Genomic DNA, 54665 nt, shown 5'->3' with positions numbered 1-54665 from the left:
GTATACTTGGTGTTTTCCATGTGTTTCTCTCCTTTTTTTATTATTATACCATCTTTCGCTTTTTGCTGTCCACTTTTTTAGTATAGCACCAAGTCCAGCCATGCTTTACGGTGTGGAACAGGGAACAATCAACATCGGCGGCATTGATATACGGGATATGGAAAGTGCTTCCCTGATGGAAACTGTGAGCTTTGTATTCCAGGATAACTTCCTGTTCAAACAGAGCATTATGGATAATATACGAATGGGCCGCTCGGACGCTACTGAAGCTGAAGTGATTGCCGCAGCAAAAGTGGCCTGTTGTGACGAGTTTGTCCAGAAATTGCCGGATGGGTATCACACTATGTTGGGCGAGAATGGCAGCAACTTGTCCGGCGGTGAACGTCAGCGGATTTCCATTGCCCGTACTCTCTTAAAGTATGCACCTATTATTTTGCTTGACGAAGCAACAGCAAGCCTTGACCCAGAAAATGAAGTGCTGATTCAGGAGGCCATCTCCCGGTTGATTGCCGGAAAGACGGTTCTTGTTATTGCTCACAGACTCCGCACGATTGTAGTCGCCAATCAGATTATCGTTTTGGAAAACGGCCATTTTGCAGAGTGCGGTTCTCACAATAAGCTGATGGAGAAACCTGGAACATATCGCAAACTCTATGAGATTTAGACAAAGAGCCAGGAATGGGCAGTATAAGATTCGTTGCCATTTGGAGCATTTATGCCGTCGGGAGTAGAAAAAACAAAGAATAATTGATCGGGCCATGTACGGGCGCTTTTGCCAGCAGCATCATATAGACTGGGGCAGCAATCAGCGCGCAATCAGGCTGGACATACACAGATACAGGACAGGAACCGGCATACAGCACATTTCGATCACGACAAATACGACAAAGCACAGGACAATTTTTAAATCATTCCATACACTTGGAAACACTTTGCCAATGGAACTTTATTGCGGCGATTCTACCCTGCCTGTTCCTGCTGCTACAAGGTAACATCTGGATTGTGATTCTGACCGGCAGTGTGGCTGGCATCCTGGCGGAAGTTATTGCGGGGATAGGAAAATTCCGCAATCCGAAGCTGAATGTTTTAAGCTATGTGTTCTTCTCTGAAAACCTGTTGGGCGGTTTTCTTCCGATTTGGGTACTGCTTGTGATGATCGCCGGTATGGTTATCTTTTCTCTGATTGGCTGTGTGGTCAGCAAAAAGCTGTTCAGAAAGCATTTTGAAAAGGTCGGAATGGTATGAGTATCGGCAACTAACTTTTGACCCTCGCACAAAATTATTACTGCTGCTTTTGGTAAAACTCCTTTTGATGCTTAGTCATTCCCTGTGGATTGAAATTGTTCTTTTTACAAGTTGTATTGTGATTGTCGGCATCAGCGGGCAAGTGAAAAGTGCAGGTCATTTTCTGATTGCTTTCCTGCTTATGCTGTGGGATCATACTCCACCATCACCAAATGAAATGTACCGTCAGATAAAAATGTTTTATGATGACTTATCTTCCAACACTCTACTTTACATTATTTTAGTATTTATTACTTTATTATATACATTAAAAAGTATATTTCCTATGTAATGAATATTTTTCTTTTGAATTATCTGATATCCTTGTTCTGTTAAATCAGGTAACTTATGTTCTAGTATGTTTCTGGCAATCTTTTCGAAATCATCTAATTTTTTTGCCTGATATACATCTCTTCCTTTTTCCAGCCAACCGTTATAAACAGGAATATCTCGCAATAGTAGTGGAATTTTCATTGCCAATGCTTCCAATACAACAATACCTTCTGTTTCCTCATATGATGGAAACAGAAACAAATCCGACCCGCTGTATGCTGCCTGCAATTGTTTGGAATTAACATAACCAGCAAAAGTAAGGTTAGGGATTTTTTCTGAAACAGCTTTGCGAATTTCTTTTCCAGCAAAGCGCAAATCAGCAGTTCCAAACCATATGAACTGATATTCCGGCATTCGCTTTGCTAATTCTATAAAATCAAGAATACCTTTTCTCTTAATGATTAATCCGGCTGACATTATGATTTTATCAGTATCACTATATCCATAGTGATATCTGAATGTTTTTCCAGCAAGTTCATTTTTTCGATATTCATTCAAATCAATTCCATTGGAAATGACCTGTATCTCTTTATTGATATTATAGCTTGCAAGAAGTTTTTTTGAATATTCACTTGGAGTTATTATGATGTCACCGAGATTATAGCAAAATGTGATCCAACGCTTAAATAATCCCGCAAATAAATTTGATCCGATATAGGAATTGCGGAAATCTTCTTTAGTTGAATGCGCATGATACACAATGGGTATCCCAAGTTTTTTGGCTTTCAGGGCAAGAAAAACGGACTTCAAAAAAACAGTATTGATATGTATAACATCAGCGTCTTTATAACTATCTACACACACTATACCATTTAATCGTAAACTCATTTTTTGGTGATAAATTGCTCTGCCAACACCGCTTTTTTCGATTTTATCCTGCATCTCAGAATAAATATATACTTTCATGCTGTCCCCCCTATTTTATAAACAGTGGTATAAATTGAAAAATTTTATATAATCCCATGCTGTACAGCAAAATTGCCGCCGGTTTGCCAAGCAGGATAATCAGCGTAAACTTCCTGAAAGACATACTGCTGATGCCGGCAAGATAACAAAGAAAATCATCCGGAGCAACTGGCAGAAAAATCAACAGCGCAAATAATTTTTCAAAGCGATTCTTATCAGTAAGATATCGGTTGTACTTCTGGAAAAATCTTTTACTGGTGATGCTTTTCACAAAATTCTGTCCATATGCTCTTGCTATTAGGAAAGCGCATATAGATCCGATACAGATCCCGATATAATTATACAGAAACCCTTTGACAGCCCCGAAAAAAGCAACGCCAAACGCACATCCTACAGCACCTGGTAATATTGGAATAATAACTTGTACTGCCTGTACAATTATAAAAAATATAGGTGCAAAGATCCCAGTTGAATCGAGCATATGACGCATTTTTATTTCATCGGTCAATATGCCCGATTTATACCAATAAACAGACAGAGCAGACGTTACCAGTAACGAAACAAAACAAATTATTCGTTTATGGATAGAAATCCATTCCATAATCTTTTGCATACGTACCTCTGATCTATTTCTTTTTTTGTTTTGAAAAAAGATAAAATACTCCTGTTATAATTGCAAAAGCAATCAGCAGACATTGTATAATATCTGAATGTCCGGAAAAATCCATAAATGGATTATACCAATCCAATATTTTGATTACAAGTGATGTAAGTCCAAATATTATCAATCCATTGGATAATATATACAAAAAGATATTCTTTATTTTCATGATAATCCCTCCGTAATAAATATCCCATCCTGAATCTTATGTTCTGACTTGTAAGGATGATTTATGAACTTGTCTCCGTAGGTCATAAAGGAACAATGCCCTCCATCCAGATTGTAAGCTGCTTTACATCCTAAGTCTTCAAAAAACTGTGACATTTCGTCAGTAAACATACCTCTGGAATAATTCTTTTTTCTTCCGTCTACCAATAGAAAACAATAATGTCCCGGCTCATAGTATCCGATTGCAGTTCGTGGGTGGGATTCCAGGATATAGTCCCATGTTAGAAAATCTGTTTTGGCTTTTCCGTTTTCATCCAGAAGGCTTGGACCAAAGACCCAGCTTTGATATGCACCGGTGTCAATCAATGTCTGAGTATCTAATTCCTGCGGGGTATATATCTTCATCGTTCCGTCCCAATTCAGCACACATGTTTCCATATCTGTATCTGCATTACGGTAAATCACACCATTTCGGATAATTGTTCCATTATTTCTATGACGGTTATTACTATAAGAATCACCGTTTATCGCTAAAACAGACTTCAATCTTGCTGACATATCTGTTAATTTTTCTGAGTATCCAATACCATAAGTATCCTGAGCAAAAGCAGTCTGAATACAAGTAATATCACCGATATAAATATCTGCAAGGGTATAGGCTATCTTGGTACCGTATTTTTTATGTTTTCCTTTTTCCGACATATCAAGCCGATTGGTTTCAATATTTCCATAGCTTAATTCAATAGAGAGGTTTGGACTTTTATATTTGTTATCTGTAATAATTACAGTATTTGAAAAATGATTCGCAAATTTTTGATGCCAATCCCCTGTAGCTGCAATAACACGCGTAGCAGGATAATTATTATCATTATTGTTATATGAAGTTTTTCCTGAATTTTCACTCTGATAAATAATATCTTCTAAAGATGGTACTGCATGTACTCCATAACGTGGTGCTTTGTAATAATAAATCCAAATCCCCAGTAACAAACTAACTGCAATTGCAATATCAGTAATAAGTATAATGAGTCGTTTTATCATTATTTCTTAGCCTCCCATAAGGATAAATGATTATGTGAAAGAATATTGAAAAATTTGCAAACTATCAACCCAATTATAATTCCAAGCAGTGTACCTGCCAGTATATCCGTTGGAAAGTGAACATAAAGATACAATCTCGAAAATGCAATTATTGAAGCAAACACATAAGCTGCTATTCCCATTCGCCTGTCAGAGTGCATAATAATTGTAGCTGCAACAAAAGAGGATAGTGTATGTCCTGACGGAAAAGAATAGTCCTGAGGTGTAGAAATCAACATTTGCACCGTTTCATTGATCCAACAGGGACGTTCTCTTGCAATAAGATTTTTCAGCAAAATATTACCAATGATAACGCCTGCGGACAAACCCGTTCCAATCATGATTCCTATTTTTCGATATTTTTTGAAAAATATCATGATAATTGCTGCTGCAATCCATATCAATCCTCCATTGCCAAGAAATGTGATTTTAGGCATAAGAAAATCGAGAAAGGAGCAAGCCAAATGTTCGTGGATCCAATTTAATAAACGTAAATCAATATTTGTAATTGTCTGCATGATGTGTCCTCTCTGATCTTTGATATGATATTTTGTTCTTTTCAGGTATAAATATCAGGAATCGTTGTACCAACATACTGCCGATAAAAAGTATGATCTCCGTTATAATTTTGGCGGAAAATGCAGGGATCCCGATAGTTGTTAATATCTGTAATAACACAGTATTTGCGGCTAAAATGCCGAATGCCAACGTGAAATATTTCAGTGCTTTCATATGGTTTCCGTATGAATGAAAGACATATTTTTTATTCAGATGATAATTAAATCCGCAGCTGATAACTCGTGCTAAGATATTGCTAAAAAATATAGGATTCCTGAAAGATAATATTCCAAGGAAAAGTGAAAAAATATTAAAAAGAATATAATCCAACACGAAAGATATAAAAGATGAGCCTGAAAATTTTAAAATAGATTGATAGATTCGCAGAGAATCTTTGAAAGGATGAAAATGTGAATATGTATTCCTGTCATTAAGATAAACCGTTCTTATAGGAACTTCTACCCAATCTACTCCACATTCAACACAGTTGAGCAGCATATTCATTTCATATTCATATCGATCTCCTTTTATATTTAACATAAAAGGAATCAATTCTGTCCGAAACGCACGCAGACCTGTTTGTGTATCCCATAACTTTTTACCGCTTGCCAAAGAAAAGACTGCCCGGGTAACTGCATTTCCAAATCTGCTTCTTAAAGGAACTTTTCCCTCAAATTTTCTGACACCAAGTATCAGTTTTTCATTATGATATCGAAGTGACTGACAAACAGATACTATATCATTCGATTGATGTTGTCCGTCAGCATCAACAGTAACAACTCCGCTTTCTTCAGGCATATGCTCTGAAATATAATGCAGTGCTGTTTTAATTGCTCTGCCTTTTCCATAATTGACAGTATGATGCAGTATCGTAGCTTTATCCTTTAATCTTTCAAATATTACGTTTTTATCAGGAGAACTGCCATCGTTGACAATGACAATTCTATAATTCATACAATTCAATTCGGATACCAGATTTTCCAGTTCCTCATTTGGTTCATATGCTGGAATTACGACAACCATAATAAACACCTCCGTCACCAATTCCGGATTGAATTACAGCTTGCTTTTTTTGTGGATAATATACCTTCATGCAGACATTAACACACGCTCTGACTGCAAAACTCAAATCTGTATGAAAATCGTATTTCTGACTGTGATGATAACAATCCAGAACAGATGTCAGATCCTGCTGCTCTATCCGGCTTTCACATTCTGATTTCAGCAAATCATACTTTTCAAAAGCATAGCAATTCAATGCACACTCATAAAGAATATGCTCACGAATATTCCCGATAGCTCCGCCGGAATGTACAGAGCAGCAAAAGTCACTGACATAATGTGCCATTTTTCCGTATACAAGCAGCGTAAATAAAGAATTCCTTCCTGAAATTCGTTCCAGCTTTTTTTGTACATATTTGCCGGATTTTGCATAAAAGTGACGGTGTACAAACTGCATAGGTGATAAATCAGGAATAAGTGAACCTATACAAAATGCAGTTTTTTCCAAAAATGTAAATCCTGTATGTTCAGCTGCAATTTTCGCAATTATAAAATGTGTTCGTAATTTCATAATGATTCCTCTTTTCTAAGATTTCCATGTAGACTGTTTCGACATCCTTTGCAAACTTTTCTGCGGAATATTTTTGAGCTGTCTGTACTGCGTTTTCAGACATGCTTTTATACAACTCATCGTTAAATAAAAATGTTCTGATCAGTTCCGAAAATTCTTTGAAATCTGTGTATTGTCCGCCGTTTTTGCCGTTTGTTATCACGTCATTCAGACAATCATCTCTTCGGCATACAGCAGGTAAACCGCTTGCCAGTGCTTCAATATAGGTCAGTCCCTGCGTTTCACTCTGAGAGGCACTGAGAAATATATCTCCCAATCTGTAATAAGCAGCAATGTTTTCCGGCTCAACTGCACCTGTAAAAATCATCTTGTCAGATATGTTTTCAGCATAAGCAAGATCTTTCAGAGCATCAAGATAAGGTCCGCCTCCTACAATTACAAAAACTGTATTTTCTATATCCAGTCGTTTAAAATATCTTATCAGCTCATCAATGTTCTTTTCCTTAGCAGCTCTGCCGACAGTAATCAGAACCCTGCTTTTTAGCGGTATGCCAAGTTTAGCTTTCAATTCATTTATTATGTTTACCGAAATTTCATCAGAAAATTTTTTCAATCTAAGACCTGTAGGAATAACTTTTATCGGTTGCTCTATGCCATAATCTTTCAGTAGTCTTTCGATTTTTTGACTGGGTGCAATGACTGCTTTAGTATGGCGAAGAATCCGCTTTGTCATCACTATTACCGCCTTTCTTCCCAAAGTAATACTGGGTGAGAAATAGTGGGTATAGTTTTCGTAAACCGTATGATAAGTATGAACGATTGGGCAATTTACCTCCGCCGCAATTCTCTTTGCCATAATAAAAGAAGAAAATTCAGACTGCGAATGAATAATATCCGGTTTCCAATCAATCAGCTTTTGCAGATGGCTCTGACTGATACGTAAGGCTGCTCTTGCTCCGCTGTAAATCCTGCCTACTCCTACAGAACCAATTCTATATACATTTTCGCTTTCACTGCTATGAAAATTCTCTGACGGACAAAGTATTTTTACATCATGTCCCAATCTGCGCAGTTCCGTTTCAAGATTGAGAATTGACGTAACCACACCGTTTATCGTTGGCGTATAACAATCGGCTGTAATCAGTATCTTCATATTTTTTCTCCTTTTCATTTTCTGTCTGCATTATAAATCAATTACATAACATCGCTATCATAATAATATAAAATATATGTAAAATCAGAATTCTCTTTTCTCAAACTTCATACTTGCAGCGGAAAGAAACAGGAGTGAAAAGCCAAGAAGAACGCCAATACCTAAAAACAGCCGGAACACCGGTACATTCTGTCCGATAATCATTTTATACAGTGTAAGATAGCTTGTAAAAATCGAGCTGCTGATTCTTGAAAAAACAAGCCCCAGAAGCGTAAATCCGCCATAAGCTGCAACTCCCATCCCAAAGGCAGATATTCCGTTTTTGCAGAATACAGATATAATACCTGCAAAAGAAACAAAAGCTGCTATTGGAATTACTGTAATGACGACTGACATCAGAACGGCAAATATATTTACTGATGTAAAGCCTGAAAATATCAGACTGAATATTAACGCTGCAATCACATTTGCAGCAGTCAGGAAAAACTCATAAACCATTATTGCCGCAAGCTTGCCGAAAAGAAGTTCTGTACGGCTGGCATGTTTTGTTAAAAGAAATCTCAATTCATTTCGCTCACATTCACTTGAAATCAAATCAGATGAAAGCATTAACGCTGTAAAGGGGACAAATACATAACAGCATAGGGAAAGAATTGCATAAGGATAATTCTGTGAAGAAAATGAAACAATACTGTTTGAAATTAACCCGATTAATGCTCCGCATACCGTAATTCCCAATGTGACAGTCAGAATAATCCAATACTTTTTTCTTTGAAATATTTTATAGATTTCATTTTTTGAACAAATGCACAATGTATTCATTCTGCTGCCTCCTTTTCATTTATAATATGTAAATAATAGTCTTCTACGCTTCCGTATTCTATAATAGCAGTAGTTATACTGCTTTTATCTATGATATTACCATCCATCATAACTGCGGCCTTTGTACATATACGCTGAATTTCGTCTGCAATATGACTGGAAATCAGAATCGTACCTCCGCTTTGTGTATATGCTTTCAGAATATGACGAATTTTTGCTGTTCCTTTTATGTCCAATCCATTTGTAGGTTCGTCCAGAATAAGTAGTTTTGGTTTGTGCAGGATTGCCGCTCCAAAGCCCAGCCGCTGTTTCATTCCCATTGAGAATTTTCCAACAGGTTCATCCTTATATTTGGTAAGCTCCAGTTCCTCCAGGACTTCATCAATTCGCTTTTGTGAAAGTTCCGGATAAAACTTAAGCAGAATTTTCAAATTTTCATATGCTGTAAGATATGGATAAAAAACCGGATTTTCAATCATACAGCCCACCTGCGACATGACATCAATTTCCTCATCAGGCTTTTTTTCAAATATTCTGAATTCTCCGCTATCTGCATGAAGCAACCCAACGAGCATCTTCATGATGGTTGTTTTTCCGCATCCATTTGGTCCTAACAAACCGTAAATTTCACCTTGTTCTATTGTTAGGGATATATTTTCTGCTCCACGCTGATTTTTATACTTTTTGGTAAGATTTATTGCTTCTATTGCATACATTTTTACCACTCCTATATTTTCCCCGAAAGCCGCCGAAAAAATCCGGCGGTTAATTTTATCGGGAAACAATTTCTGTTATATACTGCCCTCTATTGCAAACACGGCATAAAAGCCAAAGGCTTTTGAGAGCCTAGTATAAATCAATCATCATTCTCATTTTCGAGCGAAGATGATTTTTGCAGAGATGATGTGTCTATCATCTGCGGTGTTGTAGAGCCGATATCTGAAACATTTGCATTTATTGTAATATCAATCTGTGTATCTTTGCCATCCGATGTCTGACCGCTGATAACAATTGTCATATTCTGTGCAGACAAATTTCCTTTTGCAATGTCTGCATCCATGGTGACGCTTTCAATTCTGGCATTCTGCGTAATAGGAAATTCCTGCAGCAGTATATCTCCTAAATCATTTTTGCCGTTTTCATTATTTATTCCTGCGTTCATCTCCGTAAAGGCGGAAGCGGCCACATTTGCAATCTCCGGAATCTGAACATCGGTCAGCGACACTGAAATCGTATCACCGTGTGAAACGAACTGATTGCTCAGATCTCCCACAAACAAATCCGCTGTCATTTCCGCAAGCTTAATCATATTAGGAGTAAGCATCTCGTTTTCATCACGCTTTTCCTTGCGGCTTTTTTCGGTGTATCTGCTGCCGTCGCTTTTAACCTTTATATTACAGTCGGAATACTCCTCCTGTACCATGTTTTGTCCTGCGACATCTGCCACAACACTTGCATACTGAACTCCGGCAGACTTTTCGTAAACTGCATTGCCGCTTGCAATGACTTTTCCATTCTGCTTCATCTGAACAGCGGCATTGACAGTCAGATTGTCCTCGCTGATGGTATTTACTACAGCCGATTTGTAATTCTCATATGGATTACCTGCTGCATAGGAAACAACACCTGCCGTTCCCATCAGTGCCAAACCTGCTGCCATGCAAGCTGCTGTTATTTTCTTTGCTTTCATTTGAATCAATCCTTTCGTTGTTTTCCTCTTTCGAGGTTGACTTTATTATAAAACCACACAATAAACTAACGCTAACCCAATTATAAACAAAAGATAAAATGGCATTAAAACTTATATAAAAAATACGCACATCCGAAGATGTACGTATCATAATCTATTATTTTACCAGCAGCAGCGTTCCCGCAGTTATCAGAACAAGACCAATCATGGATTTTTTCGTCAGCTTTTCTTTCAGCACAAAGTAAGAAAAAGCAATCGTCACCAGAATACTCAGTTTATCAATCGGCACAACTACACTTGCCTGACCGTCCTGCAAAGCCTTATAATAACACAGCCATGACAATCCAGTGGTCAATCCGGAAAGGCATATAAACAGCATATTTCGTTTACTGATAGCTTTGATTTCACTTTGTTTACCTGTTACGAAAACCATGAGCCATGCCATAATCAGCACAACAATTGTCCTTATGGCAGTACCAAGATTGGAATTAATTTCACTTATTCCGATTTTCCCGAGAATTGATGTCAGACTTGCAAATACTGCTGACAGAACAGCGTACCATAACCAGCCCCAGCCTTTTGTTTCATTGTCGGACTGCTTTTTGGTTATCATGAAATAAGTGCCAATACCAATCAAAAGCATACAAATAACTTTGACTGCACTGAGTTTTTCCCCAAGAACAAGGAAAGCAAGCAACATCGTCAGTATCGTACTTGACTTATCAATTGGCGCAACCTTGTTTACATTACCTATTTGCAAAGCTTTAAAATAGCAAAGCCAACTGCCTCCGGTTGAAAGTCCTGATAATATCAGAAATAACAGCGTTTTTCCTGAAATGCTGTCAATGTCTTGAAAAGCTCCGGTGAGCCAGACCATCAGCCAGGAAAAAATCAAAACTATAATTGTCCTGATAGCCGTGGCAACTGTGGAATCTATATTTTTGATTCCAATCTTTGCAAGCACGGCAGTAACTCCGGCAAAAAGAGCTGAACCAAATGCAAACGTAATCCACACAGGCACATCACCTACGCTCTGAAACGATATCCCGCACCCCAAACTGTTTCAATATAATGCGGATCGGAAGGATCGTCCTCGATTTTTTCACGAAGCCTGTTAATATGAACTGCCACTGTTGCATTATCACCGACAGAGTCCATGCCCCATATTCGCTCATACAGCGTTTCCTTATCAAAAACCATATCTGCATTTGTCACCAGAAAAAGCAACAGTTCATACTCTTTATTTTTCAAGCTGATTTCCTTTTCCTTTACAAATACACGATGTGATTTCGGATTGATACGAATCGCACCTACTGTTATTTCCGGCTGAATCTCCTGTATGCCGCCTTTCAGTCTGTTGTAGGTTGCAATATGTGCCTGTACTCTTGCAACAAGTTCTCCCGGCGAAAAGGGTTTTACGATGTAATCGTCTGCGCCAAGTCCCAGACCTCTGATCTTATCAATATCTTCTTTTTTGGCTGTTACCATAAGAATAGGTATATCCAGATGTTCCCGCAAGCTCCGACATACGGTGAAACCATCAATTTCAGGCAGCATTAAATCAAGCAGAACCAGCTGAAATCCGCCTTTTAATGCCGTATTCATTCCGCTTACACCGTCAGTTTCAATTTTTACCTCAAATCCATTGATTTCAAGATAATCTCGTTCAATTTCAGCAATGGCAATATCATCTTCTATAATTAAAATTTTACTCATGCTGCTCCTCCTTTGGAATTGTCATCACGATACGCAAACCCTTTGGCTGTAAATTTTCTGCGTGAATCGAGCCGCCGAAGCGTTCCAGAATTTTTGAAGTAATGGCAAGCCCTAGTCCGCTGCCTTTATTTGGATTATTCCTTGACGAATCACTGCGATAAAATACATCAAACAGCTTCGGCAGTGCCTCTGACGGAACTCCGGGACCATTATCCTCAATGATGACACTTACATCTTCAGTGGAATTTTCACAATAAATCTCTACAGCTACTGTTTCGCTGTCTTTGTATTTCAGACTGTTTTCCAGAATGTTGGTAATGGCACTGCGCAGCTGAACTGGATCAGCATAAACCTCCAGATCCTGCGGAATATCTTTGCAAAGAATCTGCATACCCTTTTCCTGATATTCCTTTTGATTTGATGTGACGACAGAGAGAATTTCTTGTCCAATGTTCAGCTTCTCAGGATAAAAAGGACAATCACCAAGATCAAGCTTTGAAAACAAAAACAACTTGTCTACCATGCGGTCGATGTCGTTTGCTTTCGACAGGATGGTTATCATGTATTTCTGCTGCATCTGCGGTGTTGCCGCAACACCCTCCAGCAGCCCCTCAATATACGCTTTAATAGAAGTCAGCGGTGTTCTCAGATCGTGAGAAATTCCTGCAATCAGTTCCTTACGATTCTGCTCGTTTTTCTGAGTGATCTCTACGGATTCTCTTAATCTTACAGCCATATCGTTAAAATCCTCACAGACACTCTGAAACTCGTCCTGTTCGTTATATGTAATGCGATAATCCAGATTTCCGTCACGAATCTGATGGACACCGTCTGTGAGAATATCCAACGGAGCTTCTATTTTTCTGAAAACAAACTTTGTAAGAAAACGGTTTGTGACAATTACCGCAGCGATAATCATGATGCAAAGAATTACAATAATATTTTTTACCAGAAATTCATTGTATTGGCTTTCTTGTATTTCACTGCTGCTATAAATAAGAACGTGATAGGTTTCACCATTTACCAGAATTTTTTCTCCGTAAAGACAGCTTCCATTCATTGAAATATTGCCTTCACCACCTAAGCTTTCCATTGCAGAAATAAGTACAGCTTCCGTTTGGCTTTTGTTGCTGCTGCCTATGGTACAAACAATTCCTGTATCATCATAAATATCTAGCTTCATTTCCTGAGATGAAAGATACTTTTCAATAGTATGATATAGTTTGGAATCTGTAATATCTTCATTGCTGTCCAGAAATTCCTTTGACTGCTCCACAAGAAGTTCATGGATATACGAAAGGTTGTTTTCTTTTACTGTTTCGTCCATAAACTGCTTGTAAAATAAATTCATAAACAGAAACATGGATATTAAAATAATAAGTATACTTACCAGTGCCGGAATGATCAGCATCAGGGTATTGGAAATAAACAGACGTTTTTTTATCGTCATAGCTGAATCAGCTCGTTTCTTATATTATCAGTATTTATTATATCATACTGTAGTTTTCTCGTCAATCTGTTCTGACTTTGCATACACAATTTTCATAGTCTGCATACCCATAATCACAGCACCGCCAATGATAAAAAATACAAAACTGAATGTGTCAATGGAAAGCGATGGCTGTGGCATATCAAGAGTAGTTGGTCCCATTACAATTGCATACAGTGAACCGAGCATAAGTCCGATAATGAGATACACCGTTGCCGCTCTGTGCTTATCAAGAGCTTTTCTGATGATCTTGATAATTGATATCACTCCGGTAACCACGCCCAATCCAAATGCGATCACGATTGGCAGTGCGTGAAAATTGAAATGCAGAATATCCTTGATTGCTGTGACAATTGGCAGATAAATTCCGAAAATCAAAAGCAGCGTTGACCCAGATATTCCCGGCAGAATCATAGCACAAATTGCAATTGCTCCGCAGACAAATACATATACAAATGTTAATATATTTGGGTTGCTCAAATTCATACCATTCCCGACGCCAACCGGATTGAAATATGTAATGACGGATACCAGTACAATACCTATCATTACAAAAAATATTCTGTTGATTTTTTCTTTCAGACAGCCTTTTTCTTCGATAATCACAATGGGAATTGCAAAAATAATAAATCCCATGAATAATGAAGAAATCTGATAAATATGCGTTTCAAAGACGTTTGCCAGAATTATAACGGCAAGTCCAAATCCAATAGTCCAGCCAATGCCAAGCTTTATCAGATATTTTATTGCAGAAATTCTTTTTTCTTTTGTACCTGAAATTAAATCATCCAACGATCCTACAAAATTGTCGTAGAATCCAAGTAAAAATGCTACTGTTCCGCCGGACACTCCCGGGACACTGTCAGCCAGTGCCATACAGAAACCGTAAATGAATGTCAGAATTTTTTTCATAATAAACTACTCCTTTATCGTTCGTTTTTTCCATGATACATCAGAAAATTCAAACGAATTGAAACTATAATTCAACCAGAGATAAAATATTGTTAAACTGTTTTTAAACTGAAAAAGAGCTGATGTACCTTTCATTAAGGTACATCAGCTCATAAAATTATCAGTCGTTGCTTTTTATGCCATTGTCATAAACCATTCCACGATTTCCGGGTCATAGTGGGAGAAAAACAGACTTTCACCACCGTCCAGCGCTTCAACGGCTTCCATTTCCTCTGCTGTCAGAGTAAAGTCGAAAACGTTGAAATTCTCCTCCATACGTTCCTTATGGGTGGATTTGGGAATCACGACCACATCGCTCTGCATCAGAAAACGCAAAGCGACCTGTGCTGCTGACTTTCCGTGTTTTGCACCGATTTCCTTTAAAACAGGATTGTTGAAGTAGTCATTTTTCCCCTCTGCAAAAGGTCCCCAGGATTCAATCTGTGCACCGCACTTTTTGAGATATTCTTTCGCAGTCTTCTGCTGCTGGAACACATGAGTTTCCACCTGATTGACTGCCGGTTTGATCTCAGCAAAATGGTGAATATCAATAAATCTGTCCGGATAGAAGTTGGACACGCCTATCGCTTTCACCTTGCCGGCTTTGTATGCCTCTTCCATGGCACGATAAGTACCATAATAATCTCCGAATGGCTGATGGATCAGCAACAGGTCAATATAGTCCGTTTTTAGCTTGCGCAGGGATTCCTCAATTGACGTTTTAGCCTTTTCATATCCTGAATTGCTTATCCATACTTTCGTAGTGATGAACAGCTCCTCACGAGGAATGCCGCACTTTACAATTGCGTTTCCTACGCCTTCTTCGTTACTGTAAGCCTGCGCCGTATCAATAGAACGGTAGCCAACAGAAATTGCATCAAGGACGCATCTTTCCGCCTCCGCCGGGTCGATCTGATACACACCATAACCAAGTTTTGGCATTTTTACGCCATTATTCAATGTTATATATTCCATATACAAATTACTCCTTCCCATTTCACAAACCAGTTCATACGCCGGGGTTTTTTGATAAGCAATGTTCCGAGTACAAGCTTAAAAAATCTAATTCTATTATCGCTCATTGCCTTTATATTAATAATGTAATTTTCTCCTTATCACAATGCTCCCACTATTTTATGTGGAATATATAATTCTTCAAGATAAGCAATATCTTCCTGAGAGAGTGAAATATCCAGTGCTCCTGCTGCATCATCAAAGTATTTTGCTTTCGTTGCGCCGATAATCGGAGAAGTCACTCCCTTTGCAAGCAGCCACGCTATTGAAATCTGAGACATTGTAGCATCGTATTTTTTAGCAATCTCCGCCACACGCTTTACAATGCAAGAGTCCTTTTCCTGCATGCTGTCATATTTCTGAGCAGCTGTTTTATCAGTCTGACTGCGTTTTGTATCGGTATGCCATTCAAGACGTGAAAGTCTTCCGGACGCAAGGGGACTGTAAGGCGTGAGTGATACATTATACTGTCTGCAAACCGGAATCATTTCACGTTCGTCCTCACGGTACAGCAAATTATAATGATTCTGCATGGAAATAAATTTTGTCCAGCCGTTTTTCTCAGCGGCAAGCTGCATATTATGAAACTGATAACCGTACATTGCAGAAGCACCCAAAGCACGTACTTTTCCGGATTTAACAAGTCCGTCGAGCGCTTCCATTGTTTCTTCAATCGGAGTATCATAATCAAATCTATGTATGATATACAGATCTACATAATCTGTGCCCAGACGTTTCAGCGAACTGTCAATCTCACGGTTTATCGCTTCTTTTGAGAGATTCCCTTCATTAAAGTAAACTTTTGTGGCAATCACTGCCTTATCACGAGCAATATTTTTCTTCAAAGCCTGACCGAGATATTCCTCGCTTGTGCCATGAGAATATACATTGGCGGTATCAAAAAAGTTGATTCCAAGATCAAGAGCTTTTCTAATAATTGTTTCAGTTTCTTGAGGATTTAGTGTCCATTGATGAAAATCCTCAGACGGTCTGCCAAAACTCATGCAGCCAACACATAGCTGTGATACCTTAATTTCTGAATTGCCAAGCTGTACATATTTCATTACTTTTCCTCCTCAAATCCATTTTTCAATCTCTGCTTTAGACATCTTCACACTGCCGCCACGAATGGCAAGTCCCGTTTCCACCTTCGCTTCCGGACATAGCTTTCTGATATCATTTATGCTTCCGCCCAGACCGCTTCCCTCATGAGTGCAGAATGGCTTAATAATCTTTCCGCTGAAATCAAAATGCTCCAGAAAAGTAAATACCGCCATTGGCATTGTACCCCAGTAGTTGGGGAAACCGAGATATATCTCACTGTATTGTTCCATCGTTTCCGGATAAGCTTTCAGCTCCGGACGGGCATTGAGATTCTGATCAGCCTGTGCCTGTGCAATACATTCGTTGTAGTTTTTGGAATAAGGATGTGCCTGTTCGATTTTGAATGTGTCTGCACCTGTCAACTCTGCGATAATACTGGCTGCAATTTCCGTATTGCCGATATCTAGATTTTTTATCATGCCGCTTACGTAGTTTTCGTCGGCTCTTGAATAAAATGCCACAAGTTTATCTGACATTTACATATCCCTCCGTGTGCTTTGTTTATTGTATCTTTATTATATCACATGACAGCTTGACATGGAATCTCCGATATGTTATTATAGTATAAACTATTAGTTGATACTATACGGAGGCTGAGTATGTATAACCATATGCTTGATACGTTTATCGCAGTTGCTGACTGCGGCAGCTTTACAAAAGCATCGCAGCAGCTGTATATCTCTCCCACAGCCATTATGAAACAGATGAATGCACTGGAAAATCACCTGGAACTGAAACTGATTGAACGCACTCCTTCGGGTGTACAGCTGACTTCGGCTGGTGAAATAATATACCGGAATGCTAAGTTTATGATAGACTATTCCCACAAATCCATTGCGGAAGCAAAGGAAAGTGTTTATGCAAACGATACTACCTTTTGCGTCGGCACATCACTGCTGAATCCTGCTAAGCCATTTATGGATATCTGGTATTGTGTGAACAAAGACTTCCCCGAGTATAAACTGCATCTTGTACCTTTTGAGGATAATCATGAGGGGATACTTTCGGAAATTGAGAAACTGGGGAAAAAGTTTGACTTTCTGATTGGCGTATGCGATTCAAAAGCGTGGCTTTCCCGCTGTAATTTTCTTCCGCTGGGTCGATACCAGAAAATGATTGCTGTGTCCCGGGAACATCATCTTGCAAAAAAAAGCCGCATGGACCTTCAAGACCTATACGGCGAAACGCTTATGATGGTAAAGCAGGGAGATTCGGGGGTGAACGATTTTATACGCAATGATCTGCAAAGGTATCACCCGAAGATTCGCATTGAGGACACACCGCAGTTTTACGATTTATCTGTATTCAACCGCTGTGCGGAAACCGGAAAGGTTCTGCTGACCATTGAATGCTGGCAGGAGGTTCACCCCGGACTTGTTTCCATTCCGGTAAACTGGGACTACAGCATACCTTACGGTCTGCTTTACAGCTTTGATGCACCGAAAGATGTACTCAGGTTTGTTGAGAGAGTAAAAGCTCTTAGAAATGAATGATACGATGACTCTTATTTTTGTCAAGTTTTAATTCTGCCCTCAATTACAATTCTGAAATATTGGGAACATCGTCCGCGTCCGCCGGATTCGAGTGTTTACAAATTCGGTCTTTTCGCCGTTTTCAAGCTGAATTATGGAAATTGCGCTCTCGCTGTAATACTTTATTTGGATATAATGTCAATTGACACTTTTATATATTAGTGATATAATAAAAATATGATTATACACTTTGGCAAAGGGGGTGTTCTAATGAAAAAGAAAAACAAGCTTGTTCCTGCAAATTCCGGCGAATCCAGTTTCACGTTAAATGTTCCTGACGGAAGAGGCACATTTGAAAAAGGAATTGATGGAAGAGGAAATCCGTTTGAAAAGCGAACATATGAGAATGGTGATTTTCTCAAACAAGAGTTGTTGCATAGTGATGAACTCAAAGTAACAGCAAAGAAGAAAATCAAGTAATCATAGCAATAACAAAAAAGAGCTATCCGATTCCCAAACGAATCAGATAGCTCTTATCTTTTCAAACAAATAATATATTATTGTTGCCGATAACCGAGAATTGTTGCCAAAACGTTGCCACTGTTATCATGATAACAGCAAAAGCAACGTATTTTAGCCGTTTATTCAGCTTTTGACATTATTCCCACTCTATTGAAGCAGGTGGTTTAGTGGTAATATCGTAGACAATTCTATTAACATTCTTTACTTCATTAACTATTCTGGCAGATATTTTTTCAAGTATGTCATATGGAATTTTAGCGAAATCGGCGGTCATGAAATCAGTTGTAGTAACCCCTCTGAGAGCAAGAACATAATCATATGTTCTTGCGTCACCCATGACGCCTACCGTTCTAGTATTTGTAAGCACTGCAAAATACTGATGAATATCTTTATCTAATCCGGCTTTTGAAATTTCCTCACGGAAAATATAGTCTGCTTCCTGAAGAATTTTAACCTTATTTTCATCGAGATCACCGATAATTCTGATGGCAAGTCCCGGACCAGGGAACGGCTGACGGCTTACCAGTTCATAAGGCAGACCAAGTTCTGTACCAAGTTTTCTCACTTCGTCTTTAAAAAGAAGTCGTAATGGCTCAATAATTTCTTTAAAATCAACATGGTCGGGAAGTCCTCCGACATTATGATGAGATTTTATGACTGCTGCTTCGTCATCATCGCCGCTTTCAATAACATCAGGATAAATCGTTCCCTGAACAAGATAATCTACAGTACCTATTTTTTTAGCTTCTTTTTCAAAAACATTTATAAATTCAGCACCAATAATTTTTCTTTTCTGTTCCGGATCGGAAACGCCTTTAAGCTTTTCTATAAAATACTTTGATGCGTCAACTCTTACAAAATTAATATCCCAGTCTGCAAAAGCTTTTTCGACTTCATCACCCTCATTTTTTCTAAGAAAACCATGGTCAACAAAAATACTTGTAACCTGTTTTCCGACTGCTTTTGACAGAAGTGCGGCAGCAACAGAACTGTCAACTCCGCCTGACAGGGCTAATAAGACTTTTTTATCGCCGACTTTAGCACGGATATCGGCAATAGCTGTTTTAACGTAATTTTCCATTGACCAATCGCCTGTGAATCCACATACATTGTAAAGGAAGTTTCTGAGCATAGCTACGCCATTTTCGGTATGATTAACTTCAGGATGGAACTGTATGCCGTACAGCTTTTTATCTTCATTTTCAATAGCTGCTGCCGGACAGGAATCAGAATATGCAGAAGCCTTGAAGCCATCGGGAAGCTTTGATATGTAATCAGTGTGGCTCATCCATGAAATGCCTTTTTCAGGAAGTTCATTGAAAAGTTTGCTTTGTACATCGTAATTTGTTTCAGTTTTGCCGTATTCTCTCATTTCAGCTGTAGATACAGTACCTCCAAGAGTAAAAGCCATAAGCTGACAGCCGTAGCATATACCCAGAACAGGGATACCTAATTCAAAAATTTCCTTGTCAATTCTTGGAGCGTTTTCAGCGTAAACGCTGTTTGGACCGCCTGTAAAAATGATACCTGTTGGTTTTCTTTTCTTTATTTCTTCAATTGGAGTTTTACGGCTGATAACCTCGCAGTAAACTCCGCATTCACGTACTCTTCTTGCAATCAGCTGATTGTACTGACCGCCGAAATTCAAAATTAAACAAAGCTGATGATTCATATTTAACTCCTTTGATTGAATTTAATATTTATATTATGCCATTTTTCGATAAAAATTGCAACTGTTTTTCATAATTTCATTTGAAAATATATCATATCAATTAATTGCTGACCGCATTCAAAAATAGGATGATCATAATTATCTATAAAGAAATTTTTAATAATATGGGATTTTCTAAATCCACATTTTTCATAAAATGGTACGGTTAAGGGACTGTTTCCGGTTCCAACCTGTAAAATATCATATTTATCTTTATATTTATTAACGATAAAATCAATAAGTTTTCTGCCATACCCCTTATGCTGATGTTCTGGAACTGTCGCAATGTTTTTGATTTCCAGTATGCCGTTGCCTTCATCGGTTATAATGCAGATTGCTTTTGTTCCGTTATTATTTAAAACATACATAATTCCTCTATTCAAATAGAGGTCAATCATATCTTCCTGTTCATCGGCAAGAAGAAGTAAATTTATGTATTGTTTCTTGTTTTCTTTAATTTCTGTAATTTTCATAATATATAAACTGTGTTCTGTTCAGTCCTTAAAATCAATTTGTACAAATATCCTTAACAATTTCTCCTGCAATAATAAGTCCTGCAACTGACGGAACAAATGAAACGCTTCCTATAGTTTTTCGCTTTGTCGTTATTTCCTTGCTTTCTGCTTTATGTTCACAAGGTTTTTCCGTGGAATAAACTACTTTTAGTTTTTTTACATTTCTTTTTTTCAGTTCATGTCTCATGATCTTTGCAAGGGGACACATTTCTGTTTTGTATATGTCGGTTACTATGAGCTTTGTAGGATCAAGTTTGTTTCCTGTACCCATAGAAGAAATAACAGGAACATTTTGCTTATTTGCATTTTCAATCAAAGTCAGCTTAGAAGAAACGGTATCGATAGCATCGGCAATGTAGTCGAATCCGGATAAATCAATTTCGCTGCCGGTATAAAAGCAGTCCAGTGCGACAACGTTTGCATTAGGATTTATGTCAAGTATTCTTTCTTTAGCAACATATACTTTCTTCTTACCGATAGTAGAATGAAGAGCAATAAGCTGGCGATTCAGATTAGTTATTGTCACTTCGTCATTATCAATAAGTATAAGCTTTCCCACACCGCATCTGGCAAGAGCTTCGGCAATACAAGATCCAACTCCTCCTACGCCGAAAATTGCAACTGATGAACTTTTCAGCTTTTTCATACCGTCTTGTCCAAGCAGAAGTTCTGTTCTTGAAAATTCATTAAGCACGCCAATCACCTCTGTCTGTTACAATTTTATATCCAGCTGATTCAACTCGTCTTTCAAGGCATTTTCTGCATTCTGCTGCTTCATCTCCCATACAGATTTTATTATCGTAAAGGGAATAAAGCTTTCTGAATTTTACCGGAGACAGATTCGGCATTACTACATTAGCTCCTGCTTTTAGTCCAAGTTCTCTTCCTTTGGGATTTATAGTTCCCAAGGCGGTAGTTGACGGGATCAAGGCATGGGGGAGGAGAAGACGTGTAAGAGCAACCACAACCAAAGTATCTCTGAGAGTACCGTTTTTAAAATCCTTAAATGGTGTTTCATTATGTGAAATAAACGGACCGATTCCAACCATTTCTGGTTCTAATTTTTTAATAAACAGCAGATCTTCCACAAGATTGTCATGAGTTTGAAAAGGGGAACCTACCATAAATCCTGCGCCTGTCTGAAAACCGATTTTCTTTAATGTTTTCAAACATTCTATTCGGTTGTCAAAGGACATTTCTTCAGGGTGAAGTTTTTCATAGTGTGATTTAGTTGCAGTTTCATGTCTCAGCAGATACCTATCTGCACCGGCATTAAATAATGCTTTATAGCTTTCTTCTGTGCGCTCTCCGAGAGAAAGGGTTACCGCACAATCCGGATATTTTCCTTTTATTTTAGAGATGATACTGCAAAGTACGCTGTCGCTGAAAAATGAATCTTCACCGCTTTGCAGTACAAAGGTACGGAAGCCAAGCTCATATCCGGTATCACAGCACAGCAGAATGTCCTGTTCCGTCAGTCTGTACCGGTTAATTTTATGGTTATCACGGCGTATACCGCAGTAAAGGCAGTTATTTTTGCAGTAATTTGATAGTTCAATTAATCCTCTGATATAAACGTCTTTACCATATATCTGTTTTCTGATTTTGTCAGCTGATTCAAAAAGATATTCATCATTAGAGTTGTTTTCTATAATTGCAATAATATCTTTCTTTTCAGCCATATGAGTGCTTGAGATTCTGTCAATTATCTCTTTAATATTCATAGAAATCTCCAATTAATAATATTATTTTAATCATAATCATAGAACATTCTGTATTTTTTATCATTGTGCGCATAACAGCTTAAAACCAGTCCGATTGCTATATACATGCTGAGAAGCGCAGTTCCGCCGGCACTGAAAAACGGCAAAGGAATTCCGATAACAGGCATTACTTTCAGAACCATTCCTATGTTCATAAAACAGTGAGTAAAGATCATAGCAAATGTCCCCAGACAAATAAGCTTTCCCAGCTTGTCCATTGTATTTCTGCTGTTATTAAGTATTTTTATACAGATGTAAGCAAGTATTAAGATTACTGCAATTGCTCCTACAAATCCAAATACTTGACCAATATATGAGAAAATAAAGTCGTTGTGCATTTCAGGAACAATTACATAATCATCTTTATTTCCAAAGAGACCTTTACCAAATAATTTTCCCGAACCCAGAGCGGCAAGACCTAAATTCTGCTGATATTCAAGTCCCATAGGATCAGTTCCCGGGTGTATAAGCACTAAAATACGATTTTTATGAAGAGATTGTAATCCATAGTTCCAGAGAAGATATATTGCCGGAGGAGTAATTACAATCGCAGCAATTATATATTTTATAGAAAGTCCTGCTGAAAACAGCATTACTACAAACATAAGAATAAACACCATAGCCGTACCGTAGTCTCCTTGCAGCGCCACAAGTCCGATTGGTATTGCTCCGTGAATAATCAATAACAAAAGATGAAGCGGATGATTTATGTTTTCTTCATCTTTGTAAAGATGAAATGAAAAAGTAAGAATAAAAGCAAGCTTCAGGAATTCCGAAGGCTGAAGGGTAGTGAATCCCAGATTAAGCCACGCTCTGTCATCTGCTCCGGCGCGCTGGAGACCCAGACCGGTAAAAGTCAGTAGCACAAGAGCAATAGAGGCAGGAGCATATAGAAACCACAATTTAACCAGATGATGATAATCAATTGACGCTATAATGAAGCATACTGCAATTCCGAGTCCGGTAGATATAAGCTGTATAATATAGGTACGCTTTTCAATGTCTCCTATACCGACTTTATACATGGAATAAAGCATAATTACGCCTATCAGCGCACATACCGTTACTGCTATAAGCAGTCCCTTATCAAGACGTTTATAGTATTTGGAGATTTTTTTAACAAGTGTATTCATAATTTTACCTTTCTTCTGTTTGCCGAGTAATAAGAATCTGTTTTCATGAGTATTCACGAATAGATTCTGAAATTATTTACTGTTGTCTTGTTCCATATTCCAATATTTTCTATCAAGGCTTCTGAACTGTATAGCAGCGGATATATGTTCTTTTTCTATTATTTCGCTGGATTTCAGATCAGCAATTGTTCTTGCAACTTTCAGAATTCTGTCATATGCTCTTGCAGATAAACCAAGCTTGTCAAAAGCGTTTCCGATAAAAGCTTTGGCGCTGTCACTCATCATACAGAATTCCTGAAGCCTGTCAGGAGTTATATTTGCATTGCAGTTTATTTTACTGTTTTTAAATCTTTCATTTTGTATATCTCTGGCTTTTGTTACTCTTTTTCGTATTTCAGAAGAGGATTCTTCTTTTTTATTTGATGAAAGATCCTGAAATTCAACAGGAGCGGCTTCAATATGCAGATCAAATCTGTCCAGAAGGGGTCCGGATATTTTGGAAAGATATGTTGAAACCTGTTTGTGAGAGCAACGGCATTTGTTTCCGGGATGTCCGTAATAGCCGCAGGGACAGGGGTTCATTGCTGCTATGAGCATTATTGATGCCGGATAAACCACTGTTCCTGCCGCTCTTGAAATAGTGACTTTTCCGTCCTCCAGAGGCTGTCTTAATATTTCAAGTGTTTTGCGGTCAAATTCCGCAAGTTCGTCCAGAAAAAGTAGACCGTTATGAGCAAGAGAAATTTCTCCGGGTTTGGGTATTGAACCGCCTCCGGCAAGACCGGCGGCAGAAATAGTATGATGGGGAGTCCGGAAAGGTCTTTCGGTAACTAACGGCGATTTGGGGTCGAGCAATCCGGATATTGAATGTATTTTTGTAGTTTCAATTGATTCTTCAAATGTCATTTCCGGAAGTATAGAAGGCATTCGCTTTGCCAGCATACTTTTTCCGCTTCCGGGAGTACCGATAAGAAGTGCATTATGTCCTCCAGCTGCGGCAATTTCAAGAGCTGCTTTGGCTGTTTTTTGACCTTTGACATCTGAAAAATCAAACGTATAGTTTTCCGGTTTATTTTCAGGTATGAATTTCGGTTGTTTTTCAATTCTTGTACGCATTGTAAAATGGTCAAGGATTTGTGATACAGATTCGGCTGCATATATGTCGATACCTTCGGCAACGGAAGCTTCAAAAGCATTGTCCTTGGGTACGAATACTGATTTAAAACCGGTTTCTCTTGCAAGCAGAACCATAGGCAGGACGCCTTCTATAGGACGCAGGGTACCGTTTAATGAAAGTTCTCCGATGAAGCAGCAGGAGTCAAGATTTTCTTTAATATAGCCTGCGGCTTTCAGTACGGCAACAAGTATAGCAATATCGTGAACAGAACCGCTTTTTCTTGTTCCGGCAGGGGCGAGGTTTACCATTACCTTAGCCACGGGAAATTCTATATTGCAGCATCTCATAGATGCTTTTATTCTTTCACGGCTTTCCTTTACTACAAGATCGGGAAGTCCTACGATATCAAATGCCGGAATTCCACGGCTTATTTCTATTTCAACATCAACATTGAATGCATTCAGTCCGAAAAGACCAAGACTGTTAATTTTTGCAAACATAAAATGCCCCTCCGGTATGTAATTTACAATTACATATATTATATCATGTTTGAGGGAAAATGTAAATAAATATCAAATTAAAGAGAAAAATATTTTTTCCAGGTATGTATATTTTTAGCTTGGTTCACATTATATGGATTTGGATAAAATATTTTATATGGTAAGTTACAAAAAGCGGCATAATCCCTTAACAGGACTATGCCGCTGGTCAAAAATACTTGCTTTTGACCGTAATTTTATATATTAGGGATTGTAACTGTCGGAGACGGTGATGAAGAATGCTGTTCAGCTCCATATCCTTCATTTCTTACAACCGAAACCTTATTGTAAATATCCATACCAGTACCGGCAGGAATAAGTTTACCGATAATAACATTTTCCTTAAGACCAAGAAGCTTATCGCTTTTGCCTCTGATTGCGGCGTCAGTGAGAGCCTTGGTTGTTTCCTGGAATGATGCCGCCGACAGGAAACTGTCAGAGCTTGAAGACGCTTTTGTAATACCCTGAAGTACAGGAAGAACGGTAACATATTCAAGATTTTCTTCTCCGTTTTCCATTCTGTCTCTGATTGAATTGTTAATAGCGTCCACTTCTTTTTTATCAACCATTGCTCCGGGAAGAAGATAGCTGCTTCCTGATTCGTCAACCTTGATCTTTCTGAGCATTTGACGAACGATTACTTCGATGTGCTTATCGTTGATGTCAACACCCTGTAAGCGGTAAACCTTCTGAACTTCATGAATAATATAATTCTGAACTGCCTGAACACCGAGAATGCTGAGAATATCAGACGGATAAACGTTACCCTCAGTCAGCTTTGTACCCTTTTCAATTACTTCATTTTCCTTAACTCTGATCTTGAAATTGTAAGGTACCATATACGTTTCAGATTCATTTGTTTCATGATTTGTGACGATAACATTTCTGGTAGTCTTGATTTCTTCAATATGAACAACGCCGTCAATTTTAGAAAGTATAGCAGCATTTTTAGGTCGTCTTGCCTCAAACAGTTCCTCGACACGAGGCAGACCCTGTGTAATATCTTCCGCAGACGCAATACCGCCTGTATGGAAAGTTCTCATTGTAAGCTGCGTACCAGGTTCACCGATTGACTGTGCGGCAATGATACCGACAGCTTCACCAACGGCAACAAGATTACCGTTTGCAAGGTTAGCGCCATAACATTTCGCACATACGCCGTGTTTGGATTTGCAATGAAGAACAGAACGGATCTTAATTCTTTCAACGCCGGATTCACAGATTCTCTTTGCGTCTGCTTCAGTAATGATCTTATCTTTGGACATAATAATCTCACCGGTTGCAGAGTCTTTCAGATCGTCAACAAGGTATCTTCCTAAAAGTCTTTCAATCAGCGGTTCAATAATTTCATTGCCGTTTCTGATTTCATAAACTTCAATACCGTCGGCAGCATGACAGTCATGCTCACTGATAATAACGTCCTGTGATACATCGACAAGACGTCTTGTAAGGTAACCTGAATCGGCGGTACGAAGAGCGGTATCGGCAAGACCTTTTCTGGCGCCTCGTGAAGAAATGAAGTATTCCAGAATGTTAAGACCTTCACGGTAATTGGCTCTGATAGGAATCTCGATTGTAGTACCGGAAGTATTTGCAATAAGTCCACGCATACCGGCAAGCTGTCTTATCTGATTGATACTACCACGGGCACCGGAATCAGCCATCATGAAAATAGGATTATATTTATCAAGTCCTGTTTTCAGTGCAGTTGTAACATCATCGGTAGCCTTGTTCCATACGTCGATTACTTTCTTTGATTTTTCTTCTGATGAAATATAACCGTAGTCGTATTGTTTTGTGATAACATCAATTTTCTTGTCAGCCTCTGCAAGAATATCCTTTTTCTGCGGAGGTATCGTAGCGTCGCAAACGGCAACGGTAATAGATGCCTGTGTTGAATATTTAAATCCGAGAGCCTTGATTTTATCAAGCACTTCCGAAGTTGTAGTTGTACCGTGAATTCTTATACATCTTTCAATAATATTTGAAAGCTGTTTTTTACCTACGAGGAATGCAATTTCAAGATCAAACTGCTTATCGGAATTAGTTCTGTCAACATATCCCAGATTCTGTGGGATACTTTCGTTGAATATCAGACGTCCTACTGTACAGTCGATTATCTTGGAAACTGTTTTATCGCCGATATCCTTTGTAATTCTTACCTTGATTGCGGCATGAAGTGAAACGTCGTGTTCATGATATGCCATAAGAGCTTCATTAACGTCTCTGAAAACCTTGCCTTCGCCCTTTTCTCCTTCCTTCTGCATTGTCAGGTAATAAGAGCCAAGTACCATATCCTGTGAAGGTACGGCAACAGGACAACCGTCGGAAGGTTTTAACAGGTTATTTGCTGCAAGCATAAGGAATCGTGCTTCTGCCTGTGCTTCTGCTGAAAGAGGCAGATGAACTGCCATCTGGTCGCCGTCAAAGTCAGCGTTAAAAGCTGTACAAACCAGCGGATGAAGCTTGATTGCACGTCCCTCAACCAGAACAGGTTCAAACGCCTGAATACCCAGTCTGTGAAGCGTGGGGGCACGGTTGAGCATTACAGGGTGATCCTTAATTACATTTTCAAGAGCATCCCATACTTCTGTTGAAGCTCTGTCAACCATTTTTCTTGCACTCTTTATATTAGCAATGACCTTTGTATCTACCAGTCTTTTCAGTACGAAAGGCTTGAAAAGCTCCAGTGCCATTTCCTTTGGAAGACCGCACTGATACATTTTAAGTTCAGGTCCGACTACGATAACCGAACGTCCAGAATAGTCTACACGCTTACCAAGAAGATTCTGACGGAAACGTCCCTGTTTACCCTTAAGCATATCAGATAGTGATTTCAGCGCACGGTTATTAGGACCTGTTACAGGTCTGCCGTGACGGCCGTTGTCAATAAGAGCGTCAACGGCTTCCTGAAGCATTCTTTTTTCATTCCTGATAATGATATCAGGAGCTTCAAGTTCAAGCATTCTCTTAAGACGGTTATTTCTGTTTATAACACGTCTGTAAAGATCATTAAGGTCTGAAGTAGCATAACGTCCGCCGTCCAGCATAACCATAGGACGTATATCCGGAGGAATTACCGGAATTACATTCAGTATCATCCATTCCGGTTTATTTCCGGAAAGTCTGAATGCTTCGATTATTTCAAGCCTTTTTAAAAGCTTGATTTTCTTCTGACCGGTTGGAAGACCTTTAAGTTCTTCTTTCAGATCGTCTGAAACAACCTCAAGATTGTTTCTCCACTCAGTATCGAGCTCAGCAAAAGTCTTGCATTCATCACATTCGCATGTCAGAGGAGAATGTGTACATTCCGCTTTTTTTCCGCCCAGAGATATTTTTCCTGAGTTTATAAGTCTGTTTTTATATACGTCGTATCTTTCAGGATCATATTCATGAAGAAGCTTCTGAATAGCTTCCGCACCCATTTCGGCAACAAAATCATCACCGTATTTTTCTCTGGCGTCAAGATATTCTTTTTCGGAAAGGAGCTGTTTTTTAATAAGCTCTCCGGTATTGCCCGGGTCAAGAACAATATACTTTGTAAAATAAAGAATTTCTTCAAGACGCTTTTGTGATATTTCAAGCACCTGACCTATTCTGGAAGGCGTTCCCTTAAAATACCATATATGTGAAACCGGAGCTGAAAGTTCGATGTGACCCATTCTTTCACGTCTTACCTTTGCGCGGGTAACTTCAACGCCGCAGCGGTCGCAGACCTTACCCTTAAAACGTATTTTCTTGAACTTTCCGCAGTGACATTCCCAGTCCTTGGTAGGTCCGAATATTCTTTCACAGAAAAGACCGTCCCTTTCGGGTTTCTGGGTTCTGTAATTTATAGTTTCAGGTCTTTCAACAACACCGTATGACCAGCTTCTTATCTGCTCAGGGGATGCAAGACCGATTTTTATTGAATCAAAAGTATTAAATTCCAAACCGTTACCTCCTAGTCAGTCGCACGGGAAATGGCTATTCCAATGTGCGTAGTATTAGATATCATCATCGTCCATTGAAAGATCAAAGCTGAACATATCATCGGAGTCAGAATCATCCAGATCCTCCAGAATCTCATCATCGTCTTCATTGTCTTCCAGAGAAAATCCGGCGTCTTCCATTTCTGTATCATTATATGTGTCTGCATCTGCATTTTCATCTTCAAATGATACAGGCTGAGGTATAATATCATCATCGTCAAATGACTGCTTAAGATCAATTTCTTCCTGGTTTTCATCAAGTACTCTGACGTCCAGACAAAGTGATTGAAGTTCCTTGATAAGAACCTTGAAGGATTCAGGAATACCCGGTTTCGGAACATTTTGTCCCTTTACAATTGACTCGTAAGTGTTTACACGTCCTACAGTATCGTCTGATTTTACCGTCAGAATTTCCTGCAAGGTATAAGCAGCACCATAAGCTTCCAGCGCCCAAACTTCCATTTCCCCGAATCTCTGACCGCCGAATTGAGCCTTACCGCCCAACGGCTGCTGAGTAACCAGTGAATACGGACCTACTGAACGTGCATGGATCTTATCGTCAACGAGATGGTGAAGCTTGAGATAATACATATATCCTACTGTAACACGGTTATCAAACTGTTCTCCAGTACGACCGTCGTAAAGTATGGTTTTACCGTCCTCGTCCATTCCTGCTGCTCTGAAGCATGCTCTGATATCATCTTCGTGAGCGCCGTCAAATACAGGAGTCATAATATGCCAGCCAAGTGCTTTTGCAGCCATACCCAGATGAACTTCAAGAACCTGACCGATATTCATACGTGAAGGAACGCCCAAAGGATTCAGTACGATATCAAGCGGTGTACCGTCCGGCAGGAACGGCATATCTTCCTGTGGAAGAATTCTCGAAACGACACCCTTGTTACCGTGACGTCCGGCCATTTTATCTCCGACTGATATCTTTCTCTTCTGAGCGATGTAACAGCGTACAAGCATATTTACACCAGGGCTTAATTCATCACAGTTTTCTCTTGTAAATACTTTAACGTCAACAATAACGCCTGATTCGCCGTGAGGCACTTTAAGTGAATTATCTCTTACTTCTCTTGCCTTTTCACCGAAAATAGCTCTTAGAAGTCTTTCTTCAGCCGTAAGCTCTGTTTCGCCCTTAGGGGTAACCTTACCGACAAGAATATCTCCGGCATGAACTTCTGCACCGATTCTGATAATACCATTTTCATCAAGGTCTTTAAGAGCATCGTCGCCGACGTTTGGAATATCCCTTGTTATTTCTTCCGGACCAAGCTTTGTATCACGGCATTCAATTTCATATTCTTCTATATGAATAGACGTAAACACGTCATTTTTAACTAGGTTCTCGTTAAGCAGTACAGCGTCCTCGTAGTTGTAGCCTTCCCAAGTCATAAAACCGATTAGAGCATTCTTACCCAGTGAAACCTCACCGTCGGCAGTTGCAGGACCGTCTGCCAGAACCTGACCCTTTTCAACCCTTTCGCCCTTATTAACTATTGGTCTCTGATTTACGCATGTTCCCTGATTGGAACGCTTGAATTTAGTAAGCTTATATCTATACTCAAGACCGACATCGTCTTTTATGATAATTTCGTCGGCGCTTACTGAATGGACTATACCGTCCTGCTTTGCAATAATACATACTCCTGAGTCCACAGCAGCCTTATATTCCATACCTGTACCGACATAAGGTCTTTCAGTTTTAAGAAGCGGTACAGCCTGTCTCTGCATGTTTGCACCCATCAGCGCTCTGTTAGCGTCGTCGTTTTCAAGGAACGGAATCATAGCGGTAGCGACTGATACAACCATCTTAGGAGACACGTCCATATAGTCGACAAGCTCACGTTCACATTCAAGGATCTTGTCACGGTAACGGGCGTTTACCTTAGGTCTTGCTAATTTGCCTTCTTCTGTCAGCGGTTCATTGGCCTGTGCTACTATAAAGTTATCCTCAACATCAGCGGTCATGTAGACAACTTCGTTTGTTACAACGCCGGTTTCCTTGTCAACTCTTCGGTAAGGTGCTTCAATAAAACCGTACTCATTAATTCTTGCGAATGTAGCAAGATATGATATCAGACCAATGTTAGGTCCTTCAGGAGTTTCGATAGGACACATTCTTCCGTAATGGCTGTAGTGTACGTCACGAACCTCAAATCCGGCTCTATCTCTTGAAAGACCTCCGGGACCAAGCGCTGAAAGACGTCTTTTATGAGTAAGCTCTGCAAGAGGATTATTCTGATCCATGAACTGCGAAAGCGGTGATGAACCGAAAAATTCTTTGATTGCGGCAGTTATAGGTCTTATATTTACAAGTGCCTGAGGAGTTATAGTCTCCATATCCTGAGACTGGAGATTCATTCTTTCCTTGACAACTCTTTCCATTCTGGCAAAACCGATTCTGAACTGATTCTGGAGCAGCTCGCCTACAGAACGGATACGTCTGTTTCCGAGATGGTCGATATCGTCCACGAATCCGACACCCTCGCAAAGATTCAGAAAATGGCTGATCGTAGCGTAAATGTCATCGAGAATAATGTGTTTTGGAACAAGCTCGTCAACTCTTTTTTTGACATTTTCCTCAATTTCTTCGGCGTCAGCAGATGTTTCAAGAATATCCTTGAGAACCTTGAAAGAAACTTTTTCATTAATGCCGTACTGTTCAACATCAAAATCGACATATCCGGTAATATCTACCATGCCGTTACCAATAACCTTAACTTCTTTTTCTACCATTCTGGTAGCGTTTTCTCCGGTTTCAGTGACATAGTATTCTTTTACTTCAACAGTCAGGTAAACTTCGTACACACCTGCCTGTTCAATTTCCATAGCCTTATCAAAGGAAATTTTCTCTCCTTCGTCAGCCATGATTTCCCCTGTCAGAGGATTGATAACGGGTCTGGATAGAATATGACCGGAAATACGTGTTCCTACGCCTAGCTTCTTATTAAATTTATAACGTCCGAATCTTGCAAGGTCGTATCTCTTGGCGTCAAAGAAAAGATTATTTAGATGTGCAATTGCACTTTCAACTGTAGGCGGTTCGCCCGGACGAAGCTTTTTATATACGTCGATCAGAGCATCTGAATTGTTCTTTGTTCCGTCTTTTTGAAGAATGGTCTGAGCCAATCTGTCGTCCGAACCGAAAAGATCGAAAATTTCTTCGTCTGAGCTTACGCCGATAGCTCTGATAAATGTTGTAAGAGGTATTTTTCTGTTTTTATCAATTCTTACGTAAACAACGTCACTTGAATCCATTTCGTATTCGAGCCATGCGCCCCGGTTAGGAATAACGGTAGCTTTAAATAAATCCTTACCTGTTTTATCTTTTTCAAAAGAGTAATAAACACCGGGGGAACGAACAAGCTGTGAAACAATAACACGTTCAGCACCGTTGATGATAAAAGTACCGCTTTCAGTCATAAGCGGAAAATCGCCCATGAAAATTTCGCTTTCCTTAACATCGCCGGTTTCCTTATTCCAAAGTGTAGCGGTAACTCTCAGCGGAGCTGCATAGGTCACATCTCTTTCCTTGCATTCGGCAATGGTATATTTTGGAGTATCGTCAATTTTGTAGTCAACAAAATTAAGTACCAGATTTCCGTTGTAATCAGTAATAGCGGAAACATCACGGAAAACTTCTTTCAAACCTTCATTTTTAAACCATTGATAGGAATTTTTCTGCACCTCGATAAGATTCGGAATTTCCAACGCTTCGTTAATTTTACCGAAGCTCATTCTGACATTCTTTCCAAGCTGCTTTGGCTTGACATTTACCATAGGCGGAGACCTCCTTGTTTTTTACAGCAGTTTTTTTACTGCCGGAACGGATTACTTCTCACGGATTTTTTTAATTCCGTATTTTTTCAAAAAAGCATCTTGACATAAAATCAAATATATGTTATACTATTTTGTCAAGAAATCTGTTCAGTCATATTGATACATTTTATAATTATAGTACATTTTTTTAAATTTGTCAAGTGCTTTTTACAAAATTTTAAGCGGACGTTTAACCGTCCGCTTAAAATTTATTTTATAAGTGCTGAAATTTTATTGCTTAACTCAATCGCACTGTCGATTTTCAACGCTTTCAATTATATCTGACGCTTCATCTAACCAGTTTCCGGAATAAAGCTCAATAGCTCCTTTATCACAGGCTGCTGCAAGCTTCGGATCAATCGGAAGTCTGCCCAGTACTTTCAGATTATATTCTTCCGCTACCTTATCAAGCTTGCTTTCGCCGAAAATATTTATTTTCTTACCGCAGTCAGGACACTGAGCGTAACTCATATTTTCAACTATACCAATTATAGGAATATCCATCATTTCAGCCATTTTAACGGCTTTTGCAACAATCATTGAGACAAGCTCCTGAGGAGAAGTTACTACAATGATACCGTCAACTGGTATAGACTGAAAAACTGTAAGGGGAACGTCGCCGGTTCCCGGAGGCATATCGACAAACATATAGTCAATATCTCCCCACATTACGTCGGTCCAGAACTGTTTAACTACTCCGGCGATAACAGGACCTCTCCAAATAACAGGATCCGTATCGTTTTCCAACATAAGATTTACAGACATAATATTAATACCTGTAGCGCTTTCAGCCGGGAAAATACCTTCTTCAGAACCCGCTGCTTTTTCTTTTATACCAAAGGCTTTAGGAATAGACGGACCGGTAATATCAGCGTCCAGAACAGCGGTTTTAAATCCCTTTCTGTTCATGTTTACGGCAAGTATTGAGGAAACTATTGATTTTCCTACGCCGCCTTTTCCGCTGACGATACCTATAACTTTTTTTATTCTGCTTTGAGCATGCGGCTTTTCCAGCATGCTTGTTTTGTCTCTTTCACCGCAGTCCTGGCTGCATGATGAACAGTCGTGTGTACATTCACTCATAATATTTCTCCATTCCGCCGTATAATTACGGCTAAATTTTTTGTTATAAAGAATTACATAAGGGGAGCGATCATTCTGAAAATTCCGCCGATAATCCTTTTAATTAAAGGACGTTTTTTACAGTCCTCCATGGTTATTTTTCGTGATTTTGCAAGAGTATTCAAAAAATCCATTTTAATTCTTGAAACAGAAGGTGTTTTATACATCAGCGTTGCGCATTCAAAATGAAGATACAGACTTCTGTAATCCATGTTTATTGTTCCCACTATTGCAGTACTGTCGTCTGAAACGAAATTTTTCGCATGTATAAAGCCCGGCATATATTCATAAATCTTAACACCCAGATTAATAAGTTCCTTATAATAATTCCAACTCAATATATTTACATACCATTTATCTGCAATGTGAGGGACTATAATTTTTACGTCAACGCCGCTTTTAACTGCAAATCCCAACGCCGTTATCATTTCATTGTCAATAACCAAATACGGAGTAGTTATATAAACGTATTTTTGGGCTTTATTAATAATATTAAGATATACCAATTCTCCTACAGGCTCATTGTCAGTAGGGGAGTCGCCGTACGGCAGAACGTATCCTTCGCTTATACGATTAAATTGGGATATATTTGCCGGTCTGTATTTTTCATAATCGCTCAGTTGTTTGGTTTTCCATTCCCACATTTGTATAAACATAACGGTAAAGCTCCATACAGCTTCGCCTTTAAGCATTACTGCGGTATCCTTCCAATGACCGAAACGTTCTTTTTCATTTATATATTCATCAGCCAGGTTTACGCCGCCGTTAAATGCAGTCGTTCCGTCTATTACCAAAATTTTTCTGTGATCGCGGTTGTTTTGCGCAGTTGAAAGGAAAGGTCTGAATTCATTGAATATACGGCATTTTATACCTTTGGTTTCCAGATATTTATCGTAGTGATTAGGCAGAAGAAACTGGCTTCCCATACCGTCGTATAAAAGTCTTACTTCGACGCCCTGTTCTGCTTTTCTTTCAAGAATATCAAGTATGGTATTCCACATTTTGCCATGATCAATAATGAAATATTCCATAAAAATAAAACGCTCTGCTTTTTCCAGCTCATAAAGCATAGAAGCGTATTTTTCTTCGCCGACGCTATAATATTCAACAGTCGTATTTTTATATATAGGATATCCGCCGTAATCATTTACGTACTTTGCAAGATGAGCCATATAAATACTTTCTCTTTCAAGATCGTATAGAATGTTTTTGTCCTGAGGGATCAATGGTTTTGTCATTTTTATGATCTGATTTTTCTTCCCTTTGAAGAACAGAGTACCCAGTTCTGCATGAAGAAGGATATAAATTAGTGCTCCAACGATAGGTATCAACATAATTAGAATGGTCCATGAAAGCTTGTATGCAGGATTAGTTTCCTTTTTGTTTATAACGAAGCATACCATTAAAAGAGACAGAATAGTCTGTGCGCCATAGATCAGATTAGTATATTCATAAAGTTTAAAAAAACAAGCAAGCATAAAAAGAGCCTGAACGGCAAGAAGCAGTATTATAAGAAAATTTCTGTTAAATATTTTTTTAAAAAATTTTTTCAAGTATTTGTCCCTCCCAATATGTCAATTGAATTTTATTATATCATATTTTGATTTTTTTAGCAACATTAAAGTTTATTTAGCGTTTATAATCGTATTTTATTTGAAGTTGTGAATAATATCACATGTGTATGCGATATCTTTATCGGTGTGTGCGGCAGAAACAAACATAGCTTCAAACTGTGACGGAGCGGTATAGATTCCGTTTTCCAGAAGGTATCCGAAAAATTCGGAATATTTTTTTGTATCAGACTGTTTTGCATTATCGTAATTTTGAATTTCAGCATTATTGAAGAAAACGGTTAACAGAGAACCGACTCGGTTTACATTCAGTCCGGAATCTGTTGCAGCAGATTCTATCAGATACGATTTTCTTTCAAGTTCATTATATATGTCCGGATTGTTCTGAAGAATTTTTAACGTTGCAAGTCCTGCTGAAACGGCAATCGGATTTCCGGAAAGTGTTCCTGCCTGATATACTGATCCTGACGGCGCTACGCATTCCATAATTTCTTTTTTACCACCGTAAGCTGCAAGAGGCATTCCGCCGCCGACTATTTTTCCGAGAGCCGTCATGTCTGGTATTATTCCGTAATATTTCTGCGCTCCGCCTAAGCTTAATCTGAAACCGGTGATAACCTCGTCAAAAATCAGCAATGAATTATACTGACAGGTTATATCTCTGAGAAATTTTAAAAATCCTTTCTTTGGCGGTATAACGCCCATATTTGCGGCGCACGGTTCTACAATTACACATGCTATATCGCTTCCGTATTTTTCAAAAAGTTCAGCAACAGAATCAATATTATTGTATTTTGCAAGCAAGGTATTTTCAGTAAATCCTTCAGGTACTCCGGCGCTGTCAGGTATTGAATTTGTAAGAAGTCCCGAGCCTGCTTTTACCAGCAGACCGTCGGAATGTCCATGATAGCATCCCTCAAATTTTACTATTTTGTCACGCCCAGTAAATCCTCTTGCCGCACGGACAGCGCTCATTACAGCTTCCGTTCCCGAATTTACCAATCTTAGCATTTCCATTGACGGAATGTTTTTCTGAATAATCTGTGCCAGTTCAACTTCTCCCTTGTGACATGCGCCGAATGTCAAGCCTTTGTCGCAGCTTTTTTTTACTGCTTCAATTACTTCCGGATATGCATGTCCGAGAATATTAGGACCCCATGAGCAAACGTAATCGATGTATTCATTACCGTCGGCGTCATATATCCTACTTCCTTTAGCTTTTTCAATAAACAGTGGAGTTTTGCCTACATTTTTAAATGCGCGTACAGGACTGTTTACTCCGCCAGGCATAAATTGCAGAGCCTGACTATAAAGTTTTTGAGACTTGGAAATGTTCATATATCTTCCTCCAGCCATTTTGCAGCGTCCAGAGCATGATATGTAATGATAATATCAGCTCCGGCACGTTTTATTCCTGTAAGATTTTCCATAACAATCTTTTTTTCATCTATCCAGCCCAGTTTTGCTCCGGCTTTTACCATTGAATATTCTCCGCTGACATTGTAAGCGGCAATCGGTAAATCGTATCTGTCCCGGGCAGCTTTAATAATATCAAGATAGGCAAGGGCAGGCTTTACCATTACCATATCGGCGTTCTCCTCAATGTCGTCGGCAATTTCACGCAGCGCTTCACGTCCGTTTGCATAATCCATCTGATAAGTCTTTCTGTCGCCGAACGACGGCGCTGATTCAGCTGCGTCACGGAATGGTGAATAATATGCGGATGCAAACTTTGCGCTGTAGGACAATATTGGAATATCATAAAATCCGCTTTCGTCAAGAGCCTGACGTATAGCATTTACTCTGCCGTCCATCATATCCGACGGAGCGATTATATCCGCTCCTGCCTGAGCAAGACTTACTGCCATTGCAGATAACAGCGGCAATGTTTCATCATTTAATACTTTATCATTTTTTACAACTCCGCAGTGACCGTGCGACGTATATTCGCATAAGCAAACGTCTGCTATGACGAGCATATCCGGATATTTCTTTTTTATATAACGTATTGCCTTTTGGGTTATTCCATTGCAGTTATATGCTTCGGACGCTTGCTCATCTTTATGTTCAGGAATACCGAAAATAAGCAGTCCGGAAATTCCGCTGCTGTCTATTTCCTTTAAAATTTCATCAATTCGATCTATAGAATACTGAAATACATCCGGCATTGATTCCACAGGATTTTTTTTATTTTTTCCTTCAACTACGAATAGGGGATATATAAAGTCGCTTTTATTAAGATGCGTTTCACGCACAAGATTTCTGAGCTGATTATTCGCTCTCATACGTCTGAATCTGTTCATTTTTTACCTCCCGTAATATTGTGTCTATAATACCCTGAACGTTTTGTATATCGGATATATAAAATTTATCAATACCTTTTTTTATAAGGGCCTGTGATGTTACTTCGCCGATACATATAATTTCAGTACTGTCAGACAGTGAAAATCCATTTTCAAAAAATGCGTTTACGCCTGATGAGCTTGCAAAGGTAATAAAATTAGAATTAATTTTCTCATCGTATTCTTTTTTATTATTCATCTTCACATCATATATTTTTATATCGTCATATATAATTCCCGATTTGTCAAGAACATCTGTAAGGTCGGAAGAACCTTTTTCTGCTCTTAGTATCAGAAGCTTATCAGTTTCGGAAACGGTTTCGGCAATACGCTTGCCCAATTCTTTTGCAGTATATATTTCGGGTATGATATCAGGATATATTCCCGCTTTTTCAAGTATCTCTCCCGTACCGTTTCCGATAACTGCAAATTTTACATTTCCTAACTTTCTGATATCAATTTTCAGTTTTTTTAAATGTTTAAGGAATATTTCTGCTCCATTCATACTGGTAAGTACGATCATACTATATTTTTGGATATTTAAAAGATAATCGTAAAATATCTTGTTATTACCGTATTCACATATTTGCAGGTAATCAAGCTTGTTAATATCAGCACCTAGGGCGTACAGCTGTTCTGACAGTTTATCCACAAGTTTTTCTGTTCCAGTTACAGAAACGGAGACACCCGTAAGCGGACGATTGATATTTGTTGAAAAATCAAATGCGGCAGTTTCTCCTATAATTATGACAGCCGGAGTTTTTATTTTATGTTTTTTAACTTCGTCAGCTATATTTTTCAAGTCGCTTCTAATTGTTTTCTGCTTAGCAGACGCTCCGTGGGAGATAACTGCCGCCGGTGTATTTTTATCCTTACCGTTTAAAATCAGAGTTTCTGCAATTTTTGACAGATTATTCAGTCCCATTAAAATAACCAGAGTTTCATCAGTTGATGCATACTTTTTGATATTTTCAGGAATCAGGTCCTCGGCAGTGTGTCCAGTAATAACATGAAAGCTGCGGCTTGTTTTCCTGTGAGTTACCGGTATTCCTGCCAGTTCCGGAACAGCTATGGCGGAAGAAATTCCCGGCACTATACTGTAAGAAATATTATGTTTTTTAAGTGCAAGAATTTCTTCTCCCCCACGGCCGAAAACAAAAGGGTCTCCGCCCTTTAATCTTACGACAGTTTTGCCGTTCAAAGCATTCTCAACAAGTATTTCGTTTATCCGTTCCTGTTTTTCGCTGTGATGTCCGGCACGTTTGCCTACGCAGATTTTTTCAGTGGTATCTGATGTAAAATCAAGCAGTCGGGAGTCGATTAAGCTGTCGTAAACAACGGTATCGCAAGTCTTTAGCAAATTCATTCCGCGCAGAGTGATCAGGTCGTAATCACCGCAGCCTGCGCCCACAAGATAAACCTTACCAAGCTTGTTCATAACTTTAAAACCAACTCCTTTGCAAATTCTAGGTTATGGGAAATGTCGGCGGTTCCAGACAGTATTTTATTCATATCTTTCGAAACTGTAAGCGTAATTTTTCCGCCGCATAATTCAGAATATGCTCCCACAGGCATTGAACAGTCTGCGTTTAAGGTTCTTATTACACATCGTTCTGTTTCAAAAGCCTTAAAGGTGTTAATGTCGTTGATTTTTTGTATCACAGGCGTTATAAAATCATTTTTACGGCTCTCTAGTGCAATTATTCCCTGACATGGAGCAGGAAGAAAATCCATATAATCAAAAGCAGTGATACTGTAATTTTCTGTTTTAATTTCAAGACGTTCCAGACCTGACGCCGCAAGAATTATAGCGTCATATTCGCCGTTTTCAAGCTTTGAAAGGCGTGTGTCTACATTTCCACGAATATCTTTAAATGTTACTTTATTATATATTTTTTTCATATTAAGCCTGCGCCGTATACTTCCGGTACCCACAATAAAATCTTTGGTACTATTAATGTGATTTTCTTTTTTGGTTACAATTACATCACGATAATTTCCTCTGGGCAATACTCCTGAAATTTCAAGATTTTCCCCAAGTAATACAGGAAGGTCTTTTGCACTGTGAACAGCAACGTCAATATTTCCGCACTGTAATGCCAATTCAATTTCAGAGACAAAGATTCCCTTGCCGCCGATTTGCGAAAGAGGTTTGTCAATTATTTTGTCGCCTTTAGTACTGATATAAATAATTTCTGGTTCTGCATCCGGAAAAAAAGATGTTAATCTTTCTATAAACATATTAGTCTGAGCCACTGCAAGTCTGCTTTTTCGTGTTCCTATTTTAATTTTCATACTCTTTTTATCTCTCAATTTCATTTTATGTTCATGATATAAATCAGGATTTATTGCTATAAAAACAATTCCATTTCATTCTCTTTCTTTATAAATCCTCGCTCAACATATAATTTCTTTCCTTGCTCACTGCTATTAAGCCATAATCTTTTTACATGAATTTTTGAAGCATAATTTATTATTTCATTTAAAATACAATTTGCAAATTTTTGCTTTCTAAATTTTGGAGAAGTATATATATTTAATATATAACCCTCTAATCCGTTTAAATTTTCTTCATATGGAATACGCTCAAACAAACATAGAGAGCCTATTGCGACAAGTTTATTCTCGTGTAATATCCCCCAACTAATTAAATCCTTGTTTATATGCGATAAGTAATATTGCTTCGTTGCAGATTCCAACTCAGAAATATCTGTTTTTCTATTGATTTCTTCTAATTCTTTCAATAGTTCCATTCTTAATTGCCAAAATTCGTTTACCGATTGCTCATCTAATTTTACAATAATATTGTCCATGCTATAACCCCATTCAAGTTTCGATTTACCTTATAAGTTACACTTAATAAAATTTAGATTTTTTTATTTCTTCAATCATATTAAAAATCTGTATATCATCGGGTAAATTTTTACTTTCAATACACATTTTCAATATTTTTTCAAAAGCTTTTTTCCTGACTGCTTCAGATGAAATTTCCCGTTTTATTTTTTCACGGAATTTTCCTAGTATTTCGATAGTTTCCAGACATTTTTCATCAATCATATTTTCCGTTTTCATGCGTAAATATGACGCAAATATCGGACTCTTACCAGAGGTGGAAATCCCGACGGTAATATCATTTTTATGAACAACTGCCGGAAAAATAAAACCGCATTTATCAAGATCATCTACAGTGTTCACCAGAATATTTTTTTTTCTGCAAAGTTTAAATATATGTGCATTAAGCTGCTCGTCGTCTGACGCACTGATTACAAAAAAAGCACTGTCAATATCTTCGTCCCTGAATTTTCTTTTAATAATTTTTATACCGTTTAAACTTGTAATGTCATCAGAAATTTCAGGGGCAATTACGGTAATGTCCGGTTCAAAGGGAAGAAGCTTTTCGATTTTTCGAGCCGCAACGTTTCCGCCACCGACAATTATGCATTTTTTGCCTTTAATATCAATAAAAAAAGGGAAGTACCCCATAGTATCACTGCTTTCCATATAGTTTCATGATTCTTAAAACCTCGGCAAATTGTTCAGCATTCATTTCCGACTTGAATTTATAGATAATATCCTCGAAAGGCTTTGAACGGATTTCTTTTTTTACTGATTCAATGTACGGCAAAAAGTTATGAAAATAAAGTTCTTTTTTCAGTGTATCCGTTTCTTTGGCAATTATCTCACACGCAGTGTCAACACTGTTCATTTTTAAGATATTGTTGCTTTCAGACAGCTTTTCAAAATAATCGATTCCGATAAGTTCTGCGTCGTTTAAGTATGAAATACTGCTGTCAATATCCGGCGGTACTGCAAGATCAATAAATAAGCGTTTTTTATTTTTGTTTAAATATTTTTGAAGTTCGCAAAGGGTTATAGTATAATGAGGACTTGATGTGGCACTGATAATGCAGTCAGCGTCGCTTATATATTTATATCGCTGTGAATAATTAATTACATTGATACTGGGATTTGCAGCTATTTTAAAGTCAGGATTATGTTCTCTTAAAGTTATTGTTATATTTATGGATTTATGCGATATTAAATTTTTTAGTACTGTAGTACCGGTTTTTCCGGTTGCGCCGATTAAAAGAACATTTATATTTCCACCAAGTTTAACAGCTTCGTTTGCAGCCAGCGAAGCAATCGAAACAGAGGTTTTCGATAAAGCAGTTTCCGTTTTAATTTTTTTTGCACATGCAATAGCGGACTGAAATATGATATTTAATTCATGTGATACGGTATCTGCTTCTTTAGCTGAATGGTAAGCTTTTTTGGTTTGCCCCAGTATTTCGTCTTCACCTATGACCATAGAGTCAATTCCGCTGGCAACTTTAAAAAGATGTATAATGGATTTTTCATCTTGATAAAATCTTTTTTTAGCAGAGAAAATTTCTTTCGGTATCTTACTGTATTCTGCAAGAAGCTTGTCAACGTATTCAGGCGCCGCAGGACTGCCGCAGAAATATACTTCAGTACGGTTACATGTACATAAAATTACACATTGAGAAATACATTTTGCCTTCATAAGTTCAGACATAAATTCACGTTGTATATCGAGAGAAAATGCAAAATTTTTGCGCATTTCGGCATCAGCACTTTTATAGTTTATACTGGTACAGAACAATTATTATCACTGCTTTCGCTTTAAGTTAAATAAACTGTTATTAATAATATCATATAAATTCATTTTTTTCAATACTTCCCGTTTATTATGGTAATATTTAGAGGCAGTTAAAAGATTGACTTTTATGTATCAGAGGTATATAATATATAATAGCTGTGAATTGTAGTATTAAACTTATGGGAAAGGATGTAAAAATGAAAATTTCTACAAAAGGACGCTACGCACTTCGTATGATGTGTGATATAGCAGCAAACGATAACGGATCTGCTATTCCTCTTAAAGAGATTGCCGCACGTCAGAACATTAGTGTAAAATATCTGGAGCAAATAGTTATTCTTCTGAGTCGTGCAGGTTTTGTAAAAAGCGTAAGGGGTGCGCAGGGAGGCTATAAGCTTACCAATCCGCCTAAATACTATACAGTAGGTATGATTTTGCGTTTGACGGAAGGAAGTTTAGCTCCGGTTTCATGTCTTGAGGACAATGTTAATACCTGCGGACGTGCATCGGAATGCAGCACATTATTTGTATGGGAGCAGCTATACAGTGCCATTTGCAATGTCGTGGATAACATTACTATTGAGGATATATTAATGCATTCGGGAAATAACCGTGGAGATGATTATGTGATTTAGACCCAAACGTCATAATTAACAAATCGACTATACTTCAGAGGTTAGTTAAAAAAATAATAATAATTCCTATTTTATACTAAATATTATTGTTATATGGAGAACATTTTGATAAATATTAATATTGACTTTTTTGTGCTCAGATGTTACAATGTTAATGTTGAGATGAGGGATAAAACCATATAACAAATTGCAGTTATATTATTGGGTTAGCAAAAGCTAACTTATTTGAATATATTGCATATCATAGATTTACAGTATAAAATATTGCTGACTACAGCTTAAGGCTGTTTTATTAAATAGGAGGTTATAATATGGCAAACTTTGAACAGTGGCATGGATTTAAAGGAAGAAAGTGGATGGAAGAAATCAATACCCGTGATTTCATTCAGAACAATTATACTCCTTATGACGGCGATGAATCATTTCTAACCGGTCCGACTGAAGCTACAAATAAGCTTTGGGGAAAACTTAAGGAATTACAGAAAGAAGAACGTGCCAAGGGCGGCGTTCTTGATATGGATACAGAAATTGTTTCAACAATCACATCGCATAAGCCGGGATATCTGGATGAAAGTATGAAAGATCTTGAAAAAATCGTAGGTCTTCAGACAGATAAGCCTCTTAAACGTGCATTTATGCCTTTCGGCGGAATAAAAATGGCTGAAGAAGCTTGTAAAACTTATGGCTATACTCCAAGTCCTGAACTTCATAAAATATTTACAGAATATCATAAAACGCATAATCAGGGCGTATTCGACGCATATACGCCTGAAATGCGTGCAGCCCGTAAGAACAAGATTATTACAGGTCTTCCAGATACATACGGAAGAGGACGTATCGTGGGCGATTACAGAAGAGTTGCTCTTTACGGTATTGATATGCTTGTTGAGGAAAAGTCCAAGGATCTTGCTTTCTGCGGAAACGGTAAAATGCGTGACGACGTTATCCGACAGCGTGAAGAAATAAGCATGCAGATAAAAGCGCTTAAAGAAATGAAAGTAATGGCAGAATCATACGGATTTGATATTTCAGCTCCTGCCAAGGACGCACGTGAAGCATGCCAGTGGTTATATTTCGGTTATCTTGCAGCAATCAAAACACAAAACGGCGCTGCAATGAGCGTTGGACGTATTTCTACATTCCTTGATATTTATATTCAGCGTGATTTAGACGAAGGAAAGCTTACAGAATCAGAAGCTCAGGAGCTTATCGACCATATGGTTATGAAGTTCCGCATGGTTAAGTTTGCACGTATTCCTTCATATAATGAACTGTTCTCAGGAGATCCTGTTTGGGCAACGCTGAGTATTGCCGGAAAGAGCGTTGACGGTCGCCATATGGTTACTAAGAACGATTTTCGTTTTCTGCATACGCTTGAAAATATGGGACCTTCACCTGAACCTAATCTTACGGTTCTTTATTCATCAAATCTTCCGGAGGCGTTTAAACGTTATGCGTCCGCTATTTCTGTGCGTACAAGTTCTATTCAGTATGAAAACGATGAAGTTATGCGTGTTGAGTGGGGCGATGATTATGCTATCTGCTGCTGCGTATCTGCTACTCAGACGGGTAAGGAAATGCAGTTCTTCGGTGCACGTGCAAATCTTGCAAAGTGTCTTCTGTACGCAATAAACGGCGGTGTTGACGCTAAGACAAAGGTACAGGTAGGGCCGAAATATATTCCTATTACTTCGGAGTATCTTGATTATGATGAGGTAATGGCAAAGTTTGACGACATGATGAGCTGGCTTGCAAGCATTTATGTCCATACATTGAATCTTATCCATTATATGCACGACAAGTACTACTATGAAGCTGCCGAAATGGCTCTTATTGATACGGATGTAAGACGTACATTTGCCACAGGTATCGCAGGTTTCTCACATGTTGTTGATTCACTTTGCGCTATTAAATACGCTAAGGTTAAGACTATTCGTGATGAAGACGGTATTGTTACTGATTTTGAAACTACAGGCGATTTCCCAAGATACGGCAATGACGATGACCGTGCTGATGAAATTGCAGTATGGCTGCTGAAAACTTTCCTCAGAAAGATTAAACAGTGCCATACATACCGTGATTCAGAACCTACAACCTCAATCCTTACCATTACTTCAAACGTTGTTTATGGCAAGGCTACAGCTTCACTTCCGGATGGAAGAAAAGCCGGCGAACCGCTTGCACCCGGTGCAAATCCATCATACGGCGCTGAAAAGAACGGACTGCTTGCTTCACTTAATTCCGTTGCAAAGCTGCCTTACGAATATGCACTTGACGGTATTTCAAATACACAGACAATTAATCCTGACGCTTTGGGTCATGAAGAGTCCGAGCAGGTTACAAATCTTGTAAATATTCTTGATGGCTACTTTGATCAGGGGGCACATCATCTTAATGTAAACGTATTCGGCAAAGACAAGCTTATTGACGCTATGGAACACCCTGAAAAGGAAGAATACGCAAACTTTACTATCCGTGTTTCCGGTTATGCAGTTAAGTTTATCGACCTTACCCGTGAACAGCAGCTTGATGTTATTTCAAGAACATGTCATGAAACGATGTAATAAAATAATAAAAAATGAAATAATATTAATGCAGGTCTCCCCGCTGATGCGGAGAGACTTTGCGTTGTATAATAATGATTATACTTTGTGCATTTGCTGTAGCGCAAGGTATAAAATAATATGGAGGAATCGTGATGGATCAGAATGATGTACAGAAAGTCCGGGTTCACTCAATTGAAAGTTTCGGCGCTGCCGATGGACCCGGAGTAAGATTTATAGTTTTTTTACAGGGCTGCAATATGCGCTGCAAATACTGTCACAATCCGGATACTTGGAATATGAATGACGGTGAAGAAATGACTTCAAATGAACTGTTAAAACGTGCACTGCGCTACAAAAACTACTGGAAAGATTCCGGAGGAATAACAGTAAGCGGCGGAGAACCTCTTCTGCATATTGACTTCCTGATAGATTTTTTCAGAAGAGCAAAGGAATACGGCGTGCATACCGTTATTGATACCGCCGGAAATCCTTTTACACGCGATGAACCGTTTTTCTCAAAATTTAATGAATTGATGAACTATACGGATCTTTTTCTGCTTGATATAAAAGAAATGGATAATGAACGTCATAGCTATATTACTGGATTTAGTAATGATAATATTCTTGATATGGCAAAATATTTGTCTGAAATAAAAAAACCTGTATGGATCCGTCATGTACTTGTACCTCAGCTGAGCGATTTTGATGAAGATCTTGATAAGCTTTCAGAATTTATTGATACGCTTGATAATGTTGAACGTGTGGAAGTACTTCCTTACCATACACTAGGTGCATTTAAGTGGGAAACTTTAGGTATCCCGTATTCGCTTAACGGTGTATGTCCTCCAGATAAGGAACGTATATCTAATGCGAATAAAAAGCTTAAAACTTCTATGTATAAGTAATCAGAATTTGGAGTAAAAACCAGTTTTTATGGTGAGTTTTACTCCATATTTTTTATACCCATTTTCTTCTGTAATAGTATAATATAAGCTCTGCTAAGTATAATAAATTATATGTAGATTTTATTGTATATAAATAAAGGAGAATATTATGCCGTCAACCTATGCACACTACCGCTTCGGACAACAGGTATATCGCCGTCTGCCTGAAAAAATCCGTTCTGAAATTCAACCGTACAAAAGTCTGTTTGACATTGGACTGCATGGCCCTGATATTTTGTTTTATTATTACCCCTTGTTTTCTAATAAAGTAAATCGGATAGGTTATTCTATGCACGATAAATCAGGGTATTTTGTTTTTTCAAAGTTTGGTAAAACAGCTATGGGATCAGAAAATCCGGCAGCGCATTTTGCTTATATTTATGGATTCCTTTGTCATTTTGCTTTGGATAGGGAATGTCACGGCTATATCAGCGCTAAAATAAGACAAAGCGGAATACGTCATGCAGAAATTGAAGTGGAATTTGACCGATATTTGCTGGTGCATGATAAAAAGAATCCGCTGACTCAGATTCTTACAAAGCATATAAAGCCAGGTTTGTCAAACGCACGTATTATATCGGACTTTTTTCCAAATGTTAATGCACTTCAAATACAGAAAGCAATGCATTCTATGATTTTTTATAATCACCTTTTAATCGCACCTCATAGACCTAAACGAAAATTTATTTATACGCTTTTAAAAGCTACAGGCAACGATAAGGAGATGCATGGACTTGTCATGAATCTGACGCCTAATTTAAATTGTTCTGACAGTAATAAAAAACTTTGCCGACTTTATATTAATGCTTTAGATAAAGCAGTTACTATGATTAATGAATATAAGGATAATTTATTTGCGGATTTACCTTGGAGGAACTGGTATTCTTATTCTTTCGGTTCTCAATATCAAGGAAGTGAAGTATAATGAAATTTAAGCTGTCAAAGGCAGAGCGAAACTGGATTTTATATGATGTGGGAAATTCAGCGTTTATTCTTCTTGTTTCTACACTGATTCCGATTTATTTTAATGGTCTGGCAGAACAAGTCGGTGTTAATTCTTCGGATTCGGTTGCATATTGGGGTTATGCTGTTTCTGTATCTACGCTTATAGTTGCTCTGACCGGTCCGGTTTTAGGCGCAGTTTCGGATAAAAAAGGACGAAAAAAACCGTTGTTTTTGGTGTCCGTTTTAATTGGCGCTGTGGGATGCTTGTGTCTTGGATTATTTAAAAAGTGGCTGTTATTTTTAATTGTATTTGCATTGGCAAAGGTGAGCTATTCAATAAGTTTGATTTTTTATGATTCCATGCTTCCGGATATTACTGACTCTGATCGTATGGACAGGGTTTCGGCACAAGGATATGCTTGGGGATATATTGGCAGCTGTATACCGTTTCTGCTATGTCTTACTCTCGTATTGGGATCAGATATAATTGGATTGTCTATTAATACTGCAATGATTATATCGTTTGCGGTTATAGCCATTTGGTGGATAATTTTTTCCGTACCGTTACTGCGTATTTATCGCCAGAGATATTATGCTGAGGACAGTCGTTTTGGAATTCAGAGTACATTTCATAACTTATGGAATTCTTTGAAGGAAATTGCTGCAAATAAACAGATATTTTTATTTTTGCTTGCTTTTTTGTTTTATATTGACGGCGTATATACAATTATTGAAATGGCAACAGTTTACGGTTCTGCACTGGGATTAGACAGCACCGGATTGCTAATAGCGCTCTTGGTTACACAGATCGCAGCGTTTCCAAGTTCAATTTTGATTGGACGCCTTTCCCGGGACTTTTCTTCAAGGCTGTTAATTTCAATTTGCATTTGTGCATATTTCTTTATTTCAATTTTTGCTATTTTTATGTCAAGACAGCTGCATTTTTGGATACTGGCATTGATGGTCGGTATGTTTCAGGGAGGTATACAGGCTTTGTCAAGAGGTCATTTTGCCAAAATGATCCCGCCGGAAAAATCAGGAGAATATTTTGGAGTAATGGATATCTGTGGTAAGGGTGCTTCTTTCATTGGAACAACAACGATCAGTTTGGTTTCGCAGCTTACAGGAAATGCAAATTTGGGAATTGGCGCATTGGCATTGTTTTTTGCAGTGGGATTAATTCTATTTCAGCTTTCGTTTAGGAAACACAGCAATTAAACTACTTATTAATTTATCAAAATTCCAACTTAAACCAACAAAATATTCTAAAAAAACCCCGTTTAAATAAACGGGGTTTCATGTTATAATTTAGTTACTTAAAAGAAAGGACGGTAAAAAACATGCAGGCAACATTAAAAAGAGAAAAAATAATTTCAAAGGAAAAAACAAACTATATGGAAGTTCTGGGAGGAAACAGAGTAATTTACAGAGTAACGTCTACAAAAGTTATTCAGTATGGTAATGAAAAGATTACATACGGCATTGAGGCTGAAATGAAAAAAGGTCTGATTAAATTCAAAGAAACTATTGATGATTTTTCAGACGATGTTAGAGTAGCAGTAAGTTTTGCAGAACTGCTTGTAAGAAATAATATCAAACCGGCTTTGATTTATAATGCGGCGCTTTGTTTCCTGAGAAAAACGATTTAAAGAAAAAAATTGTATAATTCGGATTATGGTATTGAAATTTGGATTTTATTAGTGTATAATATTACTATTAAACTTGAAAGGAATTTTAGTATGTACGATAATCTGATGGATACAATTGGTTTTCTTTCTAAGACTGATCCTGAAGTGGGACAGGCTATGGAAAAGGAACTTGCAAGACAAAAAAGAAATCTGGAGCTTATTGCCAGTGAAAATATTGTTTCACCTGAAGTAATGGCTGCAATGGGCTCAGTACTCACAAACAAATATGCGGAAGGATATCCGGGAAAGCGTTATTACGGCGGATGCGAATGTGTTGATATTGTAGAAAATATTGCAATTGAAAGAGCTAAAAAGCTTTTCGGTGCCGGATATGCAAACGTTCAGGCTCACTCGGGTGCGCAGGCTAATACAGCCGTTTATTTTGCACTGCTTGAACCAGGCGATACGGTTTTAGGTATGAGCCTTGCTCACGGCGGACATCTGACTCACGGTTCACCGGTTAATATGTCAGGAAAATATTTTAATTTCGTTTCTTATGGTCTGGGCGATGATGAAAAAATTGATTATGACAAGGTAGAGGAACTGGCTAAGGAAAATAAGCCGAAGCTTATTGTTGCAGGTGCAAGTGCATATCCTAGAATTATTGATTTCAAGCGTCTGTCTGAGATCGCTAAATCTGTAGGAGCTTACTTAATGGTTGATATGGCTCATATTGCCGGTCTTGTTGCGGCAGGCTGTCACCCGTCACCTGTGGGCTATGCAGATGTTGTTACAACTACAACTCACAAGACATTAAGAGGTCCCAGAGGCGGTCTTATTCTTACAAATGACGAAGAACTTGCTAAGAAGATCAATAAGTCAATTTTTCCGGGAATACAGGGCGGTCCGCTTATGCATGTGATTGCCGGCAAGGCAGTATGCTTTGGAGAAGCGCTTAAACCGGAATTTAAAACCTATCAGCAGCAGGTTGTAAAGAACGCACAGGCTCTTGCAAAGGGACTTGTTGAAAGAGGTTTCGATCTTGTTTCAGGCGGTACTGATAATCACCTTATGCTGGTTGACCTTCGTCCTTTTGATATAACCGGTAAGGAACTGGAACACCGTCTTGATGAAGTTTATATTACAGTAAATAAAAATGCAATTCCGAATGATCCTCAAAAGCCGTTTGTTACAAGCGGTCTGAGAATTGGTACTCCCGCAGTTACTACCAGAGGTCTTGGTGAAGCTGAAATGGAAAAAATTGCAGAATATATTTACCTTGCAGCTAAGGATTTTGAAAACAAAGCTGACTTTATCCGTGAGGGCGTTACTGAAATCTGTACAAAATATCCGTTGTACGAATAATATAAAAGCTTTAAGCGGCGGTTTTATAACTGCCGCTGTTTTTTCAAAAGAGGTGAAGTTTATGAATACCCCACTGGCAGATTTGATACGTCCTGAAACTCTTGATGAAGTCGTAGGTCAACAGCATCTGATTGGAAACGGGAAACCGTTGAGACGTATTATTGAAAGCGGCCATATACCTAATATGATTTTTTACGGTCCTTCAGGTACAGGAAAAACTACAGTTGCGAGAATTATTGCTGAAAATACTAATATGTCGCTGCATAAGTTAAATGGTACTTCTGCTTCTATTGCCGACATTAAAGATGTCATTTCCGAGATAGGTACTTTTGCCGGTGCTGATGGAATTCTGCTGTATCTGGACGAGATACAGTATTTTAATAAGAAACAGCAGCAGAGTTTATTGGAATATATAGAAAACGGTCAGATCACTCTTATTGCGTCAACTACTGAAAATCCTTATTTTGCAGTATTTAATGCGGTTATCAGCCGTTCTACAGTTTTTGAATTTAAACCTCCTGAGTCGGAAGAAATTGAAAAGGCGGTACTTAGAGCATTCACTTTGCTGTCAGAACAAAACGGTGTAAATTATAAACTTGATGATGATGTAATTAGGCATATAGCAGTAAGCTGCGGAGGAGATGTGAGAAAAGCAGTCAATACTGTAGAACTCAGTACGCTTGCAGGAGAAATTTATCCGGATTTTGTTAAAATTACTATGGAAACAGTTTCGGCACTTGCGCAGAGAAGCAATATGAAATATGACCGTGACGGCGATCAGCATTACGATATACTTTCTGCTTTGCAAAAATCTATCAGAGGTTCAGATGAAAATGCTGCTTTGCATTATGCCGCAAGACTTATGGCGGCAGGAGATATTATTTCATTGTCAAGAAGATTGCTTGTCATTGCGTCCGAGGACGTGGGACTTGCATATCCAAATGCGGTCACTATTGTAAAATCATGTGTTGATTCCGCCATGCAGTTAGGGCTACCGGAAGCAAGAATTCCTTTGGCGCAGGCAGTAGTTCTCCTTGCTACTGCACCTAAGTCGAACAGCGCCTACGAAGCGATAAATTCGGCTATGGATGATGTAAACAAAGGATTGGCGATTAATTTCCCAAGATGTCTTCAAAATAAGCATTTTGACGGTGATGACGTTAAAGTTAAGGGACAGTTTTATAAGTATCCCCATGATTATCCCAATCATTGGATAGAGCAGCAATATATGCCGGATGCTTTGAAAGGAAAGGTTTATTATAGATACGGAGATAATAAGCAGGAACAGTCTGCTAAAATGTACTGGGATAAGATAAAAGGCGGTGAGAAAAAATGATTAAAAAAATAGTAAGCTATATTGGTATAGCTGGTATTCTTTCTATTATAATTTTAAGTATATTTGATCGTTTATTTTTTATAAGCAAAAAGGTATTTGCTGTATGGTTGGTGATATCCGTTATATTGCTTCTTCCTATACTTATACGTGAATTGCTGTCATTGAGGAAGAAAAACAAAGATTGAAAGTAGAATTTTAGGAGTATTTTATGAATGAATTTATGATACCGCCTGATCATGTGAATTTTCTTGCAAAAAAATTATTCGGAAATTCGGGAAAGATAAAGGACGTTTCAATAGCTTATTTGCAAAAAGAGGGCGGTGGTCCTACTGAACCTCATACTCATTCTCATGACCATTTATTTATTGTAACTTCGGGTGAGGCAAAGATAAATTACGGTAAAGAAATAATAATACTGAAAAAAGATGAGTCTTTTTTAGTTAAAGGAACAGTTAGTCATTCGGTATGGAATAATATTGATGAGGAAACTGTTATGGTGGGAATATCTGTTGAAAAGTAATAAAAAGGAGGGTTTGTATGAAAAGCAAAGATATGAAATTCAGATTAATTATTTCAGCTGCGGGACTTTTGATTACTGTAATTTGTACAATTTTATCAGTCTTTACGTCTATTGAAACAACTTCCGTTAAGATTATCGGATCGTTTGTATCAGTTGTTATAGTTTCAGCAGTGACATGGAAATTTCCGAAACGATTTTTTGTTCTTGCAATATTATTTGATATTTTTGCTGCTGCTTTGGGTTCAGTAATTAACCTTTACAAATATATTGGTTTTTATGATAGATTTGTTCATTATCTGAGCGGTATTTTATTGGCTGAAGCGGGAATGATCATTATTTCTTTTATATTTGAAAAGCGCAGTATCAAAAAAGATATACCTGTCATGCTGGCATTTTCATTTTTCTTTTCATCGGCATGCGCCGGATTTTGGGAAATATATGAGTTTACTGCGGATAATATTTTAAATATAAATATGCAGGGAAGTAATTCAAATACAATGGGAGATATCGTGTCTGGAGTGCTTGGAGCAGTTACTTATCTGATATTGTCGGTATTATGCAGGAGACTGTGCGGTACTAAGAAAGATTCTGATAAAAAATAGTTGCTATTTTTCCCGAAAATGTATATAATAGAAAAGAATTCAAAATATTTCAGACTGGAGTTTATTTATGAGTAAAATAGAACGTTTTTTTTATGAAATGAAATTCAGAAAAATTGCTTTTATCGGCGTTGGAGTTACAAATACAGATTTGATTAAATTATTTCTCAAAAAAGGAATTCAGGTAACTATATGCGATAGAAAAGATCCTGACAAAATGGGAGATGTTTATAATCAGCTCAAAAGCCTTGGCGCAGAATTCTGTCTGGGCGACGCTTATCTGGATACTCTTACTGATTTTGATGTTGTTTTCAGATCGCCCGGAATGTATTTCAACAATCCGAAGCTTGCAGATGCAAGAAAAAAGGGTGTAGTTATAACTTCTGAAATGGAAGTGTTTTTTGATTTATGTCCTTGTAAAATATATGCGATAACAGGTTCGGACGGTAAAACTACAACGACTACAATAATTGCCGGACTTCTAGAAAAATCCGGTAAAAAGGTGTATAAGGGCGGAAATATAGGTAAAGCGCTGCTTCCTCTTATTGAAGAAATAAATGAGAATGATGCGGCGGTAGTGGAACTTTCAAGCTTTCAGCTTATTTCAATGAGAAAATCTCCGGACGTGGCAGTGATTACAAATATTGCGCCTAATCATCTTGATGTTCACGGTACAATGGAAGAATATATTGACAGTAAGAAAAATCTTATTATTCATCAGAATGCTTTTAGTAAGACTGTACTTAACTTTGATAATGAAACAACTAATGATCTTGAAAGTATAGTAAGAGGTCATCTTGTTAAATTTTCAAGGAAAGATGTACCGGAATGCGGTGCTTTTCTTTCTGATGACGGTTATTTATGCTATAATAATTATGGCATTACTGAAAAGATTCTTCACAAAGATACCATAAGGATTCCGGGCATTCATAATGTTGAAAATTACCTTGCGGCAATCAGTGCAGTATGGGGAGAAGTTTCACTTGAAGATATAAGAGATATGGCTGAAAATTTCGGCGGAGTTGAACATAGAATTGAATTTGTAAGAGAACTTGACGGAATAAAGTGGTATAATGACAGTATCGCTACAAGCCCTACACGTGTTCTTGCAGGACTCAATTCTTTTGATCAGAAGTTAATAGTTATTGCCGGAGGATATGATAAAAAAATACCTTTTGAACCTATGGCGGAAACAGTAAATCAAAAGGTAAAAAAGCTGATCCTTATGGGAGTTACGGCTGAAAAAATTGAGAAAGCTGTAACTGAATGCTCGTCATATAATTCAGAAAATCTGGAAATTTATCATGTTTCAAGTATGGAAGAAGCAGTGCAGAAAGCAAGGGAAATATCAGAAAGCGGCGATGTCGTAACATTGTCTCCGGCTTGTGCAAGCTTTGATATGTATCCTAATTTTG

General features: G+C 38.2%; 50 protein-coding genes (1 of these 50 cut by a window edge). 15 read left to right on the top strand and 35 right to left on the bottom strand.

Annotation, left to right across the window (positions count from 1 at the left end; all coding sequences use genetic code 11):
• On the top strand, positions 1-664 hold a 664-nt coding region (locus OCV67_RS04185), incomplete at its 5' end, for an ABC transporter ATP-binding protein (RefSeq protein ID WP_147642607.1).
• Positions 665-921: 257 nt separating this feature from the next.
• Positions 922-1245 (top strand): MptD family putative ECF transporter S component, encoded by a 324-nt coding sequence (locus OCV67_RS04180; RefSeq protein WP_262644263.1) that lies wholly within the window; start codon positions 922-924, stop codon positions 1243-1245.
• A gap of 270 nt (positions 1246-1515) precedes the next feature.
• Here OCV67_RS04180 and OCV67_RS04175 read toward each other — a convergent pair whose 3' ends face one another.
• From OCV67_RS04175 to OCV67_RS04090, 18 genes are all read right to left on the bottom strand, one after another.
• Positions 1516-2523: a glycosyltransferase gene (locus OCV67_RS04175; RefSeq protein ID WP_147642605.1), complete on the bottom strand. Its 1008-nt coding sequence runs from the start codon at positions 2521-2523 to the stop codon at positions 1516-1518.
• Between the two features lie 10 nt (positions 2524-2533).
• Positions 2534-3136, bottom strand: coding sequence for a TVP38/TMEM64 family protein (locus OCV67_RS04170; RefSeq protein WP_147642604.1), 603 nt, complete (start codon positions 3134-3136; stop codon positions 2534-2536).
• Between the two features lie 13 nt (positions 3137-3149).
• Complete coding sequence (locus OCV67_RS04165; RefSeq protein WP_147642603.1) at positions 3150-3353, bottom strand: hypothetical protein; 204 nt, start codon at positions 3351-3353, stop codon at positions 3150-3152.
• Positions 3350-4393: a phosphodiester glycosidase family protein gene (locus tag OCV67_RS04160; protein ID WP_147642602.1), complete on the bottom strand. Its 1044-nt coding sequence runs from the start codon at positions 4391-4393 to the stop codon at positions 3350-3352. Before OCV67_RS04160 ends, OCV67_RS04165 begins: the two co-directional genes overlap by 4 nt.
• A complete protein-coding gene (locus tag OCV67_RS04155; protein WP_147642601.1) occupies positions 4393-4950 on the bottom strand; it encodes a phosphatase PAP2 family protein in 558 nt (185 codons plus the stop codon). Before OCV67_RS04155 ends, OCV67_RS04160 begins: the two co-directional genes overlap by 1 nt.
• Complete coding sequence (locus tag OCV67_RS04150) at positions 4928-6013, bottom strand: bifunctional glycosyltransferase family 2/GtrA family protein (RefSeq protein ID WP_262644261.1); 1086 nt, start codon at positions 6011-6013, stop codon at positions 4928-4930. Before OCV67_RS04150 ends, OCV67_RS04155 begins: the two co-directional genes overlap by 23 nt.
• A complete protein-coding gene (locus OCV67_RS04145) occupies positions 5988-6563 on the bottom strand; it encodes a zinc dependent phospholipase C family protein (RefSeq protein WP_147642599.1) in 576 nt (191 codons plus the stop codon). The genes OCV67_RS04150 and OCV67_RS04145 overlap by 26 nt, the downstream gene beginning before the upstream one ends.
• Positions 6520-7716: a glycosyltransferase family 4 protein gene (locus tag OCV67_RS04140; RefSeq protein WP_178084989.1), complete on the bottom strand. Its 1197-nt coding sequence runs from the start codon at positions 7714-7716 to the stop codon at positions 6520-6522. The genes OCV67_RS04145 and OCV67_RS04140 overlap by 44 nt, the downstream gene beginning before the upstream one ends.
• Before the next feature lie 84 nt (positions 7717-7800).
• On the bottom strand, positions 7801-8538 hold the full coding sequence (locus tag OCV67_RS04135; RefSeq protein ID WP_147642597.1) for an ABC transporter permease: 738 nt from the start codon (positions 8536-8538) through the stop codon (positions 7801-7803).
• Complete coding sequence (locus tag OCV67_RS04130) at positions 8535-9254, bottom strand: ABC transporter ATP-binding protein (protein ID WP_147642596.1); 720 nt, start codon at positions 9252-9254, stop codon at positions 8535-8537. The genes OCV67_RS04135 and OCV67_RS04130 overlap by 4 nt, the downstream gene beginning before the upstream one ends.
• A 140-nt stretch (positions 9255-9394) precedes the next feature.
• Positions 9395-10228 (bottom strand): hypothetical protein, encoded by an 834-nt coding sequence (locus OCV67_RS04125; RefSeq protein ID WP_147642595.1) that lies wholly within the window; start codon positions 10226-10228, stop codon positions 9395-9397.
• Positions 10229-10385: 157 nt separating this feature from the next.
• Positions 10386-11243, bottom strand: coding sequence for an EamA family transporter (locus OCV67_RS04120; RefSeq protein ID WP_147642594.1), 858 nt, complete (start codon positions 11241-11243; stop codon positions 10386-10388).
• A gap of 11 nt (positions 11244-11254) precedes the next feature.
• Entirely contained in the window at positions 11255-11944 is a 690-nt protein-coding gene (locus OCV67_RS04115; protein WP_147642593.1) for a response regulator transcription factor, read from the bottom strand.
• The gene (locus tag OCV67_RS04110; RefSeq protein ID WP_147642592.1) at positions 11937-13394 is read right to left on the bottom strand and encodes a sensor histidine kinase; all 1458 of its coding nucleotides are present in this window, start codon (positions 13392-13394) and stop codon (positions 11937-11939) included. The genes OCV67_RS04115 and OCV67_RS04110 overlap by 8 nt, the downstream gene beginning before the upstream one ends.
• A 42-nt stretch (positions 13395-13436) precedes the next feature.
• The gene (locus OCV67_RS04105) at positions 13437-14345 is read right to left on the bottom strand and encodes a DUF368 domain-containing protein (RefSeq protein ID WP_147642591.1); all 909 of its coding nucleotides are present in this window, start codon (positions 14343-14345) and stop codon (positions 13437-13439) included.
• 174 nt (positions 14346-14519) lie between these two features.
• Entirely contained in the window at positions 14520-15359 is an 840-nt protein-coding gene (locus tag OCV67_RS04100) for an aldo/keto reductase (protein ID WP_147642590.1), read from the bottom strand.
• 140 nt (positions 15360-15499) lie between these two features.
• Positions 15500-16462, bottom strand: coding sequence for an aldo/keto reductase (locus OCV67_RS04095; RefSeq protein WP_147642589.1), 963 nt, complete (start codon positions 16460-16462; stop codon positions 15500-15502).
• Positions 16463-16474: 12 nt separating this feature from the next.
• Positions 16475-16978, bottom strand: a complete 504-nt coding sequence (locus OCV67_RS04090) for a flavodoxin (RefSeq protein ID WP_147642588.1) — start codon at positions 16976-16978, stop codon at positions 16475-16477.
• Positions 16979-17101: 123 nt separating this feature from the next.
• Between OCV67_RS04090 and OCV67_RS04085 the strand changes: the two genes are divergently transcribed.
• Together OCV67_RS04085 and OCV67_RS04080 are read left to right on the top strand one after the other, a co-directional pair.
• Complete coding sequence (locus tag OCV67_RS04085) at positions 17102-17995, top strand: LysR family transcriptional regulator (protein WP_147642587.1); 894 nt, start codon at positions 17102-17104, stop codon at positions 17993-17995.
• Positions 17996-18244: 249 nt separating this feature from the next.
• On the top strand, positions 18245-18454 hold the full coding sequence (locus OCV67_RS04080) for a hypothetical protein (protein ID WP_147642586.1): 210 nt from the start codon (positions 18245-18247) through the stop codon (positions 18452-18454).
• 178 nt (positions 18455-18632) lie between these two features.
• On the opposite strand, the gene guaA is transcribed toward OCV67_RS04080, so the two are convergent.
• The 17 genes from guaA to hemA all read right to left on the bottom strand — a co-directional run bounded on the left by guaA (position 18633) and on the right by hemA (position 42735).
• On the bottom strand, positions 18633-20168 hold the full coding sequence (guaA, locus tag OCV67_RS04075) for a glutamine-hydrolyzing GMP synthase (RefSeq protein WP_147642585.1): 1536 nt from the start codon (positions 20166-20168) through the stop codon (positions 18633-18635).
• 68 nt (positions 20169-20236) lie between these two features.
• Entirely contained in the window at positions 20237-20680 is a 444-nt protein-coding gene (locus OCV67_RS04070) for a GNAT family N-acetyltransferase (protein WP_147642584.1), read from the bottom strand.
• Between the two features lie 34 nt (positions 20681-20714).
• The gene (locus OCV67_RS04065) at positions 20715-21416 is read right to left on the bottom strand and encodes a tRNA threonylcarbamoyladenosine dehydratase (RefSeq protein WP_147642583.1); all 702 of its coding nucleotides are present in this window, start codon (positions 21414-21416) and stop codon (positions 20715-20717) included.
• A complete protein-coding gene (gene hydE / locus OCV67_RS04060) occupies positions 21409-22446 on the bottom strand; it encodes a [FeFe] hydrogenase H-cluster radical SAM maturase HydE (RefSeq protein ID WP_147642582.1) in 1038 nt (345 codons plus the stop codon). Before hydE ends, OCV67_RS04065 begins: the two co-directional genes overlap by 8 nt.
• A 26-nt stretch (positions 22447-22472) precedes the next feature.
• Entirely contained in the window at positions 22473-23618 is a 1146-nt protein-coding gene (locus OCV67_RS04055) for an FtsW/RodA/SpoVE family cell cycle protein (protein WP_147642581.1), read from the bottom strand.
• A gap of 72 nt (positions 23619-23690) precedes the next feature.
• Entirely contained in the window at positions 23691-25235 is a 1545-nt protein-coding gene (locus OCV67_RS04050; protein ID WP_147642580.1) for a YifB family Mg chelatase-like AAA ATPase, read from the bottom strand.
• A 236-nt stretch (positions 25236-25471) separates the two neighbouring features.
• Positions 25472-29206: a DNA-directed RNA polymerase subunit beta' gene (rpoC, locus tag OCV67_RS04045; RefSeq protein WP_147642579.1), complete on the bottom strand. Its 3735-nt coding sequence runs from the start codon at positions 29204-29206 to the stop codon at positions 25472-25474.
• 54 nt (positions 29207-29260) lie between these two features.
• Positions 29261-33037: a DNA-directed RNA polymerase subunit beta gene (rpoB, locus tag OCV67_RS04040; RefSeq protein ID WP_147642578.1), complete on the bottom strand. Its 3777-nt coding sequence runs from the start codon at positions 33035-33037 to the stop codon at positions 29261-29263.
• Positions 33038-33319: 282 nt separating this feature from the next.
• A complete protein-coding gene (locus OCV67_RS04035) occupies positions 33320-34159 on the bottom strand; it encodes an Mrp/NBP35 family ATP-binding protein (RefSeq protein ID WP_147642577.1) in 840 nt (279 codons plus the stop codon).
• Positions 34160-34212: 53 nt separating this feature from the next.
• Entirely contained in the window at positions 34213-35751 is a 1539-nt protein-coding gene (gene cls / locus OCV67_RS04030) for a cardiolipin synthase (RefSeq protein ID WP_147642576.1), read from the bottom strand.
• A gap of 96 nt (positions 35752-35847) precedes the next feature.
• Complete coding sequence (hemL, locus tag OCV67_RS04025; RefSeq protein ID WP_147642575.1) at positions 35848-37107, bottom strand: glutamate-1-semialdehyde 2,1-aminomutase; 1260 nt, start codon at positions 37105-37107, stop codon at positions 35848-35850.
• Entirely contained in the window at positions 37104-38072 is a 969-nt protein-coding gene (gene hemB / locus OCV67_RS04020) for a porphobilinogen synthase (RefSeq protein ID WP_147642574.1), read from the bottom strand. Before hemB ends, hemL begins: the two co-directional genes overlap by 4 nt.
• A complete protein-coding gene (gene cobA, locus OCV67_RS04015; RefSeq protein ID WP_147642573.1) occupies positions 38041-39549 on the bottom strand; it encodes a uroporphyrinogen-III C-methyltransferase in 1509 nt (502 codons plus the stop codon). The genes hemB and cobA overlap by 32 nt, the downstream gene beginning before the upstream one ends.
• Positions 39546-40406 carry a hydroxymethylbilane synthase gene (gene hemC, locus OCV67_RS04010; RefSeq protein ID WP_178084988.1) on the bottom strand — a complete coding sequence of 287 codons (861 nt, stop codon included), beginning with the start codon at positions 40404-40406 and terminating at the stop codon, positions 39546-39548. The genes cobA and hemC overlap by 4 nt, the downstream gene beginning before the upstream one ends.
• A 56-nt stretch (positions 40407-40462) precedes the next feature.
• Positions 40463-40924 carry a GNAT family N-acetyltransferase gene (locus OCV67_RS04005; protein ID WP_147642571.1) on the bottom strand — a complete coding sequence of 154 codons (462 nt, stop codon included), beginning with the start codon at positions 40922-40924 and terminating at the stop codon, positions 40463-40465.
• A gap of 43 nt (positions 40925-40967) precedes the next feature.
• Positions 40968-41612 carry a precorrin-2 dehydrogenase/sirohydrochlorin ferrochelatase family protein gene (locus tag OCV67_RS04000; RefSeq protein WP_147642570.1) on the bottom strand — a complete coding sequence of 215 codons (645 nt, stop codon included), beginning with the start codon at positions 41610-41612 and terminating at the stop codon, positions 40968-40970.
• The gene (hemA, locus tag OCV67_RS03995) at positions 41599-42735 is read right to left on the bottom strand and encodes a glutamyl-tRNA reductase (RefSeq protein ID WP_147642569.1); all 1137 of its coding nucleotides are present in this window, start codon (positions 42733-42735) and stop codon (positions 41599-41601) included. The genes OCV67_RS04000 and hemA overlap by 14 nt, the downstream gene beginning before the upstream one ends.
• A gap of 194 nt (positions 42736-42929) precedes the next feature.
• Between hemA and OCV67_RS03990 the strand changes: the two genes are divergently transcribed.
• The 11 genes from OCV67_RS03990 to murD all read left to right on the top strand — a co-directional run.
• Positions 42930-43367: an RrF2 family transcriptional regulator gene (locus OCV67_RS03990; protein ID WP_147642568.1), complete on the top strand. Its 438-nt coding sequence runs from the start codon at positions 42930-42932 to the stop codon at positions 43365-43367.
• Between the two features lie 311 nt (positions 43368-43678).
• Positions 43679-45931, top strand: a complete 2253-nt coding sequence (gene pflB, locus OCV67_RS03985) for a formate C-acetyltransferase (protein ID WP_147642567.1) — start codon at positions 43679-43681, stop codon at positions 45929-45931.
• A 134-nt stretch (positions 45932-46065) separates the two neighbouring features.
• Entirely contained in the window at positions 46066-46818 is a 753-nt protein-coding gene (gene pflA, locus OCV67_RS03980) for a pyruvate formate-lyase-activating protein (protein WP_147642566.1), read from the top strand.
• A 148-nt stretch (positions 46819-46966) separates the two neighbouring features.
• Positions 46967-47782: a zinc dependent phospholipase C family protein gene (locus OCV67_RS03975; protein WP_147642565.1), complete on the top strand. Its 816-nt coding sequence runs from the start codon at positions 46967-46969 to the stop codon at positions 47780-47782.
• Positions 47782-49020, top strand: coding sequence for an MFS transporter (locus OCV67_RS03970; protein WP_147642564.1), 1239 nt, complete (start codon positions 47782-47784; stop codon positions 49018-49020). Before OCV67_RS03975 ends, OCV67_RS03970 begins: the two co-directional genes overlap by 1 nt.
• A 122-nt stretch (positions 49021-49142) precedes the next feature.
• Positions 49143-49451, top strand: coding sequence for a DUF6514 family protein (locus tag OCV67_RS03965; RefSeq protein ID WP_147642563.1), 309 nt, complete (start codon positions 49143-49145; stop codon positions 49449-49451).
• A gap of 90 nt (positions 49452-49541) precedes the next feature.
• Positions 49542-50795: a serine hydroxymethyltransferase gene (glyA, locus tag OCV67_RS03960; RefSeq protein WP_147642562.1), complete on the top strand. Its 1254-nt coding sequence runs from the start codon at positions 49542-49544 to the stop codon at positions 50793-50795.
• A 61-nt stretch (positions 50796-50856) separates the two neighbouring features.
• Positions 50857-52131 carry a replication-associated recombination protein A gene (locus tag OCV67_RS03955; protein WP_147642561.1) on the top strand — a complete coding sequence of 425 codons (1275 nt, stop codon included), beginning with the start codon at positions 50857-50859 and terminating at the stop codon, positions 52129-52131.
• Between the two features lie 208 nt (positions 52132-52339).
• Positions 52340-52651 carry a cupin domain-containing protein gene (locus OCV67_RS03950; RefSeq protein WP_147642560.1) on the top strand — a complete coding sequence of 104 codons (312 nt, stop codon included), beginning with the start codon at positions 52340-52342 and terminating at the stop codon, positions 52649-52651.
• A gap of 17 nt (positions 52652-52668) precedes the next feature.
• A complete protein-coding gene (locus OCV67_RS03945) occupies positions 52669-53253 on the top strand; it encodes a hypothetical protein (protein ID WP_147642559.1) in 585 nt (194 codons plus the stop codon).
• Positions 53254-53320: 67 nt separating this feature from the next.
• On the top strand, positions 53321-54665 hold the 5' portion of the coding sequence (murD, locus tag OCV67_RS03940) for a UDP-N-acetylmuramoyl-L-alanine--D-glutamate ligase (RefSeq protein ID WP_147642558.1). The gene runs 44 nt beyond the window's last position; the window shows 1345 of its 1389 coding nt (coding positions 1-1345); it begins with the start codon at positions 53321-53323; the stop codon falls past the right edge of the window.

The sequence above is a fragment of the Porcipelethomonas ammoniilytica genome (assembly GCF_025567485.1).
GTDB lineage: Bacteria > Bacillota > Clostridia > Oscillospirales > Ruminococcaceae > Porcipelethomonas > Porcipelethomonas ammoniilytica.
This window is presented reverse-complemented; position numbering and strand designations above follow the sequence as displayed.

What these genes read in the sequence shown, in the direction of transcription:
- OCV67_RS04175 (WP_147642605.1), bottom strand. Translation starts at nt 2,523, where the DNA reads ATGAAAGTATATATTTATTCTGAGATGCAGGATAAAATCGAAAAAAGC.
- OCV67_RS04170 (WP_147642604.1), bottom strand. Translation starts at nt 3,136, where the DNA reads ATGCAAAAGATTATGGAATGGATTTCTATCCATAAACGAATAATTTGT.
- OCV67_RS04165 (WP_147642603.1), bottom strand. Translation starts at nt 3,353, where the DNA reads ATGAAAATAAAGAATATCTTTTTGTATATATTATCCAATGGATTGATA.
- OCV67_RS04160 (WP_147642602.1), bottom strand. Translation starts at nt 4,393, where the DNA reads ATGATAAAACGACTCATTATACTTATTACTGATATTGCAATTGCAGTT.
- OCV67_RS04155 (WP_147642601.1), bottom strand. Translation starts at nt 4,950, where the DNA reads ATGCAGACAATTACAAATATTGATTTACGTTTATTAAATTGGATCCAC.
- OCV67_RS04150 (WP_262644261.1), bottom strand. Translation starts at nt 6,013, where the DNA reads ATGGTTGTCGTAATTCCAGCATATGAACCAAATGAGGAACTGGAAAAT.
- OCV67_RS04145 (WP_147642599.1), bottom strand. Translation starts at nt 6,563, where the DNA reads ATGAAATTACGAACACATTTTATAATTGCGAAAATTGCAGCTGAACAT.
- OCV67_RS04140 (WP_178084989.1), bottom strand. Translation starts at nt 7,716, where the DNA reads ATGAAGATACTGATTACAGCCGATTGTTATACGCCAACGATAAACGGT.
- OCV67_RS04135 (WP_147642597.1), bottom strand. Translation starts at nt 8,538, where the DNA reads ATGAATACATTGTGCATTTGTTCAAAAAATGAAATCTATAAAATATTT.
- OCV67_RS04130 (WP_147642596.1), bottom strand. Translation starts at nt 9,254, where the DNA reads ATGTATGCAATAGAAGCAATAAATCTTACCAAAAAGTATAAAAATCAG.
- OCV67_RS04125 (WP_147642595.1), bottom strand. Translation starts at nt 10,228, where the DNA reads ATGAAAGCAAAGAAAATAACAGCAGCTTGCATGGCAGCAGGTTTGGCA.
- OCV67_RS04115 (WP_147642593.1), bottom strand. Translation starts at nt 11,944, where the DNA reads ATGAGTAAAATTTTAATTATAGAAGATGATATTGCCATTGCTGAAATT.
- OCV67_RS04110 (WP_147642592.1), bottom strand. Translation starts at nt 13,394, where the DNA reads ATGACGATAAAAAAACGTCTGTTTATTTCCAATACCCTGATGCTGATC.
- OCV67_RS04105 (WP_147642591.1), bottom strand. Translation starts at nt 14,345, where the DNA reads ATGAAAAAAATTCTGACATTCATTTACGGTTTCTGTATGGCACTGGCT.
- OCV67_RS04100 (WP_147642590.1), bottom strand. Translation starts at nt 15,359, where the DNA reads ATGGAATATATAACATTGAATAATGGCGTAAAAATGCCAAAACTTGGT.
- OCV67_RS04095 (WP_147642589.1), bottom strand. Translation starts at nt 16,462, where the DNA reads ATGAAATATGTACAGCTTGGCAATTCAGAAATTAAGGTATCACAGCTA.
- OCV67_RS04090 (WP_147642588.1), bottom strand. Translation starts at nt 16,978, where the DNA reads ATGTCAGATAAACTTGTGGCATTTTATTCAAGAGCCGACGAAAACTAC.
- OCV67_RS04085 (WP_147642587.1), top strand. Translation starts at nt 17,102, where the DNA reads ATGTATAACCATATGCTTGATACGTTTATCGCAGTTGCTGACTGCGGC.
- OCV67_RS04080 (WP_147642586.1), top strand. Translation starts at nt 18,245, where the DNA reads ATGAAAAAGAAAAACAAGCTTGTTCCTGCAAATTCCGGCGAATCCAGT.
- guaA (WP_147642585.1), bottom strand. Translation starts at nt 20,168, where the DNA reads ATGAATCATCAGCTTTGTTTAATTTTGAATTTCGGCGGTCAGTACAAT.
- OCV67_RS04070 (WP_147642584.1), bottom strand. Translation starts at nt 20,680, where the DNA reads ATGAAAATTACAGAAATTAAAGAAAACAAGAAACAATACATAAATTTA.
- hydE (WP_147642582.1), bottom strand. Translation starts at nt 22,446, where the DNA reads ATGAATATTAAAGAGATAATTGACAGAATCTCAAGCACTCATATGGCT.
- OCV67_RS04055 (WP_147642581.1), bottom strand. Translation starts at nt 23,618, where the DNA reads ATGAATACACTTGTTAAAAAAATCTCCAAATACTATAAACGTCTTGAT.
- OCV67_RS04050 (WP_147642580.1), bottom strand. Translation starts at nt 25,235, where the DNA reads ATGTTTGCAAAAATTAACAGTCTTGGTCTTTTCGGACTGAATGCATTC.
- rpoB (WP_147642578.1), bottom strand. Translation starts at nt 33,037, where the DNA reads ATGGTAAATGTCAAGCCAAAGCAGCTTGGAAAGAATGTCAGAATGAGC.
- OCV67_RS04035 (WP_147642577.1), bottom strand. Translation starts at nt 34,159, where the DNA reads ATGAGTGAATGTACACACGACTGTTCATCATGCAGCCAGGACTGCGGT.
- hemL (WP_147642575.1), bottom strand. Translation starts at nt 37,107, where the DNA reads ATGAACATTTCCAAGTCTCAAAAACTTTATAGTCAGGCTCTGCAATTT.
- hemB (WP_147642574.1), bottom strand. Translation starts at nt 38,072, where the DNA reads ATGAACAGATTCAGACGTATGAGAGCGAATAATCAGCTCAGAAATCTT.
- cobA (WP_147642573.1), bottom strand. Translation starts at nt 39,549, where the DNA reads ATGAACAAGCTTGGTAAGGTTTATCTTGTGGGCGCAGGCTGCGGTGAT.
- hemC (WP_178084988.1), bottom strand. Translation starts at nt 40,406, where the DNA reads ATGAAAATTAAAATAGGAACACGAAAAAGCAGACTTGCAGTGGCTCAG.
- OCV67_RS04005 (WP_147642571.1), bottom strand. Translation starts at nt 40,924, where the DNA reads ATGGACAATATTATTGTAAAATTAGATGAGCAATCGGTAAACGAATTT.
- OCV67_RS04000 (WP_147642570.1), bottom strand. Translation starts at nt 41,612, where the DNA reads ATGGAAAGCAGTGATACTATGGGGTACTTCCCTTTTTTTATTGATATT.
- OCV67_RS03990 (WP_147642568.1), top strand. Translation starts at nt 42,930, where the DNA reads ATGAAAATTTCTACAAAAGGACGCTACGCACTTCGTATGATGTGTGAT.
- pflB (WP_147642567.1), top strand. Translation starts at nt 43,679, where the DNA reads ATGGCAAACTTTGAACAGTGGCATGGATTTAAAGGAAGAAAGTGGATG.
- pflA (WP_147642566.1), top strand. Translation starts at nt 46,066, where the DNA reads ATGGATCAGAATGATGTACAGAAAGTCCGGGTTCACTCAATTGAAAGT.
- OCV67_RS03975 (WP_147642565.1), top strand. Translation starts at nt 46,967, where the DNA reads ATGCCGTCAACCTATGCACACTACCGCTTCGGACAACAGGTATATCGC.
- OCV67_RS03970 (WP_147642564.1), top strand. Translation starts at nt 47,782, where the DNA reads ATGAAATTTAAGCTGTCAAAGGCAGAGCGAAACTGGATTTTATATGAT.
- OCV67_RS03965 (WP_147642563.1), top strand. Translation starts at nt 49,143, where the DNA reads ATGCAGGCAACATTAAAAAGAGAAAAAATAATTTCAAAGGAAAAAACA.
- glyA (WP_147642562.1), top strand. Translation starts at nt 49,542, where the DNA reads ATGTACGATAATCTGATGGATACAATTGGTTTTCTTTCTAAGACTGAT.
- OCV67_RS03955 (WP_147642561.1), top strand. Translation starts at nt 50,857, where the DNA reads ATGAATACCCCACTGGCAGATTTGATACGTCCTGAAACTCTTGATGAA.
- OCV67_RS03950 (WP_147642560.1), top strand. Translation starts at nt 52,340, where the DNA reads ATGAATGAATTTATGATACCGCCTGATCATGTGAATTTTCTTGCAAAA.
- OCV67_RS03945 (WP_147642559.1), top strand. Translation starts at nt 52,669, where the DNA reads ATGAAAAGCAAAGATATGAAATTCAGATTAATTATTTCAGCTGCGGGA.